52 protein-coding genes, 1 pseudogene and 3 riboswitches (1 of these 56 running past the window's edge) are annotated in these 57,671 nt (G+C 43.7%); of the genes and pseudogenes, 11 read left to right on the top strand and 42 right to left on the bottom strand.

From position 1 onward, the window contains the following. Together VB077_RS09360 and VB077_RS09355 are read right to left on the bottom strand one after the other, a co-directional pair. Positions 1-1,528 carry the 5' portion of a Tex family protein gene (locus tag VB077_RS09360; protein ID WP_323414957.1) on the bottom strand. 638 nt of this gene lie to the left of the window's left edge, so only the first 1,528 of its 2,166 coding nucleotides appear in the window; the start codon lies at positions 1,526-1,528; the stop codon falls past the left edge of the window. Positions 1,529-1,665: 137 nt separating this feature from the next. Beyond that, a complete protein-coding gene (locus tag VB077_RS09355; RefSeq protein WP_323414956.1) occupies positions 1,666-3,111 on the bottom strand; it encodes a peptidoglycan DD-metalloendopeptidase family protein in 1,446 nt (481 codons plus the stop codon). A 235-nt stretch (positions 3,112-3,346) separates the two neighbouring features. On the opposite strand from VB077_RS09355, the gene VB077_RS09350 reads away from it, so the two are divergent. After that, positions 3,347-4,063 carry a tRNA threonylcarbamoyladenosine dehydratase gene (locus VB077_RS09350; protein ID WP_323414955.1) on the top strand — a complete coding sequence of 239 codons (717 nt, stop codon included), beginning with the start codon at positions 3,347-3,349 and terminating at the stop codon, positions 4,061-4,063. Positions 4,064-4,068: 5 nt separating this feature from the next. On the opposite strand, the gene larE is transcribed toward VB077_RS09350, so the two are convergent. Then, positions 4,069-4,872 carry an ATP-dependent sacrificial sulfur transferase LarE gene (gene larE, locus VB077_RS09345; RefSeq protein WP_323415129.1) on the bottom strand — a complete coding sequence of 268 codons (804 nt, stop codon included), beginning with the start codon at positions 4,870-4,872 and terminating at the stop codon, positions 4,069-4,071. A 208-nt stretch (positions 4,873-5,080) separates the two neighbouring features. On the opposite strand from larE, the gene VB077_RS09340 reads away from it, so the two are divergent. Further along, on the top strand, positions 5,081-7,285 hold the full coding sequence (locus VB077_RS09340; protein WP_323414954.1) for a sigma 54-interacting transcriptional regulator: 2,205 nt from the start codon (positions 5,081-5,083) through the stop codon (positions 7,283-7,285). Between the two features lie 89 nt (positions 7,286-7,374). Then, complete coding sequence (locus VB077_RS09335; protein WP_323414953.1) at positions 7,375-8,445, top strand: branched-chain amino acid aminotransferase; 1,071 nt, start codon at positions 7,375-7,377, stop codon at positions 8,443-8,445. Positions 8,446-8,527: 82 nt separating this feature from the next. On the opposite strand, the gene VB077_RS09330 is transcribed toward VB077_RS09335, so the two are convergent. Then, positions 8,528-9,226, bottom strand: a complete 699-nt coding sequence (locus tag VB077_RS09330; RefSeq protein WP_323414952.1) for a gamma-glutamyl-gamma-aminobutyrate hydrolase family protein — start codon at positions 9,224-9,226, stop codon at positions 8,528-8,530. 113 nt (positions 9,227-9,339) lie between these two features. Between VB077_RS09330 and VB077_RS09325 the strand changes: the two genes are divergently transcribed. Beyond that, positions 9,340-9,729, top strand: a complete 390-nt coding sequence (locus tag VB077_RS09325; RefSeq protein ID WP_323414951.1) for a hypothetical protein — start codon at positions 9,340-9,342, stop codon at positions 9,727-9,729. A gap of 14 nt (positions 9,730-9,743) precedes the next feature. Here the strand turns inward: VB077_RS09325 and VB077_RS09320 are convergent. The 22 genes and pseudogenes from VB077_RS09320 to VB077_RS09215 form a co-directional block, all read right to left on the bottom strand. Then, a pseudogene (locus tag VB077_RS09320) lies at positions 9,744-9,932 on the bottom strand (4Fe-4S binding protein); the annotation flags it as partial. A 140-nt stretch (positions 9,933-10,072) separates the two neighbouring features. Then, on the bottom strand, positions 10,073-10,486 hold the full coding sequence (locus VB077_RS09315) for an arsenate reductase ArsC (protein ID WP_323414950.1): 414 nt from the start codon (positions 10,484-10,486) through the stop codon (positions 10,073-10,075). A gap of 82 nt (positions 10,487-10,568) precedes the next feature. Further along, positions 10,569-11,642 (bottom strand): ACR3 family arsenite efflux transporter, encoded by a 1,074-nt coding sequence (gene arsB / locus VB077_RS09310; RefSeq protein ID WP_323414949.1) that lies wholly within the window; start codon positions 11,640-11,642, stop codon positions 10,569-10,571. After that, entirely contained in the window at positions 11,632-11,949 is a 318-nt protein-coding gene (locus VB077_RS09305; protein ID WP_323414948.1) for a metalloregulator ArsR/SmtB family transcription factor, read from the bottom strand. The genes arsB and VB077_RS09305 overlap by 11 nt, the downstream gene beginning before the upstream one ends. A gap of 196 nt (positions 11,950-12,145) precedes the next feature. Then, the gene (locus VB077_RS09300) at positions 12,146-12,817 is read right to left on the bottom strand and encodes a molecular chaperone TorD family protein (RefSeq protein WP_323414947.1); all 672 of its coding nucleotides are present in this window, start codon (positions 12,815-12,817) and stop codon (positions 12,146-12,148) included. A gap of 155 nt (positions 12,818-12,972) precedes the next feature. Further along, positions 12,973-15,777, bottom strand: coding sequence for a molybdopterin-dependent oxidoreductase (locus VB077_RS09295; RefSeq protein WP_323414946.1), 2,805 nt, complete (start codon positions 15,775-15,777; stop codon positions 12,973-12,975). After that, complete coding sequence (nrfD, locus tag VB077_RS09290; protein ID WP_323414945.1) at positions 15,777-16,814, bottom strand: NrfD/PsrC family molybdoenzyme membrane anchor subunit; 1,038 nt, start codon at positions 16,812-16,814, stop codon at positions 15,777-15,779. Before nrfD ends, VB077_RS09295 begins: the two co-directional genes overlap by 1 nt. Beyond that, positions 16,814-17,410 carry a 4Fe-4S dicluster domain-containing protein gene (locus VB077_RS09285; RefSeq protein WP_323414944.1) on the bottom strand — a complete coding sequence of 199 codons (597 nt, stop codon included), beginning with the start codon at positions 17,408-17,410 and terminating at the stop codon, positions 16,814-16,816. The genes nrfD and VB077_RS09285 overlap by 1 nt, the downstream gene beginning before the upstream one ends. Positions 17,411-17,422: 12 nt before the next feature. Beyond that, a riboswitch (molybdenum cofactor riboswitch) is annotated at positions 17,423-17,529 on the bottom strand. Positions 17,530-17,680: 151 nt separating this feature from the next. Further along, entirely contained in the window at positions 17,681-18,337 is a 657-nt protein-coding gene (locus tag VB077_RS09280) for a response regulator transcription factor (protein ID WP_323414943.1), read from the bottom strand. Between the two features lie 17 nt (positions 18,338-18,354). After that, a complete protein-coding gene (locus VB077_RS09275; protein WP_323414942.1) occupies positions 18,355-19,809 on the bottom strand; it encodes an ATP-binding protein in 1,455 nt (484 codons plus the stop codon). Between the two features lie 9 nt (positions 19,810-19,818). Then, on the bottom strand, positions 19,819-20,775 hold the full coding sequence (gene phnD, locus VB077_RS09270) for a phosphate/phosphite/phosphonate ABC transporter substrate-binding protein (protein WP_323414941.1): 957 nt from the start codon (positions 20,773-20,775) through the stop codon (positions 19,819-19,821). Between the two features lie 296 nt (positions 20,776-21,071). After that, entirely contained in the window at positions 21,072-21,536 is a 465-nt protein-coding gene (locus VB077_RS09265; RefSeq protein ID WP_323414940.1) for a putative zinc-binding protein, read from the bottom strand. Further along, positions 21,529-21,948, bottom strand: coding sequence for a putative zinc-binding protein (locus VB077_RS09260; protein WP_323414939.1), 420 nt, complete (start codon positions 21,946-21,948; stop codon positions 21,529-21,531). The genes VB077_RS09265 and VB077_RS09260 overlap by 8 nt, the downstream gene beginning before the upstream one ends. Positions 21,949-21,985: 37 nt before the next feature. Continuing rightward, positions 21,986-22,843, bottom strand: coding sequence for a putative zinc-binding protein (locus tag VB077_RS09255; protein ID WP_323414938.1), 858 nt, complete (start codon positions 22,841-22,843; stop codon positions 21,986-21,988). Continuing rightward, on the bottom strand, positions 22,836-23,132 hold the full coding sequence (locus VB077_RS09250; RefSeq protein WP_323414937.1) for a ferredoxin family protein: 297 nt from the start codon (positions 23,130-23,132) through the stop codon (positions 22,836-22,838). Before VB077_RS09250 ends, VB077_RS09255 begins: the two co-directional genes overlap by 8 nt. Continuing rightward, positions 23,129-23,512 (bottom strand): hypothetical protein, encoded by a 384-nt coding sequence (locus VB077_RS09245; RefSeq protein WP_323414936.1) that lies wholly within the window; start codon positions 23,510-23,512, stop codon positions 23,129-23,131. Before VB077_RS09245 ends, VB077_RS09250 begins: the two co-directional genes overlap by 4 nt. A 25-nt stretch (positions 23,513-23,537) precedes the next feature. Beyond that, entirely contained in the window at positions 23,538-24,731 is a 1,194-nt protein-coding gene (locus VB077_RS09240; protein ID WP_323415128.1) for an MFS transporter, read from the bottom strand. A 44-nt stretch (positions 24,732-24,775) separates the two neighbouring features. Then, complete coding sequence (locus VB077_RS09235) at positions 24,776-25,081, bottom strand: metalloregulator ArsR/SmtB family transcription factor (protein ID WP_323415127.1); 306 nt, start codon at positions 25,079-25,081, stop codon at positions 24,776-24,778. A 281-nt stretch (positions 25,082-25,362) separates the two neighbouring features. Continuing rightward, positions 25,363-25,713, bottom strand: a complete 351-nt coding sequence (locus VB077_RS09230; RefSeq protein ID WP_005817423.1) for a type II toxin-antitoxin system PemK/MazF family toxin — start codon at positions 25,711-25,713, stop codon at positions 25,363-25,365. After that, on the bottom strand, positions 25,710-25,988 hold the full coding sequence (locus tag VB077_RS09225; RefSeq protein ID WP_323415126.1) for a CopG family ribbon-helix-helix protein: 279 nt from the start codon (positions 25,986-25,988) through the stop codon (positions 25,710-25,712). Before VB077_RS09225 ends, VB077_RS09230 begins: the two co-directional genes overlap by 4 nt. A gap of 211 nt (positions 25,989-26,199) precedes the next feature. Then, entirely contained in the window at positions 26,200-26,958 is a 759-nt protein-coding gene (locus VB077_RS09220; protein WP_323414935.1) for a glutamine amidotransferase, read from the bottom strand. Then, positions 26,948-28,342, bottom strand: a complete 1,395-nt coding sequence (locus tag VB077_RS09215) for a Mur ligase family protein (RefSeq protein ID WP_323414934.1) — start codon at positions 28,340-28,342, stop codon at positions 26,948-26,950. Before VB077_RS09215 ends, VB077_RS09220 begins: the two co-directional genes overlap by 11 nt. Before the next feature lie 287 nt (positions 28,343-28,629). Here VB077_RS09215 and VB077_RS09210 point away from each other — a divergent pair, with 287 nt between their 5' ends. Beyond that, positions 28,630-30,015: a methyl-accepting chemotaxis protein gene (locus tag VB077_RS09210; protein WP_323414933.1), complete on the top strand. Its 1,386-nt coding sequence runs from the start codon at positions 28,630-28,632 to the stop codon at positions 30,013-30,015. A gap of 59 nt (positions 30,016-30,074) precedes the next feature. Further along, positions 30,075-30,596, top strand: a complete 522-nt coding sequence (locus VB077_RS09205; RefSeq protein WP_323414932.1) for a gamma carbonic anhydrase family protein — start codon at positions 30,075-30,077, stop codon at positions 30,594-30,596. Here VB077_RS09205 and VB077_RS09200 read toward each other — a convergent pair. The 12 genes from VB077_RS09200 to VB077_RS09145 form a co-directional block, all read right to left on the bottom strand. Then, the gene (locus VB077_RS09200) at positions 30,545-31,126 is read right to left on the bottom strand and encodes an ANTAR domain-containing response regulator (RefSeq protein WP_323414931.1); all 582 of its coding nucleotides are present in this window, start codon (positions 31,124-31,126) and stop codon (positions 30,545-30,547) included. The two genes, VB077_RS09205 and VB077_RS09200, sit on opposite strands and share 52 nt — an antisense overlap. Positions 31,127-31,168: 42 nt before the next feature. Continuing rightward, positions 31,169-32,500, bottom strand: a complete 1,332-nt coding sequence (gene glnA / locus VB077_RS09195) for a type I glutamate--ammonia ligase (protein WP_323414930.1) — start codon at positions 32,498-32,500, stop codon at positions 31,169-31,171. A 14-nt stretch (positions 32,501-32,514) separates the two neighbouring features. Beyond that, on the bottom strand, positions 32,515-34,110 hold the full coding sequence (locus VB077_RS09190; protein ID WP_323414929.1) for a hypothetical protein: 1,596 nt from the start codon (positions 34,108-34,110) through the stop codon (positions 32,515-32,517). A 171-nt stretch (positions 34,111-34,281) separates the two neighbouring features. Beyond that, the gene (locus VB077_RS09185; RefSeq protein ID WP_323414928.1) at positions 34,282-35,766 is read right to left on the bottom strand and encodes a glutamate synthase subunit beta; all 1,485 of its coding nucleotides are present in this window, start codon (positions 35,764-35,766) and stop codon (positions 34,282-34,284) included. A 30-nt stretch (positions 35,767-35,796) separates the two neighbouring features. Next, positions 35,797-40,362, bottom strand: coding sequence for a glutamate synthase large subunit (gene gltB, locus VB077_RS09180; protein ID WP_323414927.1), 4,566 nt, complete (start codon positions 40,360-40,362; stop codon positions 35,797-35,799). Between the two features lie 170 nt (positions 40,363-40,532). Continuing rightward, positions 40,533-41,180: a TrkA family potassium uptake protein gene (locus VB077_RS09175; RefSeq protein ID WP_323414926.1), complete on the bottom strand. Its 648-nt coding sequence runs from the start codon at positions 41,178-41,180 to the stop codon at positions 40,533-40,535. A gap of 17 nt (positions 41,181-41,197) precedes the next feature. Beyond that, positions 41,198-42,559, bottom strand: coding sequence for a TrkH family potassium uptake protein (locus VB077_RS09170; RefSeq protein WP_323414925.1), 1,362 nt, complete (start codon positions 42,557-42,559; stop codon positions 41,198-41,200). Positions 42,560-42,599: 40 nt separating this feature from the next. Continuing rightward, positions 42,600-43,727 carry an alanine racemase gene (alr, locus tag VB077_RS09165; RefSeq protein WP_323414924.1) on the bottom strand — a complete coding sequence of 376 codons (1,128 nt, stop codon included), beginning with the start codon at positions 43,725-43,727 and terminating at the stop codon, positions 42,600-42,602. Positions 43,728-43,751: 24 nt separating this feature from the next. After that, the gene (locus VB077_RS09160; RefSeq protein ID WP_323414923.1) at positions 43,752-45,314 is read right to left on the bottom strand and encodes an NAD(P)H-hydrate dehydratase; all 1,563 of its coding nucleotides are present in this window, start codon (positions 45,312-45,314) and stop codon (positions 43,752-43,754) included. Between the two features lie 15 nt (positions 45,315-45,329). Continuing rightward, positions 45,330-45,686 (bottom strand): holo-ACP synthase, encoded by a 357-nt coding sequence (locus VB077_RS09155; RefSeq protein ID WP_323414922.1) that lies wholly within the window; start codon positions 45,684-45,686, stop codon positions 45,330-45,332. Then, positions 45,670-46,956 (bottom strand): histidine kinase, encoded by a 1,287-nt coding sequence (locus tag VB077_RS09150; RefSeq protein ID WP_323415125.1) that lies wholly within the window; start codon positions 46,954-46,956, stop codon positions 45,670-45,672. The genes VB077_RS09155 and VB077_RS09150 overlap by 17 nt, the downstream gene beginning before the upstream one ends. A gap of 118 nt (positions 46,957-47,074) precedes the next feature. Then, positions 47,075-47,674, bottom strand: coding sequence for a TrkA C-terminal domain-containing protein (locus tag VB077_RS09145; RefSeq protein ID WP_323414921.1), 600 nt, complete (start codon positions 47,672-47,674; stop codon positions 47,075-47,077). Positions 47,675-47,805: 131 nt separating this feature from the next. Further along, positions 47,806-47,932: riboswitch (cyclic di-AMP (ydaO/yuaA leader) on the top strand. A gap of 137 nt (positions 47,933-48,069) precedes the next feature. Here VB077_RS09145 and eam point away from each other — a divergent pair. Further along, a complete protein-coding gene (gene eam / locus VB077_RS09140; protein WP_323414920.1) occupies positions 48,070-49,311 on the top strand; it encodes a glutamate 2,3-aminomutase in 1,242 nt (413 codons plus the stop codon). Positions 49,312-49,433: 122 nt separating this feature from the next. Here eam and VB077_RS09135 read toward each other — a convergent pair whose 3' ends face one another. Genes VB077_RS09135 through VB077_RS09125 form a run of 3 tightly spaced genes read right to left on the bottom strand, consistent with a single transcriptional unit; the run spans position 49,434 to position 51,977 of the window. Then, positions 49,434-50,381, bottom strand: coding sequence for a TIGR01212 family radical SAM protein (locus VB077_RS09135; protein ID WP_323414919.1), 948 nt, complete (start codon positions 50,379-50,381; stop codon positions 49,434-49,436). Between the two features lie 47 nt (positions 50,382-50,428). Beyond that, entirely contained in the window at positions 50,429-50,809 is a 381-nt protein-coding gene (locus VB077_RS09130; protein WP_323414918.1) for a VOC family protein, read from the bottom strand. 16 nt (positions 50,810-50,825) lie between these two features. Further along, complete coding sequence (locus VB077_RS09125) at positions 50,826-51,977, bottom strand: DVU0298 family protein (protein WP_323414917.1); 1,152 nt, start codon at positions 51,975-51,977, stop codon at positions 50,826-50,828. Between the two features lie 198 nt (positions 51,978-52,175). On the opposite strand from VB077_RS09125, the gene VB077_RS09120 reads away from it, so the two are divergent. Both VB077_RS09120 and tsaA read left to right on the top strand, forming a co-directional pair. After that, complete coding sequence (locus VB077_RS09120; protein WP_323414916.1) at positions 52,176-52,373, top strand: CooT family nickel-binding protein; 198 nt, start codon at positions 52,176-52,178, stop codon at positions 52,371-52,373. An 18-nt stretch (positions 52,374-52,391) separates the two neighbouring features. Further along, the gene (gene tsaA / locus VB077_RS09115; RefSeq protein WP_323414915.1) at positions 52,392-53,030 is read left to right on the top strand and encodes a tRNA (N6-threonylcarbamoyladenosine(37)-N6)-methyltransferase TrmO; all 639 of its coding nucleotides are present in this window, start codon (positions 52,392-52,394) and stop codon (positions 53,028-53,030) included. Between the two features lies 1 nt (position 53,031). Here tsaA and VB077_RS09110 read toward each other — a convergent pair whose 3' ends face one another. Beyond that, complete coding sequence (locus VB077_RS09110) at positions 53,032-53,895, bottom strand: manganese catalase family protein (protein WP_323414914.1); 864 nt, start codon at positions 53,893-53,895, stop codon at positions 53,032-53,034. Between the two features lie 158 nt (positions 53,896-54,053). Next, positions 54,054-54,152: riboswitch (cyclic di-GMP riboswitch) on the top strand. A gap of 75 nt (positions 54,153-54,227) precedes the next feature. On the opposite strand from VB077_RS09110, the gene VB077_RS09105 reads away from it, so the two are divergent. Next, entirely contained in the window at positions 54,228-55,409 is a 1,182-nt protein-coding gene (locus VB077_RS09105) for a Na+/H+ antiporter NhaA (RefSeq protein WP_323414913.1), read from the top strand. A 154-nt stretch (positions 55,410-55,563) separates the two neighbouring features. Next, the gene (locus VB077_RS09100; protein ID WP_323414912.1) at positions 55,564-57,654 is read left to right on the top strand and encodes a glutamine synthetase III; all 2,091 of its coding nucleotides are present in this window, start codon (positions 55,564-55,566) and stop codon (positions 57,652-57,654) included. Positions 57,655-57,671 lie beyond the last annotated feature (17 nt).

Genomic DNA, 57,671 nt, shown 5'->3' with positions numbered 1-57,671 from the left:
GCCAAGCCACAATATTTCTGGCGATCGCCGGCTTTAAACCGGCAACATACTGCAACAAAGAAGGTGAGGCCGTGTTTAGATCAACCCCGACGGTATTCACCGCGGATTCGACCACACCCTGTAACGATTCATCTAAACGTTTGGGCTGAACATCATGTTGGTACTGCCCGACACCCACTGCCTTAGGCTCGATTTTAACAAGTTCAGCCAACGGATCTTGCAGCCGACGGGCAATCGATACCGCACTGCGCAGTGAAAGGTCAAAATCCGGGAATTCCTCTCCGGCAAGTTTTGAAGCTGAATAGACAGAGGCACCGGCTTCACTGACAATAATATATTCAGTTTGAAAATTGCTTTCCTGAAGAAGTTCGGCAACAATCTCTTCTGTTTCCCGGGAGGCAGTCCCATTGCCAATCGTCATAATATCTACTTGATATTGTTCAATGGCCTCTCGCAAAATGCGTTTTGCTTCTTCACGTTTATTTTGGGGCGGGTGGGGATAGATTACACCGACCTTGAGCAGTTTTCCAATGTCATCCACAACTGCGAATTTACACCCTGTTCGAAAACCGGGATCAAGTCCCAGGACAACTTTGCCTTGAACAGGGGGTTGAAGAAGAAGCTGACGCAGATTTGCGGCAAACACCTTGATCGCTTGTTCTTCCGCTTTTTCCGAAAGTTCTCCGCGAACCTCCCGTTCAATTGAAGGTGCGATTAATCGTTTATAAGCATCCTCTGCCGCATGCATAACCCAAGCCGCACAGGGACCTGTCTTAACATATCCGGCCTGAATCAGGCGCAAAGCTTCTTCCGCAGGGGCTTCAATCTTAACGGTTAAAAATTCTTCCTTTTCCCCCCGGTTTAAAGCTAATATCCGATGAGGCGGGATTTTGCGTACGGGTTCCCGATAATCATAATACATCTCATAAGAAGAACGTTCTTCCTTTTTTTTAGCGGACGCGGCAATATCCCCTAAGCGAAAGGTCGTTGCCCGAATGCGTTTGCGCAAATTCGCATCATCTGAGATAAGCTCGGCAAGTATATCCGAAGCCCCGGCTAAAGCTTCTTCAGCCGTTTCTACTCCAAGTTCCGGGTTAATATAATTTAACGCTTCCCGCTCAGGCTCTCCGGCAGGGTCTTGGCTTAAAATCCAAGATGCCAAGGGTTCCAGACCCTTTTCCTTCGCAATCGTTGCACGCGTACGGCGTTTTTGTTTATACGGTCGGTAAAGGTCTTCTACTTCGTGAAGAACCTGCGCTTTCGTAATTTGCTCGGCAAGCTCTTCCGTGAGTTTCCCCTGTTCCTCAATCAAGCGAAGGACTTCATTTTTGCGCTGTTCTAAATTTCTAAGATATTCTAAACGCTCGACAATGCAGCGCAGTACATTCTCATTGAGTTCTCCGGTTACTTCTTTACGATAACGGGCGATAAAAGGAATTGTATTGCCCGAATCCAATAATTGTATCGTTTCTTTGACTTGATTAGGTCTTAAACTCAACTCTTGAGCAATTAATGAGGCAAAGTCCAAAGGATTTAGCCCTCCTTTAAAAGTTCTTAAGTTTTAATTATAGCACTTTTCCCGGTGGAGGTTAAATTACTAAATTTCGCAAAAAAGCTCTTCCTTTTTCAGGAAGAGCTTTAAATGAGATCCTTGTAAAAGACAACTTAGGGTAAATTATTTAAAGGATTTACGGTGCTCCCATTGACCATAACTTCAAAATGGAGGTGGGGTCCTGTCGAATTTCCGGTTGATCCCACTAGCCCAATGGTTTGTCCCTTGGAAACGCTCTGTCCCACTGAAACAAGAAGTTTGGAGGCATGCCCGTAGCGAGTGGTAACTCCGTTTCCATGATCAATCACGATCATGTTTCCATAACCGCCGCCCCAGCCTGCGCTGATCACTTTTCCTTCGGCAGCAGCGGCAAACGGATCACCAATATTCCCGGCAATGTCAATGCCTGTATGCATACTTCCCGAACGATAACCATAATAGGAGTTAATATGTGTTCTTAAGGGCCAACTCAATCCCGAAACATTCCCGCTTCCACGTGAGGCTGAAGCAATGACTACGGTTCGTTGCGGACCTTTAGAGATCACTTGTTCTACCGGTTTCTTTGTCACCTTTTCGTCAACGATACTTTTACTTACGACCTTATCATTCTTCTGGACATATGTATAAGTAACATCTTTTTCCCCGTCACTTCCGGCCTGAGCAATCTTCGTCTGTCCGCTTGCAAGATTGCTGTCCGTTTTAGTGACAACATCAAACGGAAGTGTTTCTTGATCTGTACGCGTTCCTGTGGCAACAACGGTTAAGTAAGGTGAAACCTTTTCCAAAAATATCTTTTGCCCGGGTTTAATATTGGTATCTAGGGTTGCCCCCGGATTTGAGGCAAGTACCTCCATGGTTAACATATTGTTTTTACGGGCAATAAGCCACCAAGAATCACTCGGTTGAACCGTGTATTCAAGCTTTTCAATATTGCCTTTTTTCAGTTTTTCTAAGGCCTGATCCGCTGTTATTACCTCTTTAGGAGAGGCCTCCACGGTTTGTGTATCCACATTTTCTTCGAATTGGACATCATCAATTTGGTTGGTATCACTGGGTTTGACAAAGCTCTCTTGATACGACTTTAAAACGTTTTGAGCTTCTTGCTCAGACGGAAGAAGGAAGAGGGTCTGTTCGCCAATGGTTATCGCACCTGCTTCGATATATGTAGACAACTTTTCTTGCAGTTCTTCCTCGGAAAGAGGCTGAATATCTGCTTCACTAATCCGTGCCCGTTTAAATTTAATTTCGTCATGGGTTTTGGCCGCAACACCAATTGAAGAACCTTTTTCCTTTAAAACAGTTTGGATAAGCTCTTCCCCGCTTTTCTCATTCACCACAACTCCGACTTGTTCACCGTTTATAATAAGATACGCTGCAGAAGATGAGTTTGCGAGATAATAACCACCGCTTCCTAAAACTATAAGTACAGCTAAACTTCCGCCAATCACCTTAGGGGATTTCCACCATTCCTTTTGAGACCAAGGTTTACTGAGTAACCATTCTTTACTGTGCAGCCAAGGTTTATTCTTAAGAAACAAGCTGAGACTAAATTTCTCCATCTGGACCTCCCAATTATCCTTGATTTTGATTTTGCTTTAGACTTCGCTTCTGCTTAAGGTCAAAGTCGTAAATTTTCAGTGTCTAATGACAACCCTTTTTTATTATACAAGATGCTTGTGAGTTTTTGGTGAATTTTTTTAAAAAAAGTAAAAAAATATCCAGTGGCTTAAAAAATCCCCCCTTTTAGCTATAATAGTAAAAGAAAATATTTTAGTGATAATTTGGAGGAAAAAAATGCAACACAAATTTTCCCGAACCGAAATACTCATAGGCACCCAAGGGCTAGAGCGGTTAAAACAAAGTCATGTCATGGTATTTGGTGTCGGCGGGGTTGGGTCTTTTGCTGTCGAAGCACTCGCTCGTGCCGGAGTTGGACGCTTAACCCTGGTAGATTATGATGAGATTAGTCTAACAAACCTCAATCGCCAAATTCATGCGCTCTATTCGACACTCGGTCAGGCAAAAGTTGATGTGATGAAAGATAGGATCGCTCAAATCAACCCTGAAGCTCATGTTGATGCGCGTAAAGAATTTTACCGGGAAGAAAAAGCTGACGATTTTTTAGGGAGCCAACCGGACTATGTTGTTGATGCCATTGATACCGTTTCAGGTAAAGTAAGCTTAATCAAAGAATGCCGCAAACGGGATATTCCATTGATCTCCAGCATGGGAGCAGGCAACCGGCTGTCCGCCAATAATTATAAAATAACAGACCTTTCGAAAACGAGCGGTGATCCGCTTGCTAAAGCCGTACGAAAATTGCTTAGAAAAGATGGCATTACTTCCGGTGTAAAGGTCGTCTATTCCCCCGATTTGCCTCAAGAGCCGCTGTTTAGTGAAATAGATGATGATTCCGCATCAAAGCGACAGATTCCGGGAAGTATTTCCTTTGTCCCCTCAGTCGTAGGATTGCTGATCGCCGGAGAAGTGGTACGGGATTTGCTTAAATAACCCGCCTACTTTAAAACTTCATTCATACTGCCGCTGCGCAAGCCTTGAAGATCCAGCGTGACGTAGGTGAAACCCAACTTTTTCAGGCGAATCACTATCGTATCGATAATCGCAGGAGTTAGCTTAGCAAAATCCCGCCGGGGCAATTCAACTCGAGCAAGCTTCTGATGATACCTTACTCGAAGCTCCGGAAAGCCAAGTTCGTGCAAGGCTGTCTCCGCCTGATCAATGATTTTCAATTTTTCAAGGGTAATTTCCTCACCATAGGGCAACCGCGAAGATAGACAGGCTAAAGAAGGCTTATTCCAAGTGGGCAAGCCAAGATCTTCGGATATCCTGCGAATATCCTTTTTGGTCATTCCCGCTTCCTGAAGTGGGCTGCGAACGCCCAGCTCATCCTTGGCCCTTCCTCCCGGTCGATAATCCTGAAGGTCATCAATATTTGCCCCATCGATGACAAAGCTGATTCCTTTCTCGTTCTTAATCATAATCAATTGAGAATAAAGGTCTGATTTACAGTAATAACAACGATCGTGAGGGTTCTTTCTAAAATTGGGATTAGCGAGTTCATTGGACTGAAACACAAGATGCTCAATTCCGATTTTCTTGGCGGCTGAAATTGCTTCCTCTAATTCACTTTTAGGGTGAATTTCCGAAGCGGCTGTTACGGCAATACTTTTTTCACCTAAAACATCAAAGGCAACTTTCGCCAAAAGAGTACTGTCCACTCCACCGGAATAAGCGACAAGAACCGAACCCATGCTCTTTAATATATTTTCTAACTTATTCAATTTTGAAGTGATCATCATGCTCATTTAACTCCTCCATGCCGATACTTTAATTTTACAACAATGGTTTTAGATTTCAAGTCATGTAAATTTGCCCATACTTATTTCTAATGAATGGAGATAAATTAAAGAAATGTCACATTTAGTGGTATAATACAAGCAATACTATTATCCGATGGAAATAGGAATGGTTCATGTCCTTATTACATAATTTGGTGTGGTGAAAACGATGAGAGATATAATCTTTGAGGATTTCCCTTTTGGTATCATTTGTATAGATGGTAATCAGCAAATTATTCGGAAAAATAAGAAATCGGATCAATTGCTTTACCCTATCAATGAGCGGGAGCTTTTTCCCCTTCTCCTCAAGCTTAAAGACGAACAGACGTCCCTATGGATAGGGCCTAATAACCAACCTCTGTATTTCAAGTTTTTTTCGGTTGAAGGCTCATCCCATTCCTTGGTTCTTATTGGAACTGAACCTGATTTTACGAGCAATGTACCGTCATTTTTTGAACGGCGCATTGAAGATTTTCCGGCTGACCCTCATGGTGTCACTGAGCGGATTGTTGGGCTCATAAGTGATGCCGTAACTTTTGAACGTTTGGACTTATTACGCATTCAACCTGAAACTCAAAGATTTGCTTATGACTATTCGATTGGGATTAATCTCGAAAGAACAGTCCATACCGTCTTTGTGAAAATGAATGATAAGTCGGGGCTTTCCTGGATTTTTAATCATGAAACTCCGCATCTTGTTGACGATCTTGGAAAAGTTCAAAACCGTCTTGAAGACCCGCTTCTTTTTAATACCGGGTTCAGGTCCATTTTACGGGTTCCTATTGTATTAGGCCATGGTGTTGTCGGGGCAATAATGCTGGCAAGCTCGGAAGCGGGACGTTTTCAACTCGAAGATGCCTTTCTTATCGATCAATTTTCCAAGCTTTGTGCTCAAGCTTACTTTCATTCAGGTCTGCAATTAGAATATAACTCACAAAAAATAACCGCTACGGCTTTTTTCCAAACCACTACCGCGTTACTCGATGAAAATAATATAAAAGATTTTCTGATAGAATACTGTGACAAGCTGCATAACCTTTCCGGGATGGAGCATATTTGCATTTTCCTTACGGATGAAAAAATGAAGCAGCGTCTTTGCCTGGCAGAAGCCGGTAAAGATTCTTTTGCCGAGGGTCAATGGCTTCCTGTCCCTGATTCAGGAATGACTGAGATGTTCAAAACACAAGCCATTGTTGCCTTCAATATTAAAAGCCAAGCCTATACGGGCGGTGATCAACTTCTCGGCAAAGGTTTTACCTCAATCATCTACTCCCCAATTATCAATAACGGCAAAATCGTTGCAGCATTGGGTGGGGTAAGCTCCGATGAAAGAGCACTCTCTCCTGAAATCTATTATTTATTTAAATCCTCCAGCGAACAGTTAAACTTTGTTTTTAAAAACGACCGACTTAATCAATTACGAACGCCTGCGCCGGTTAAATACCGCAACTGTCAGGCAGCACACATTGGATTTCAAAAAATCATCGGGGCTTCCCCAATTATGCAGGAAACGATTCGCCGCGCTGCTACAGCGGCTCAATACGAGTTTCCAATCCTCATCACAGGGGAAACCGGAACAGGTAAAGAGCTTTTTGCCAAAGCCATTCATCAAACGAGTCAAGTCGCGAAGGGGCCGTTTATCGTTGTAAACTCAGCTGCCATACCGGATAATCTCCTTGAATCTGAGCTTTTTGGTTATCAAGAAGGGGCTTTTACAGGGGGACTCAAGGGAGGCAAGCGCGGTAAGGTTCTTCTCGCCGATGGGGGTACTTTGTTTCTCGACGAAATCGGCGAACTATCAACCGAACTCCAGGCAAAGCTTTTACGGGTCATTCAAGAACAAGAAGTAGAACCCATTGGATCAACTAAGCCTATTCCTGTTCATGTTCGAATTATCTCGGCGACACATCGAAACCTTAAGCAAATGGTTCAAGACGGTCGTTTCCGAGAAGATTTACTCTATCGGCTCAATTCTATTGAAATCCAGTTACCCCCTTTGCGTGAACGCGGAACGGATATCATCGAACTTGCCGAGCATATGCTTCAAGAACTTGCAAAACAGCATGGGGTTCATCCCAAGACCTTCTCGTCGGAAGCTCGCGAAATCCTAATGGAATATAACTGGCCCGGTAACGTACGCCAGCTTCAAAATCTAATGAATCGCCTTTTTGTATTTGTTGAATCAAAAACGATACAGCCGAAGGATCTGACCCCTGATTTACGTTCTGCACTCGAGAGTACAAATGAGACGGAAAAAGAGAAAATGAAGCGCCTTCTTAACGAATTTGGCGGGAATAAAACAGCCCTCGCTCAATCCCTTGGAATCACACGCACCGGGCTTTGGAAAAAGCTAAAGCGTTTAGAACTTCAGTAAATTAAAAACCAAAAAGTATTGAAGTTTTTATTTTAAAGGATTAAACTTGTTATAATTATATAATAAACGAATCGATAGGAGGCTGTAATATGACAGAAATTCAAATCAATAGGGTAAAACAAGCTGGAGTTTTACCTACAGATAAGGCTCTTGGTTTTGGCAAAATCTTCACGGATCATATGTTCGTGATGGACTATACGACGGAAAAAGGCTGGCATTCTCCACGGATTATTCCTTATGGCGGTTTAGACGCCAATCCAGCCATGCTTGTCTTTCATTATGGGCAAGCCATATTTGAAGGTATGAAGGCCTTCCGAACAGCAGATAACCACATTAACGTATTTAGACCCTATGAATATTTAAATCGTTTCAATCGATCCGCAAAGCATCTTTGCATCCCCGAAATGGACGTTGAGCAAGTCCATGATGCCTTATTTAAATTATTAGCCTTAGAAAAAAACTGGGTTCCCGGTGATCCCGGCACCGCCCTTTATATCCGTCCCTTTGTGGTTGCCGACGAACCTCATCTCGGAGTTAAAGTCGCAGACAGCTATCGATTATTTATCATCCTCTCTCCGGTAGGAGCATACTATGAGACCGGCTTTAATCCTGTCAGCATCAAAGTAGAAGATAAGTTTGTAAGGGCTACCAAAGGTGGATTAGGGGAAGCCAAAACCCCAGCCAACTACGCAATGAGTTTAGCCGCCCAACAAGAGGCTTATGCGGAAGGTTTCGGTCAAGTCCTTTGGTTGGATGCCGTCCACCGCAAATATATCGAAGAAGTCGGAACAATGAATATCCTCTTTAAAATCAATGGCGAGATCATCACTCCCGCACTCAACGGAAGCATTTTAGGGGGAATCACCCGTAAAACCGTTCTGGAACTCTGCCGGAGTTGGGGACTGAAAGTCAGCGAACGCCAGATTTCAATTGATGAAGTCTTTGAAGCTTATGCCAAAGGCCAATTGGAAGAAGTTTTCGGTTCCGGAACGGCAGCCGTAATTTCACCGGTGGGTGAACTTTCCTGGAGAGGTCAAAATATCGTAATCAATAATAATCAAACCGGTGAATTTGCTCATAAATTATTTGATTATATTACAGGTGTTCAATCCGGTAAGATTGCGGATCAATATAATTGGATGGAAGAAGTTAAGGGCTAAAATCGTATTCTTTTAAGCGGGGCTGTTGCAAAACAGCCCCTTTTTCGTGTGCGCATAATTATGGATTAGGTCTTTTTTAATTTTAACAAGACTGTACAAAACTCTCAAAAAGCTTGCGGCTATGTTCTTCCGTCTTCAACGCTTCGGGATGCCACTGTACCCCCATGCAAAATCTTGCTCCAAGCTTTTCGATTCCTTCGATAATCCCGTCCGGTGCAGCTGCGTTTTGAATAAAGCTATCCGGCACCTTATCCACGGCTTGATGATGAAAACTGTTGACCTGAATCTTATCGCTATTCAAGATATCTTTTAATTGCGAACCGAGAATCTTAACCTCATGCCACGCATATTCACGGGGAACAGTTTGGCTATGTTCAAGGGTATGAGAACATTCGGAACGAATGTCTTGATATATCGTTCCTCCGGCAGCCACCGCCAGAACTTGAATCCCGCGGCAAATCCCCAGCAGCGGGAAATCAGATTGCAAAGCCTGCCATGTTAATAGGAGCTCCCCCTGATCTCGTTCCGGAATACATCCCTCTATTCCTCTTTTCGGCTGTTCTCCAAGAAAGGAAGGGGCTATATCCCCTCCGCCTGTGAGGATTAACCCATCGAGAAGATTGATTACAGCTTGAGCTTCCTCTTGGGTTTGGATCGGCGGAATCAAAAACGGCTGTCCTCCTGCTTTTCTAACCCTTTCAACATAAAATTCACGGGGAAATGTTTTTAACTCTTCTGTACAATGTGCAACCGTAATTCCAATAATTGGCTTTTGGGCCATGATATACTCCCCCTCATTCTCTTTTACAGAGTATTATTTTATCATATTTGCTGATAGACCAATTAGACTTCTTATTCATATCATAAAATAATAAGGGATAGGAAGTGAATGGCGTGCCGAAAGAAGAACTCGATTTAAGTTTAATCTATGAAGAAAGAGCCGGGGATTTTCTCTTTCTTTTGGGCACGATATTGGCCTTTATTTCAAACTTTCAAGCCGAACAATCACTTCGCACGGAAAAAACCTCAAGCCTCAAGCCGGCTGAAGAAAAATCAGCCAAGACTATTATATTCGCAAGTTGGCTGTTCTTTCTGGCTAGTATCCTATTCACCCATGTTGCCATTATGCGCTCAGTCGATTTAAATTCATCCTTAACCCTAAAAACCTCTCATTCACTGATTAAAGGAACTAAACTGGCAGTGTTAGGAAATTTATTAAAGTTTGCCGGCTTTGGAATAACCGCAATTGCTTATCAGTTAAAGTTAATCCATATCAAAATATAATGGAGGGTAACTGACTAACAACAACCCCCACCATCAGACGAGCAATCACAACTGGATTCTGTCCCGGTCAGCCAGCCCTTGATAATGGCCAAGGCGCACCCCACACCCGGATTGACTTCTAAGGCATGAAACGGACAGTTCTTAACACACGCACTGCATTCGATACAATGGTCTTTATCAATAATCCTCGATTTACTATCAAGGATTTTAAAAATCTGTTAATACCCCACCGAGCCTTCCACGAACCCAATATATCGTGAAAGGTCAAGTGAGTCGATGTCTCCATGATTCTAAGCTCTCTGCTCGTGCTAAGGGATAACATATTTCCACCTCTTCACATCACTTAAGCCTTAATTGCACCACTCATAATCCGTGCTTTAAGGTCTAAAACCTTATTTTCGATGGTTCTGGCCGTTTTTATAAACTGATCATCGCTTTTTCCGGTTGGATCCTCCAGACCCCAGTCTTCTCTGTATTTACAAGGTACATAAGGACAATTCACATTACACCCCATCGTAATCACGATATCCGGTTGTGGGATATCGTGAAACAGCTTAGAAAATTGCGTCTTTTCCATATCGATGTCATAGAGCTGTTTGATAATCCGAACAGCGTCCTTATTAATAGAAGGTTTTGTTTCGGTACCGGCTGAATACGCTTCAAAGACATCTAAAGCGTATCTTTTGCCAAGTGCCTCAGCCATCTGAGAACGACAAGAATTGTGTACACAGACAAAGGCAACCTTTACTTTATTCATGAATAGTTCCTCCATGTATTCGTTAATCATTCTTTATTTCGCACATTGTTTTTCAGACCGAAAAGCAATCTTTTTAAAATTACTAAATCGAGTTTGCAATCCCATTCTTATTAAAATACTTTCTCTTAAAATAAAGAGCGAGATTAACGAGTGAGATCATCACCGGCACCTCAATCAATGGACCAATTACAGCTGCGAAAGCTTGGTCTGAAGCAATTCCAAAGACTGCAACGGCAACCGCAATAGCAAGTTCAAAGTTATTGCTGGCTGCGGTAAAAGAAAGCGTGACAGTCTGTTCATAATTGATGCCTTGCTTATAAGACATGTAGAAACTTCCTAAGAACATAATTGCAAAATAGATTAACAACGGTATGGCAATTCGGACGACGTGAAACGGTAAAGCGACAATAAATTGTCCTTTTAACACAAACATTACGATAATCGTGTATAACAAAGCAATTAAGGCGAGTGGCGAGATTTTAGGAATAAAGACTTTCTCATACCACTCTTTATTCTTCACCCGGAGTAAAATAAAGCGGGTCAAAAATCCAGCAGCAAAAGGTATTCCCAAGTAAATCAAAACGCTCTTGGCCACATCCCCCATTGCAACATGAACAATTTGCCCACCCCAGGAAAGTCCTAACCATTGGGGCAAGACAGTGACAAAGAAATAAATATAAACCGAATAAAAAATAATCTGGAAGATTGAATTTAAGGCGACTAATGCCGCGCAATATTCATTGTCCCCTTTGGCCAACGTATTCCAAACGATAACCATCGCGATGCACCGGGCAAGGCCAATAATAATTAGACCAATAGCATAGTTTGGCATATCTGGCAGCAATAAAACTGCCAGGATAAACATCAACACAGGACCTATTATCCAGTTTTGAACTAAAGATAGTAAAAGAACCTTTTTATTTTTGGTCACTTTCCCGATTTCTTCGTACTTAATTTTCGTCAGTGGCGGATACATCATAATAATTAAACCAATAGCAATAGGCCATGAAATCGTTCCGGTACTCATGTTTTCTAAAGTCTTAGCAAGATTCGGGAAAAGGTATCCCCCTAAGACCCCTACCCCCATCGCCAGAAAAATCCATAACGTTAGAAATCGATCGAGAAAAGATAGTTTCGCTGGGGCTTTAACACCCATATTTGCAACCTCCCTTTTGATTATTTTCTTTTACGGTCGTAATTTTATCCAAGAGTTTTTTCGCCGCTTCACAGCCCTCTTTACTTAAAGAGTAGTACATCCACTTGCCCTCACGACGGCATTCCACGAACCCCGATTCACAAAGGATCTTCATATGGTGTGACAAAGTGGATTGTCCAATATTCAGATCCCCCAAAATTTCGCAAGCACAACGTTCACCACTCTGTAACATCTCAATAATCATTAAGCGGTTCGAATCACTAAGTGCCTTAAAAACCTTGGCGTTCGCTTCATAACTGTTTTCCATATCTTCATTGGCTCCTTGTATCTATAATTATCGATATGTTTATTATATGTTTGATATCGAAGAATATCAATATGAACAAGGCAATAGTTTACTCAGATCTTCCGGCCTATCCCAAAAAGAAAAAGCGAAGATTTACTCTCCGCCGTACATTCTGATCGATTACGCATCAATTTACACGTTTCTATGAAAAAAATATTCATTGATAATTCATATCTGTCTTTTCCTCTGTCAGAAACTCGCGCAGAAGTTTCGCTCCCCCCCGATAAAAAGCCGTTTCAGCTTTCTCTTCCAGACGATCAAGGAACTCAAAAATCCAAGACTTTAAATGCTCATGAAAAAAGTTAATCTGCCAATTCTTAATAGCTTCGTCTTCATTCAGCACTTTAGAGTTCGCACGTCTATGACAGAGCTCAGCCATAAAGAATAGTTCAACGGCTATATGATCCGGAATTAAATCCCAGCCCTCAGCGAATTCAATCTCCCACTCCTTAAGAATTCGTTGCATATCCTGAGCAGGCTCCTGCCAAAGGCGGCCGAATGTTCCGTCGATATTCCGATGGGTGTAGCATGATTCATACGGGAAGGTTAAATTCGGTCCAGGTATGTGAAACAATCGGTCATAATCAAGTTGAAGCTCCTGATAATAGCCCAAATCGTTTTGAGCCTTTTCTAGAGCGCTTAAAAGCTCTGCTTTTCCTTTAGATTCAGGAAGTCCGAACTGAAGTTGCTTTTGAAAATGAGGATTTAACCAAGTATCATCTATCTTTCGAGCCAGAAGAGTGGCGAAGAGATTATAGAGGACCGCACGGGAAGTCTCCGCTTCTTTAATATCTAGCGAAGATATTTGCTCAACACTTTGCTGATCCATACTAGAAACCCTCCCTTATATTAGTATTTTCCCCAGTAGCAGAGATATTACCCTTTTTAATCAGGTGCAACGATGGTGCAGAGTTTTCTCTGCACCATCAACCTTTTTTGCTTAAGCCCGGCAAATTATGAGTTTCTTATTTTTAGGGTATTAAATTAAACCTTTTCAACCCTTACACGTGAGTCATAGAAGGAACAGCTCCCACCGATTTTATCTTCGAGACAGACGTTACCGATGGAATCATCAAGACGCATCGCGTAGTTAATATTAACTCCTTTACCACGAGTCTTATCGCCGGTTACCGTTTTTCCATCAATGATCGTATCTGCAGCGCCATAATGCCAGTGACCGAATCCTACACAAGCACTGACGACACCGGGGCGAATTCCCGGGCGAAGGAGTACCTTTCCAACAACTCCGTCTTTATTTGTGGGTCCACTAACTTTTACCGTATCTCCATTCTTCAGCCCAAGTTTAGCTCCCTCTTCATCATTCATTTCAATGAAGTTTTCCGGTAGAATTTCCATGAGCCAAGGTGCGCTTACAGTACGGCTTTGAGTATGGAAGGCCGTTTTATAGGTCGTCGTAATAAAGGAATATCCATCATCTTTAACTTCCTGATCTTTTGCATTCATGATCGGCTGATACAGTGGCAGTCCATCGAAGTTATTCCCCGTCATGGAATCTTTCGTTGTTGCGACTTTCTCGGAATAAAGGTTGCATAGATTTGCAATTTTATTTTTCATCAATTGACCGTCATGGGTTCCACTCGGATCAAAAATACCCCCACGATCTAGGATATATTTTACTTTTTCTTCTTCCGTTGCCCCCGGAATCTTACCATATTGGTTGGCAAGATTCGCAACGAGTTTTAGATACCAATCTTCTTCTTTATTAAGCGACATTCCGGGACCAAAACCATTATCGCCGAAGTTCGGAAGACCCATCATCTTTGCAATATCAATCATCATATTTTCAACGGATTTTGTATTGGGTAAAACTTTGGTCATAGGTCGACGTACAGAAGTCGATGTACCAAGGATTGTCGGAGCAGCTCCTGTTACACACCACTGTTCCATATACGTAACATCAGGTAAAATATAGTCCGCATACATTGTCGTATCGGCAATTACAATATCGGTTGAAATGAAAAGTGGTACTTTTTTTGTATCTTTTAGTGTGGCAATTACACTTTCTTTAATTGCGGGTACAGAATAGGCCGGAGTGCCCATATGCAACCAGAGAATCTTGCAAGGATAGGGATAACCATCAGCTATACCTGCAACTACTTCTTGGTAAACATTGCTAGTTAGTGGGAACCAAGGACGTTTAGCCGGGTAACCTTTAGTCTTGAATTCTGTGCTATCTTCATACTTAGCCTGTTCACGGGAGATTCGAACACCTTTTGGGCTCACCGCACCCGGGTTAAGTTTAAAGATTGCGTAAGGTCCCTTGTCTCCAGCGTAACTTACGTTGCTTCCGCCGACCTGATATCCGCCTTTATGGTCAATATTCCCCATGAGAAGATTTAGGACGCAGATTGTTCGACCATTTTGGAAGCCATTGGTGTGTTGAACCGGTCCACGATAATAATCGGCTACGGCTAATTTGCCATAAGAACTAAATTCATCAGCAACTTGAATAAGAAGCTCTTTCGAAATACCACTGATTTTAGCATATTCATCCAGTGTTTTTTCTTTTGCACGTTCGCTGAGTCTCTGAAAGGCGGTTTTGCAAGCAATACTGTTTACAGTCACTTCACCTAAAAGGTCTCCAACATCTGCCTTACCTGCGAGGGTTGGAGTTCCACCGACCAATACGACAAAATCGTCTTTCGTCCCACCGAGACCAGACTCATCCCCACGTAAGAACTTGCCATTGTCAAGACGAATAAGATAGGTTGCGTCAGACCAACTACTTTCACCCTTTTTGGCTGCTACATCTTTTGAAGGTACTTCCAAAAAGGATTTGTTATAGCGCTTATTATCTATGATCCATTGAACGATTCCCATCGCCAGGGCTGCATCTGAACCGGGAAGAATTGGAACCCAAACATCTGATTGTGATGCTGAGACAGAGAATCGAGGATCAACAGTAATCAGTCTTCCACCTTTTGTACGGAAATTAGCTAACTTACGACTTAATCCATTCATCGGAAAATTTGCTTCACCATAGTTAGCACCAAAGTTTAAGATAAGTTTTGCATTTTCAAAATCGGGTTTTAAATTATTCTTCCCAGCAAAGGTTTGAGCGGAAGAAATATGATGACTCTGTTCACATGCTGTTGTATGATCAAACCAGTTAATGGAACCAAGGCCATTATTGACAAATCGCTTAGAAAAATCCGCCCGTGCATTTTCAATCCGACCTGCTAAGAAAATAAATTGGTTCGCCTTCGGTCCGAGTTCAGGAGCTGCTGGGTCAATGGGGGTTTCCAAATCGCGAACCGCTTTTAACCCTTCAACGTTCCCCTCACCAAAAAGGTCTCCACCCTCAATGATCTCTTTGTAGACCTGCTCCCAACTAATGGCCTGCCATTTATTTTCTCCACGTTTTCCAACTCTCTTAAGGGGTTGTTGAACTCGTAAAGGATCATATAAGAGTTGTAACCCTGCTTGGCCCCTAGGGCAAAGTTTACCTGCAACCTTGCGAGCCTCTTGGGGATCAGTAGAATAAGACAGGGGACTATCTGTAGTCATCTGGCTATACGGATTTCCATCAAGTTTAATTACGACACCATCCTTAACTTTACCGCGAAGACTACAGTCGCTGCGACAACCTAGACACGTAGAATAAACAAATTGAACACTAGGATCCGTATCTAACGTATCACTTATGGGGGAACCTTGTTTCCAGCTGGGAATATCTGAATCCGAATTTGCAAAGGCCAATGGGGCAACCGCTAAGGAGGCACCTAAGGCAGTAGCTCCCTGTAAGAACTTACGGCGTGTAACATTCATTAAGAAACAACCCCTTTCTTGGTATTCGAGATGGTTGATTGGGGCTTCGAGGATAGGGATTTAACCAGGATACCGATGACTCCAAATCCAACAGCGGCTAAAACAATCGTAATAATGATGTGGCTGGACCTAAGGGGGTACTCCATCAGCGAATTGCCTGTCATAGGGAGCGTTTGACCTCCGATGACAAACGTAATTCTCATAATTAAAGCACTCAAAACGACTAAAATAGCTGAAAGATTGACAAAGGATCTTTTTGAAGGACCAAGAGAGAGAAGAACAAAAGGTAAGAATAAACCAATCCCGTTTTCTAGCCCAATAAATGTAAAACCCTCTTGGTGGAGAAGATAGTATCCATTGGCATATTGAGCATCATTTCCGTTAAGAAGAACAATAACAAGGATGACCATCAGCAAAAGATCAGCTAGGATAAACCACTTGAAAAATTGGGCTAAGGCTTGTCGTTCATTCGCTAAAGAACTTCCGGACATTTTTTCATAGAAATTCAGAACGAGAAGAACCATAGCTGTTCCTGAAGCGAGAGCCGAGAAAAGAAAGATTACAGGCATTAACGCGGTATTCCAGAGGGCATGAGCCTGAACATTTCCAATGAGAAAACCGGTATATGCTTCTAAGCCTAAAGCTAATACGAAAGAAGCCATGCCAAAGGTTTTGATGTTCTTTTCATTCTCTTGTTTCAAGTTTAAAAGATAAAGGAGTAACGCAATTCCATAAAGAAGGAGAATAAAGACTCCGTAGGACATGGGCGAGGTAGCATGGAAATTAAACAAAAGGCTAATAAAGCGTAGAGGCTGCTCTAGGTCAAAGATCAAGTGTAACGGAGCAATGATGAGTAAGGACAATCCAATGATAGCACCGACTTGAGCCGTCTTCTTCAGCTCCTTTACCCCAAAGATGGGTCCTAAACTCGTTACTAATACCGCACCGGCACTAATTCCGGTATAGAAAAGGTACATCGCGATGAGTAAGCCCCAAGGCATCTCATGGGCAGTCTGAAATAAATGAATAGTAGGCATTATTTATTACCTCCCACTATTTCAATATAATTTTGACGAAGAATCTTTTCGTCAGCCCCAATATAATAAGTCTGGGGACCGTTGTTTGTTTCTGGTTTTAAAACTTTAACCGGCTGGGTAGCCACTAATTTGGCAACCTCACTCGTTGGGTCATTTAAGTCACCAAAAACACGAGCTCCCCCGATGCACGTATTAACACAGGCTGGGAGCAGTCCGGCTTCTACCCGTGCATGGCAGTAGTCACATTTTTCAGCCGTTTTTCTCTCAGGATTGATAAACCTTGCATCATAAGGGCAGGCCACGATACAGTATTTGCATCCAATACAACGACTGTAATCAATGACCACCGTTCCATCTTCTTTTTGCGTTGTGGCTTTTACCGGACAAACCTTCACACACGATGGGTTCTCACAGTGGTTACAGAGCCTGGGCAAACGATGGCGGGAGACATTGGGGAATTTTCCGGTCTCAAGCTCATCAACCCAGTTACGGAAGACACCAAGCGGGACATTGTTTTCACTTTTACAAGCCACTTGGCAAGCGTGACAACCCACGCATTTGCGTAGATCAATCACCATTGCATACCGTTTTCCCATTTTCTCAACTCCTTTTAAATTTTGTTGCCACCTTCGCCAAATATGGGCGGGCACAGAGGTTTCTTTCCACACCCTATCGGTCCAATTCATAAAAAATGGACTCGAAGGCAGGTGAACTCTTTCACTTAATAAAATCTTAGCCCCTTATAGGCAATCCTTGTAGAAGGGAAACTCCTAAAAATAGTTCTTGTACTCCCTATAAAAAAGAGAACTACCTGTCAGGGTTTTTCCCGACAGATAGTTCTCTTTTTGCGAAACATTTCTTAGTGTTTACTCAATTATCCCATGATCCAAAGCATATCTCACAAGGTCCGCTCGTTTTCTCATTTCAAGTTTTTCCATCAACCGACCCTTATACGTTTCCACAGTCTTAATACTAACATGCAGCATGTCCGCAATTTCATGATTCGTATGACCTAATGCGAGATAGCGAAGGACGTCTCTTTCACGGTCACTTAGAAGTTTGACATTCTTTTCTTTTCTTTCCGTATCAGCAGGGCTAACCAACTGACGATAAACTAATTCCGCTGCCATAGATGGATAAATAAACATTTCTCCACGAGCCACAGTGCGAATAGCCGAAAGAAGCTCAACATCAGCAGCCTTTTTTAGGACATACCCTTTTGCCCCTACCCTAAGAACAGCTTTAAGGTATTCTTCATCATCATGCATCGTGAGCACCAAGATTTTAAGATTTGGATGGATTTTCATGAGCTCTTCAATGCAATCCACTCCATTTAACTTTGGCATCGTCAAATCAAGAAGGAGCAAATCGGGTCGAAGAATATTTACTTGTGTAATCGCCTCTTCTCCATCAGAAGCCTCACCGACGACTTCAATATCTGTTTCCGCGTTTAATAACAACTTGAGCCCCGCCCTCAAAACCGCGTGATCATCTGCTAAAAGAATTCGTAATTTCTTTTCCAATTTAAGGTCCTTCTTTCTCAAACTTCGAAGTCCGACTTGGCGGGCACCTTAATAAAAATTGTTGTTCCCTTGCTTGGCTGTGATTCGATCCGAAAAGTTCCTCCAAGCAAGGTCGCTCGCTCCTGCATCCCAAAAAGGCCTAAACCATGACTGGGACCGGTAATCACCTTTTCGGGGTCAAATCCTCTTCCATCGTCTTCAACAATGGCTGAAACCCAATCTTTTCTCCAATCTAAAAGAACAGAAACCGTTTGAGCATTTGCATATTTAGCAACATTAGTCAAGGCTTCCTGAATAATTCGGTAAAGGGCGACTTCGGCAGGCGCCGAAACCCGTTGACCATCAAATCCCATGTTATGAAAATCGGCTTCAATTCCATAGGTTTGCCCATATTCGCGGACATAACGCTCAAGAGCTGGAACCAAACCCAGATCATCCAAAACACTGGGACGCAAATCGCGGGCTAAATGATGCACTTCATCCAGAGTCTCAGACACCAGCTGCCTCATTTCCCGAAGTCGATCTCCAACATTACAGAAGGATGCCTCTGACTCCAGAACCTTTAGGTTGACCATTAAAGAGGTCAAGGCTTGGCTTGTTTCGTCATGAAGTTCACGCGAAATCCGTTTCCGTTCTTCCTCCTGTGCTGTAATTAATTTTTCAAGCAGCTGCAATCGCATTTCTTCCTTTTCTCGGAGCTGTAGAAGAAGTTCCTCACGTTCTAGGTCGTTTTCACTTAAGCTTGTAGTCATTTGATTAAAGGCTTTGGTCAAAACACCAATTTCATCCTCCGAATGTACGATTCCCTGAACCTTTAAATCCCCTTGAGCAACCTTTTGCGTAAGAGAAACCAGATCACGGATCGGATGGGTTAAAACCCGGGTCAAGATAACCGCTGCAATAATACCTACTGCCGATACAAATAAGGCAATGGCCAAGAAACTCCAAACCATCGATAAGACGGCTTTGCGCAGTCCTTGCTCACCCATACCCACCCGGGCCGTCCCTAATTTTCCATTCAGAATCGGAACCGCAACATCCCGTACGACCCCGACTTCCGTCCGAAAAGCGGTTAGGTGATATTTTTCTTTCGAATCGACTGGGTTAGCCTTCAAAAGTTCTGCCGGGAAAGCATCCCCAAAGGTATGGGCTAAGACATTTCCCTGGGGATCGACAATAAAAATATAGAGAGCATCCTGATTGTTCTTTACCGTTTCTTTGATCATCTCATACACCGAATAGGTATTATTAATAAGCAAATCGTTGGTCGCTCGGGCAGCCACATCACTCCCGATCGAAACAGCCCGTTTATCGAGCTGATCCCGCAGATTCGTCGTTAAAACGTTTCCCATTTGCCAAACCATCATACTGGTTAAAAGTGCCACAACCCCAACCACTAAACCAAGAATTTTATACTGAATTTTAACTTTGGTAAGAAATTGAATAACCGGCCGAACAATCCGCTGTTTCATAAAAATTAATTATCCTTTCGACTCCTGCTGGGCAAGAGCTAGAATAGCATTAACCATAGTTTCAACCGGCTCATACGCCTTCGGGTTGGGGAGAACGAACCGATCATAAATCAGTGCTTTTAAAGCTTGCTGACCGAGTGGGTCGCTATCCATCTGAAGTAATGCTTCCTGTAAGGCTGTTTTAAGATTAGGGTCAATATTATGATTCACGACAACCGGTGGGCTTCCAACTTCCGGCGATTGACCGATAATCCTCAATTTACCGGCGAGCGTTGGGTCCTTAGTCACGGCATACTGATAGACTAAGGAATCCACCCCTGCTGCGTTTACAACATTATCTAACACGGCCTTAATCGAATTATCATGACTGTAGGTATAAACGACACGGCCAAAAAAATCCTTGGGAGTTGTTTTAAGCTGTGTAACCATATAGGTCGGAGCAATAGTTCCGGAAAAAGAGATCGGATCCGTAAAGCCGAAAACCTTACCTTTTAAATCCGAAAATTGCCGGAAGGAGCTATTGGCATTGACGATAATATACGATTGATAGGTCGATTTACCGTTTACTTCCGGAACGGCGAGCAACTCCAGATTATCCTTTTTCCCAACGACATAAGCACCGGAACAGATAAAGGCAACGTCTACCTGTTGGTTCTTGACTAACTCATTAATTTCTTGATACGTTTGACGCTGCACCAATTGGACCGGACGTCCAATCTTCTTTTGGAGATAATCCGCAAACGGTTGATAATTTTCGACCGTCTCTCTCGGCGAGAGGACGGAGGATATTCCCACTTTCAAGACATCTTTATTCTCAAGCGGCTGTGGATTCGTTTGGGAATGATCGGACGGCTTAATACTCACTTGCGGTAAATTTGCCGTTCCTTGACAACCGGAAAGAATCAGCATAGAAAAAATCATGATGAAAACGAACTCAAAGTAGAAACCTGACCCGCGCTTATTCACCGGACCAACCTTCTTTCTACAATAGGCTTCATAAAATCTTGAGAATGATTCTTCCTCTTGAAAACTCTCCCGATAAGTATATCATGCTTTTTAGGGCTTAACTATTTGAAATGATGGGATACTAAATATAGCTCCAATTATCTCAGTGTAGAAAAGAGCCCGAACCCCATAATTTGCTATGAGATTCGGGCGTATCATCCTGTTCTTTTTAGCTCGCCGCATTGTTACTTTCATCTTGCGGCAAGGCTTTCATTTCACTTTTCACAGCCTTTTCCCCGTTCGTCTTAGCATAGAAACTATAAAAGACGCATTCCAGGCGGGGGGTTGAGCGGTGTTATTACATCTTCTTCAGACGTCTTGCCAATGATTTCGTCGACTGCTTCGGTCAAGGCAATTCTCACTTTCTCAATTTGCTTTTCACGTTCGGAGTTTAATTGTCGTTGTGAAAATGGGGCATCTATTGCAACATCTTGCCCTAACATCTCCGAAACAGTCATCGCCTTCGTTACTTTACCACTTAATCTTTCTGTAGCCCGAAAGGCACAACGTTTTTCGCAGCCATCAATCGTTATCGTCGGGAAATTCTGGGTAAAATATCTTTCCTCTTCCCCTCCGGCCAGAAAAAGAGGCAAACAAATTGTGACTGTACGACCGGGTCGAGAGCTTTCCAGCACTCTTCGCGAAGCAATCCGGGAAAGGCACCCTCCGGCAAATTCTTCGCCACTGCACGAAATAATACCGACTTTCTTAACCTCAAGCACCTTGATTCCCCCCTTGCAAAGCCTCATCCACTTTTGCCGCAATCGTTTCTGCCAGGTCATCTGCTATTAAGAGACCCCCATCGGTTAACTGGGTAGCGGAACCGGCCTGTACACCCCGATGGTTACGAAAAGCATCTACTACCCTTAATGATGCATAAATCTGGCCCCCAACCAAACGAACATTCTTTTCCGCACACATTTGTGGGCACCCATCAACAGTAATGGCCTTTCTACCGTTCATTCGTTCTTGAATTTCTTCATCTTGAGTAACGATTTCTGCTAAACAAGCAAGTTCTGTCGCTTTGGGTCTTAATTCGGTAACAACCTTAAACACCGCTTCCCTTCCAATTAAGCCGTGAACTTTTCCCATTCCACTACAAGGAACAAGAAAAACCAAGTTCTCCTTTGTCATTAAAAATCAGCCACCTTATTTTTCAATTTTGCTACTCTTAGACGTGAAATTCATCAATCTTTCTTTTTAGTATTGGGAAGTAACCTGCGAAATCATGGAGCAAGTCCTTATCATTTTCAAAGTCAGATAACTCCATTTCCGCAATCCATCCCCGTTCATACGGATCTTGATTGATTAGTTCCGGGGCCTCCTGTAGCTTCTCGTTAATGGCAGTGATAGTTCCGCTTACCGGGGATACAATTTCAAATACTGCTTTAGTTGATTCAATATTGCCCAATTCATCAAACTGCTCAATTTCAGTTCCCACTGAAGGTGAATCAAAGAACATAATATCTGACAGACTTTTTTGTATAAAGTCTGTCACTCCAATTCTAGCTTTATTGCCTATAATGTAAGCCCAGACATCATTTTCGTTGAAATAAAAGCCACTATCTTTTGGAACACGGAAAACAAATTTATCTTTTTTATAAACCTCATAGGTTAGATTTTCCGGAAAGAATAAAGTATCACCTTCACAAGAATCGTTAACCTGTTCCTTTGTTAGCTTGTTAATAATTTCAGCAACCAAATTAAATTCATCTTCATTTAAGCGCAACCCCTTAGAGAGCACTATTCCTTGGCTTTTGGCTTCTTCGGTAATATTTATCTTCTCTGCAATTTTCAAATTCTTTTCCGCAGCCAGCTTACTCGCGCAACGTGTTGCACAGCCATCAATGACGAGCAAAGGTTTTTCCTGTGCCAGCATATTAAATCTTGCATCAATAACATGATAGAGCGTCGGACAAATAATATCACTATTCGTTAATTCTGAAAGCAATAAAGCCACTTCTTTAGTAATGCTTCCTGCACATTTGTCTAATCCATTGCAAGGAAGTATTGCATAGGATTTACTCATTCCCTCCCGCTTCCTTTCTAATTAATTTTATATAAGCAGTTGTTTCATTTTTTTTAGGGAAAGTAATGGCATCAAGTCCACAAGTTTTACTGCACGCGCGACAAAAAACTACACAGTTATTCGGGTTTTTTACAACAAATTTTCTATCCGCATCTTCATTGACTTCAAACACTTGATGTGGACAAAATTTCGTACATTCTAAACAGTTATTGCACTTATCATAATCAATTCTTGGACTCCAATCGATCTTGTTTCTTGGAACACCCATAAATGTTGCTTCACTCGTCATTCTTCATCCCCCTCAAATCCTAATTTTTGAAGTGCTTTTTTCACCACGTTAAAAGCCTTTTCATTCGTCATGTCACGTATATCAAGCATCACTGCATCCTTCTCAACATCCAATCCGGCATCTTTAAATGCTTGCTTAAACATCTTTTTCTGCATGTTCGGTGCACAAGCGCCTATTATTACTTTTCGGTGTGCTTTTAAAAAGTCGGCAAGATATCTATCCCCATCCTCTTCACAGAGCTGGGGATGGATAATGCCATATTCTACCGGCAACTCAACCCTAACCTGATTGATAAAATCCCAAATATCCATCGCTTGAAAACCCGGACACTTTCCCGTGCAAACGCACATGATGAAACCGAATAATTCTTTTTCTTCCATAACCCAATTCCTTCCTTTCTAATTCCTAATCCATCTTTCTTTGTAGCTGGGCACTTACACCAAAGCTCCTCTTCACAAGCACTGTGCTGATCGTTACGAGCATAAGTCCAAGACCGTAGACCTGAAATAACCTATCAAAACTGGATACGGCAACAATTTTCCCGCCGATAGCTGTACCAATTCCGCCACCCCCCATAAAGCAGAAAGCAACGAGTGACATCGCTATACCTCGGGCCTTAGCCGCAAATTCGGTAGCAATTGTGAGAAAAGTCGAATGGGCCAACATAAAGCCACATCCCATGAGTCCGATCGCAACCACGACAACCGGTAGGAAACTTCCCATCGTCACCAGTAAAAGGTCCGCGATGAATGCTAAGCTTAAGCCAGTAACAGCCGTTTGTTTACGGCCAATCTTTGCAGCTATCGCTCCTGATTTTCGACCTGCAAGAAGTGCCATAATCCCAAATGCAGTCATGACCATGCCGATCATGAAGTTATTCAGATCAAAGGTCTTTTTTATAAAGCCCCCGAGAAAAGAAAAGGAACCTAACAGGAAAAAGCCTTCAAAGATGACTAAAGTATAGATGATAAGACTGGAAGGATTTCTTAATAAACTGATGTACGGCATTAAAGCTTTACTTTCCTTATTCTTTGTTGAGGGTATCTTTCTTCCAATAGTAAAGAGCAGTAAGGAAGATAGAACCGCTAGCCCTGCGTAAACGCCAAATACACCTCTCCAGTTCAGAAAATAAGCTATCGAGCCACCAATAGCCATACTCAAACCTTGACCCAGAAATGATATCCCCATAAAAGAACCAATCGCTGACTGTCTTTCTTCCATTGGAAAAACATCACCAATAAGTGCAAGAGAAACCGGCATGACTGCCGCTGCAAACATTCCTGTAAGCGCCCTGTATACTGCCAGATCAGGAATGGAAAATGCAAATGCGCAAAGGGCAGTAGCAATAGTAAACATAGAAATCGAAAAGGTTATAACCTGGCGCTTACCCAGACGCTCTGCTAAATAACCGTAGAGCAACTGAAACAGACCAAAAGGAAGCATATAGGCAGTAATAACAATTGAGGCTGACGCAACATCCACATTCATGTTTTGAGCAATAGACGGAAGAATCGGCGAAACTACCCAATTATCAGCCATTGTCACAAACCCCGCTAGCCCTAGGATTAAAATCATCTTTTTCTTATCCACAAACCCCATCTCCCTCACTTAAACCACTCGTTCCTCGTATTTAGGTTCCCTCTTTATTTAAGTAATGAGGCTTTTGTCTCTTCGATTTGACGAAGTATAATCGCTTCGGCCAAATCAATCATTGCACACACCTCCTCATTTTTAAGTGAGTAGATCACCTTTGATCCATCTTTTCTGCTTTCGACAATCCCCTGATTTTTTAAGACTGCAAGATGTTGAGACGTATTCGATTGCTCGGAATCAAGATTGGGGAGAATATCACAAACACACAGTTCTCCATTCCTTAACAACTTCACGATTTGAATCCTCGTCGGATGAGCTAAAGCTTTAAACACATTGGATATGAGTTGATTACCCATCGTTGCCATTTTTCCACCTCATTTAATTATTTTAGCATATTAGATAAATCTAATATGCTAAAATAATTGTACTCCATTTTTTAGACATGTCAATCCCTTTTCGAAAAGTCAGAATAACACGAAAAACCGAGGCTGCGGCCTCGGTTTTTTATTGTCCTCTCTAAACTGATTAATTAAAGAAAGCTTAGTTGCACTTCGAGTTTATCTGCAGAAATATTTATCTTCTCGTGGCGCACAAAAACGGGGCTGTTTTGACAGCCCCTACTTTATTTCTATTTTAATCAAATATCCGTTAATCCCAGACTAATTTCAATCGCTTGATCCACTCTCAGCATGACCTCTTCATCGAGCACTGCCACTTTTTCTTTAAGACGACTTTTATCAATGGTCCGAATTTGCTCCGTTAAAATAACAGAATCCCGTTCCAATCCGCTGCGTTTTGCACGGACCTCAACATGAGTGGGAAGTTTTGCTTTCGCAATCTGCGAAGTAATCGCCGCGATGATAGTCGTCGGACTAAACTGGTTTCCGATATCATTTTGAATTACTAAGACAGGCCTAGTACCGCCTTGCTCGGAGCCGACGACGGGGTTGAGTTCAGCATAGTAAATTTCCCCGCGCTTTATAATCATCCCTGACACTCCATATGTTTTTCCAAAATATATTTACTTGCTTCTTCTTCCGTAGGCGACAATTCCTTAGCAATAGCCAAATTCAATTGAGCCATTTCTTGATAGCCCTTTTGCATTTGCTCGCGTATTCCCTTTCTCCGCCGTTCATGGAGAATACTATTAATAGCCTCACGAATAAATTCGCTGCGATTTCTCTTCTCCAAAGTAACAATTCCATCTACTTCCGCAAGCAAACTTTCCGGCAGACTTATCATAATTCTCTTACTTTCTGCCAACATCAGCACCCCCAAGTCCTTAGCCATAGCTATACTTCATTATAGACACTTACGGCAAAAGGTGTCAATGAACTAAGCCCTGCAGGCAAGCCAAAAGCAGCGATATAAGGCGATTTACCCGGATGTAATTTATGGAAGAAGAGATTTTCGCGGTTAAGCTCTTTCATCAACATCTCTAGTATGTGAGTATGGCTTTATTGATATACTTAGCTTATGTCATAATTCTTTGAACCATCGTTTGATGTGCCAATAATTCAAGCTGATCATCTAAGGCTGTTAGCTTTTTCGTGGTTCCGGTCCGTTCAAAAGCAAGACTGAGCAGTAAATCCGCAAAATGAGGGTTTTTGGGTAATAGCGGTCCATGAAGATAGGTTCCAAAAACATTTTTATAGCGCACCCCTTCGGTGCCATCTTGACTGTTATTTCCGTTTCCATGCAGAACCTGCCCCAATGGTTGAAGATCCTTGCCAAGAAAAGTTTTCCCCGAATGATTTTCAAAACCAACTAAAGTTTCCAGGGGACTTGAGGATAATTGAGCACTCTGTTCATACAGCCGGCCTTCTAATTTAACCACCACATTGCCAATCAGACGTTTTGATCCCGCTTCCGTCCAAAGATCCAGAAACCCTAATCCCGGAATTTTCTTTCCTCCGGACATTTGATAGTATTGCCCAAGAAGTTGATATCCACCGCAAATCGCCAGCACAACCAATCCGTCTTCGATTGCAGCTTTTAATTCCCGTTTTCTCTTCATTAAATCTTCAACAAGGATATTCTGCTCACGATCTGAACCACCGCCGATAAATAAAATATCAATTTTTGATAAATCCAGCGAGTCCCCAATCGAAACCCTTTGTACCCCAGTCTCAATCCCACGCCACTGGGAACGCTGGACTAAGGTTAAAATATTTCCTCTATCTCCGTAGAGATCTAATAAATCCGGATAGAGATGACCGATCTTAAGCTTCACTCTTTTCCCTCCTTGCCTGTGTCCCTTCCTCTACTGCCTTCTTCTTAAGAATCTCGCGCACAGGAAATAGGGCTGTATATGTGGGGAATACGAAGGTCGCTTCTTCACCCGTATCCGCTGAATGTAATTTCTCTACGGCATTCTCTAAATCATGCTCAATCTTTAGTTTTTCCACCGGAAGGCCAGCATATTTCAAGCGTAAAGCCATATCTTCCGCTCTTAAACCTGCACAGATAATCTCCTGAACCCGATCGGCATGCTCTCCGAGTATTTCAAATTGAACATCCCACAGCCAGGAAATATCCCGTCCATCCGCCGCTAAATCATTAATGACGATCAACAATCGGACCTGCTTAGCTTCCGTGCCGATCACCGTTTTTAGGACTTGGTTAAATCCCGTCGGGTTCTTAACCAAAGTGAGCGTAACTTTACCTCCGGGTAAGTTGAACTGTTCCATGCGCCCGGCTTGAGGAATAAATTGGCGAATTCCTCGTTCAATCTCTTGCTCGCGAATCCCTAAACGCTTTGCGGCCGTAATCGCGGCAAGGGCATTATAAAGATTGTAATACCCTTGAAGCCCCAGAGAATACTCGGTTACCCCGACTCTAAATCTAAGGCAAAGCTCTTCGGGATGAACTTCTTCAGCCAAAACCTGCACCTGTGGCCGCTCGAAATCACATTCCGGACAGCGGTATAAACCAAGCTGACCATAATGAAATAAGCGGTAACTCAACGGAGCCCCGCACTGGGGACAGAATCTTGCTTCTCTCGTCTCCGAACTCTGGGTTTTGCTCTCCGGCGTCTTATCTACACCGAAGTAAAGCGTATGCTGACTGCCAATCCCAAACTGCGCAACAAGAGGATCATCTGCATTTAAAATAAGATGGCATTCCGGCGGAAGCGCATTTTTCACTAACTTTACAGTAGTATCAAGTTCACCGTATCGATCCAGCTGATCACGGAAAAAATTAGTAATAATCGCTATATCGGGCTTGACTTGCTCGCAAAGTTTAGGAACGGTGGCCTCATCAACTTCAAGCAAAGCCAGATGGACATTTGCTCTTCCCCACCAGCTTGTATGATGTAAAAGAGCCCCGGTTATTCCCGTCACCAAGTTCGCCCCGGCTTGATTAAATGCAAAACTTTTGCCGGAGGTTCTTAATATATTGGCTAAAAGATTTGCTGTCGTTGTCTTACCGTTTGTTCCTGTGACAATGACAATCCCTTCTTGATACCCTTTTGTTAGCTCTCTTATAATTTGAGGATAAATCTTAAGTGCAACCCTGCCCGGCAGGGTTGTTCCTTTTTTTCCGAAGAGCCGCAGGAGCAACGCTATCGTTTTACCCGCCCATAAAGCTCCCCAAAATCGCCATATCCGTTTCACCAACGTTTCTCCTTCACATTTCATTGCTCCACCAATTTTAGCACTCTTGAAGGAGCCTAAGCAACCAAAATAGAAATTCAGATTTCTAATTTTTAAGTTTTTTCGCTGTCCCTTATATTCTAAGCTTATTTGGATTTAATTTTTTTTAATATTTGGGAGGTATATCAATAACAATGAAGAAATAATAGGACTTAAAGTGAAAACACAACATATTCTGATATTTATTATCATTTTAAGGATAATTAAGGTACTTTTTATCCAAATCAAAATTTGAAGGGTGTGGTATTATGTCCCTTTTTAACAGAGGGGGGAGTCCGGTATCAACTCCTGATGAACAATCCGATTATAATAAACTCTATCAATGTTTGAAAGACTGTGATTTCTCCAAACCCATCAAAACGGATATCTCCTCATCCAGTCCAATATATCCTGTGATAGAAATCTTAAACCAAGTCATCACCGAACGGCAGAATACCCTTTCCGCTTCTTTAGCGGATTTAGATGCAACCATCCAAAGTTTAACGGGTATGACGACCTCCATTCGGCAGATGATTATCAATGTCTCCGAACAGACTGATCACTTAACCGATTTATCCGCACAAGCAGAAGAAATGGGGGCCGCCGCAACTCAGGTGGCCAACTCGGCCACCAACTCCGCATCATTTGTCGAACAATCCGCGTCGGCGGCGGTGTTAGGCGGGGAAAAAATCCAGCAGACCATCAATTTCGTGGAACAATCCTTCGACGAATTCGCCAAAGTAAGTCAACAAGTCCAAGATGTCCTTCACTCTATGCAGGAAATTGAACAAATCGTAGGGGTTATTGCCGGTGTTGCCGATCAGACAAACCTACTCGCCCTTAATGCGGCTATCGAAGCAGCGCGTGCAGGCGAACATGGACGAGGATTTGCTGTTGTTGCCGATGAAGTCCGCAAATTGGCGGAACATACCAAAACGTCTGTAACCGATATACGTGAAGAAATCTCAGGTTTGAGTCAAGACTCCCAAAAAACAGCGCAGAATATTTTTTCTCTTTCTCAAGCCATGCAAAATGGAAAAGGCATATTGCAGGAAGCGGCGGAATCCTTGCAGGGAATAATCCATAACTTTGAGTCCATTTCCCAAGATATTCATAATATTGCCGCAAGCAGCGAGGAACAAAGCGCAGCGGTACAAGAATCTGCAAGCCATTTCTCAACAATAACAACCGAAGCTGAAGATATTAATCATCTCGTAAAAGTGACGGGTCAAGGAATTTATGATATTAGCAAGGACCTGCAGAAAATACGATTAGAGCAGATCGGCAACCTTTCAGAAATAAAAACGTATCAAGCTCTAGAACTCTTCAAAACCGATCACCTGCTCTGGACATGGCGTATTTATAACATGATACTTGGGTTTGAGCATATCAAGTCAACGGAAGTCGGCAATCATCATGAGTGCCGTTTAGGGCATTGGTTGGAAAGTCCGGATAGTGACCAATTTCGCTCTTATTCTGCCTTTTTGCAGCTGGAAGCACCGCATAAACAGGTGCATGAGTTAGCCCGCGAGGTAGCCCTCGCTTATGAACAGGGTAATATCTCTAAGGCGGAACAAATCCTGGAGAAGATGAGTCAAGCTTCTGATCAAGTCGTGAAACTTTTAAACGAGGTGCAAAATCAGTTCAGGAACTAAAATCCCTGAATCCCTGATATAATGACCTTATACTTTATTACAAGGTAAAGGAGAAGCTTATGATTTTTAAATTCCAAGGAAAAACGCCCAACCTTGGGAACCCTGTTTTTCTGGCTGAAGGTGCTCATGTGATTGGTGATGTCCGGATTGGTGATGAATCAAGCGTTTGGTACAATGCGGTCATCAGAGGCGATGTGGCCTCGATCACCATCGGTAAAAAATGCAATATTCAAGACTTAAGTGTGATTCATGTTCACGAAGGACAACCTGTAACGCTTGAAGATGAAGTTACCGTCGGCCATTCTGTTATCCTTCACGGTTGTACGATTAAACGGGCATCCTTGATTGGAATGGGAGCCATCGTCATGAATGGGGCTGTAATTGAAGAGGAAACTATGGTTGCAGCAGGCTCGCTCATCCCTGAGCATAAAACTTTTCCGCCTCGGGTTTTGATTATGGGGTCACCGGCTAAGGTCGTTCGAGAATTAACCCCGGAGGAAATCGCTTCCCTTCACCAGACGGCGCAGCGCTATTGCCAAAATGCGGCTGAACTGATAAGCTCTTCGGCAACCCGAAGCTGAGGAAGACGCAAATCCATCGCCCTTTTCTGTATATACCGTATTGCTTCCGGTTCGCTCATTTGCATTTTCTCCACAAGCAGCCACTTCGCCTTTTCAATGACCTTCCGTTCATTCATTCGCTTCTTTAAATCATCACGTTCACTTTTAAGCTGACTGATCGAATTTCTTACCGCTAAAGCAAAACGAACGCTCTGCAGCAGAGTAAGGCGATTGATGGGTTTAGGAAGAATTAAAGCCCCGGTCTTTTCTACGTTTTCCTGTATGTCGGGAAGCTGATCGGGGCGTGCTATGACAACAAGACCGGCCGAAGTCTTCTCATGGGCATCAAAGATCAAATCTATTCCCAGTTCATCAGGAAGCGGAGTACTGACAATTATTAAATCCGGTAGAATATTAAGGAACTGTCGGCGGGCCTCATTAGCCGAATGAGCGCAGTATACAGGGTAAAACCCTTCTTTAATAAGCATCGCTTCTATGCTCTTTGCGAATTCTGCTTTTCCACAAACTATAAGAACACTCCCTGCGCTCATTAGCGTCCCCCCTTTTGAGCAGGGTACAATAATTAACGCCGCTTAAAAGGATTTCAAATACTTATTGATCTCCCAGGGATGGATGGTTTGATCATACTCTTCCCACTCCGCCATTTTGGCAGAGTAGTACTTATCATAGATATGGTCACCTACGGTCGAGCGAATCAAAGGATCTTTTTTCATCTCCGCCAGAGCAGCTAAGAGATTTGAAGGCAAACGGTCTATTTTAAGGCGTTTTTCTTGCTGCGGGGTAAGATTATAAATATTAACATTTACGGGTTTAGGTAATTTCAGACTATTGTTTAATCCGTCAAGCCCCGCTTCTAAGAGCAAAGCAAGGGTCAAATAAGGATTGCACGTCGGATCAGGGCTTCTCAATTCAAGCCGCATTCCTTCTCCGCAAGAGGTGGGTACACGGAGAAGAGGACTGCGGTTCATCGGTGACCAGGCAATATGAACTGGGGCTTCGAAACCGGAAGTTAAGCGTTTATACGAATTTACCAAAGGGTTCGCAAACGCTGTAATTCCTTTAATATGTTTCAATATTCCGGCTGCAAATTGCTTTGCAGTGTCCGAGATATCCCCTTGATCCCCATTATCTTTATTAAAAAGATTAATCCCGTCACGACTTAAAGACATATTGATGTGCATACCGGAACCGCTAACCCCGGGGAGCGGTTTTGGCATAAAAGTAGCATGCAGACCATTTCGCTGCGCCATAATTTTGACAACCAATTTAAAAGTCATAATGTTGTCGGCCGCAGTAAGCGCATCTGTATAACGAAAATCGATTTCATGCTGTCCTGCGGCAGATTCATGGTGCGAGGCTTCGATTTCAAAACCCATTTCTTCAAGCGTTAAACATATCTCACGACGCGCATTTTCCCCCTGATCAATGGGTGCTAAATCGCAATAGCTTGCCGTATCATGCGTATTCGTCGTCGGCCTGCCCTGATCATCCGTATGAAATAAAAAGAATTCACATTCCGGACCCACTTGAAAAACATAGCCAAGCTGCTCTGCCTTTTTCAACGTCCGTTTTAAAATATAGCGGGAATCCCCTTCAAACTGAGAACCATCATGAGTTCTGATATCGCAAATGATTCTGGCCACCTTTCCCTGTTGAGGCCTCCAGGGAATAACAGAAAAAGTCTCTGGATTAGGGAAAAGAAGCATATCCGAAGTCTCTACCCCGGTGAAGCCTTTAACAGATGAACCGTCAAACATGATTCCTCTTGCAAATGCATTAGAAAGCTGATTATTGGTTATTGCGATGTTCTTCATCCGCCCGAAGATATCTGTAAACTGCAGACGTATAAACCGAACATCATTATCCGCTACGAATTTAAGACAATCCTCTTTTGAAAAACTCATAGAGACTACTCCCCTCATGAAAAGCTTACAATAGTTCTAACCCCATCACTATCTTCAACATACTTAACCTTAATTTCGTCACCGGTTTTCAGGAAAGGAAGTTTTGCTGATTTGGAAATATTCGCTCTGAATACACCCTGTTGTCCTTCCAACAACATATAGTAAAACGTATTGCCCTCAATCACAACATTTTGGATATCGGTAATTTTAGCGGTTAATTCGAATTCCTCTTTAGGTTCTTCAACTTCTTTTACGGGTGTGGCAGCACCGCGATTCAAAAACTTCCCAACCGTTTCATCTACTGTTACACCTGTGATGACTTTCTGATAATCCTGAGCGTCGACCAAGGCATACATTTTGATCAGCCCTGCATTATCTTTAAGGGACATAAAATAAACGGGTTTTCCGCCAAGGTTGATCAGGATCGGGAAAGTTGATACATATTTCTTTTCTTGGACCGCACCCTGGGCACTATCCATTGCCGAGTATTCCTCAGCGGATGATATGCCGTAAAATGTGGTATCTTTTGTCCGAAGATTAACCAAGATAAAACCAATATTCGATTCATCACGAACCACGGATGTTATTCCTGTATAAAGGTAGACATCATCATTAATAGCCAGGTAATTGTATCCTTCTGTTGTTGCCAGAACACCTTTCTGTCCAAAAATTGAATTCCAATAGCCGCTTTGGTATTTACCGTTGTAATTGACTTGCCGGATCACTACATCAGGCTCAAAAACTCGGTCAACCCAGGTCGGAACATCCTCCACTTTTAGTTTCTGATGCTCTCCTGTCGAAGCATTTAACATGATCACGCCTTTAACATCTGTTCCGCCGAAAAGGCCGATTTTATTTTCGTGCACAGGAACAATCCAATAGGGCGTTCCTTGATCATCGACCTCAAAGCTAAAATCACCGAAAATATCTGTTAAATAATGAAACCTTAAGTATCTCTTCGCATTTCTGAAAAGCAATTCACTCTCAGAGTACCTAATATTTTGTTGGGGTTCTTGTAAGGTTACATCCCCATTGATCATATCAACCATGATATAATTCGGAATCCCATTTTTCGTATTATTCAGCCATTTGAAAAATCCGGCGTATTCCAAAGGAGATACCCTAACCGGTTTGCCTTGATAGTTGATTTGCGTATAATCCGGGGCGACACTAAACTGTGAGACCAAATCAATAAGCTCCCCCATTTTACGATCTCCCAGTCTTTGGGCCGTATCCCGATCGACTGTCGGAATTTGATCAGCGGATATTTCCGCAACATCTTCCGCAAAATTTCCCGTCTTTTTTTCAATTAAAGTTGTGTATTGTTTAGCGTGGAAAACAGGCATCGAGTAGATTTCCATTACACCGCCGGCAAACAGGACAATCACGGATGCTGTCAATAAATATGTCCAAATCCGCTTTTTTAACGCGAACTTTCTCTCAACAAAGATTTGTGTCAAAAGAAATAGTCCCGCACCTACGAGAAGAACGATAAATAAGTAAGCCCAGAAATTGATGGATTGCAGGTTGATCGGCACAAGCAAGAAAAAATATGAAATAAAAATGAGTGCCGCCCAGATTAGTGCTGTAATACCTTTTGATGTTTTCATTTGTTTTTTCCCTTCTTACTAAATTTCCGTTAGATTTTTAATCAGTTTAACATACTATGTCTGATTTTTCTATTATAGAAGGGGCTGTCGCAAAACAGCCCCTTTTTCAGTGTTCACATAATTATGGATTATTGTAACAGGCGGCTTGGGCGAAACATCATCCGGGTTTCGTCACCGGATCATACTTTTACCCATAAGATATTTATCGACTTCACGTGCGGCAAGCTTACCTTCTTGGAGAGCCCAAACCACAAGACTCTGTCCTCTTCTCGTATCTCCCGCGGCGAATACCTTCTCGACATTGGTCTCGAAAACTCCAAATTCCGCTTTGATATTGCTTCTTGTATCCCTCTCCAGCTGCAGCTCATAGGCAATCGTATCTTCCGGCCCTAAAAATCCCATAGCCAGAAGCACAAGGTCAGCCGGCCATACCTTTTCACTGCCGGGAACTTCCTCAGGGATCATTCTGCCGGAAGCACTTTTTACCCAATTGACCTCCACCGTATGAACCTCAGTTACCCCCCCGTTCACATTACCCACAATCTTTTTTGCGGAAATCCGATAATTTCTCGGGTCCTTTCCATACAAGCGGATAGCCTCTTCCTGACCGTAGTCGACTTTAAGTTTCTTCGGCCATTCGGGCCAGGGATTTGAAGCCTCGATTCTCTGCGCGGGAGGCTCAGGCATAATCTCAAACTGGTATACACTCTGACAGCCATGCCGTATTGATGTTGCCGCACAGTCCGTTCCCGTATCTCCACCGCCGATAATAATCACATTTTTTTCTTTGGCACTTATATAATTTCCGTCTTCAAGCTTGGAATCGAGGAGGCTTTTCGTGTTCGCCTTCAGAAAATCGACTGCAAAGTGAACTCCGTTGAGTTCTTTCCCTTCAACCTCAAGTCCCCTTGCCTTTGTTGCCCCTGTGCATAGGACTACGGCGTCATACGTGTCCACTAATTGCTGAGCGGGAATATCTTTGCCAATCTCCGTGTTGAGTACGAATTTAATTCCGGATTCCTGCAAAAGCTTAAGCCGTCGTTCCACGATGTCTTTGTCAAGCTTCATGTTGGGAATTCCATACATCAGCAACCCCCCGGCTCTGTCATTTCTTTCGTAGACAGTCACATCATGGCCGACCGCATTTAGATAATAGGAAGCAGACAAACCGGAAGGTCCCGAACCGACAATGGCGATTTTTTTCCCAGTCGGTTTTGCCTTTTTCGGCTTGACCCACCCTTCGGCAAAGGCTTTCTCAATAATCGCATATTCAATATTGTTTATCGTCACTGACTCCATGATATGCCCTTCAGTACAAGCTCCTTCACACGGGGCCGGACATACCCTTGACGTAAATTCCGGAAAAGGGCTGGTTCTGGCCAGCCTTTTGTATGCTTCCTCCCATTGTCCCTTATAGATAAGCTCATTCCATTCCGGAATAAGATTGTGCAAAGGGCAGCCGGAAACCATTCCCTTTAACATTACCCCGCCTTGGCAGAAAGGGACCCCGCAATTCATACAGCGCGCACCCTGCTTTTTTACAATTTCAGGGTTCATGGGCAGTCTTAATTCCTTCCAGTCCTTAATTCGTTCTTCCGGGGTTCTCTTCCTGGGGTTTTCTCTTTTATACTCTAAAAACCCGTTCACTTTTCCCATATTCGTCCCACCTTAATTTCCTAAGTCTTTTCAAGCTTTCTTAAACTTCTCTTCAAAGGCAGCCATCAAAGCTTCATCCCCGCTTAAACCCATCTTGTATGCCTTATCAATATTTTCAAGCATTTGTTTGTAAGCTTTCGGAATAACCTTGGTAAATCTCAGCGAATAGTTTTTCCAATCCGCAAGTATCTTTTTACCCAGCGGGCTGCCGGTATGCGCAACATGGCTCTCGATCATTGCTTTGATTTCATTCGCTTCTTCTTCCGATTCAAATTTTTCGAGCAATACCATAGACGTGTTGCAGTTAATCTTATCAAAATCCAGGATATAGGCTATCCCGCCCGACATTCCCGCCGCAAAGTTTCTTCCTGTTTTACCGAGGATAACCGCTTTTCCGCCGGTCATGTACTCACAGCCATGATCCCCTACACCCTCGACAACAGCCTTTATTCCGCTGTTTCTTACACAGAATCGTTCACCGGCGATGCCGCTAATGTAGGCTTCCCCTGAAGTCGCCCCATAAAAGGCCACATTGCCGATTATGATATTTTTATCAGGTGCAAAATCTGCCGACTTCGGTGGGTAAACCACAATTTTACCCCCGGAAAGACCTTTGCCTAAATAGTCATTGGCATCCCCTTCGAGTTCGAGTGACATTCCCTTGGGCACAAAGGCTCCGAAGCTCTGCCCTGCCGAACCGACAAAGGTGAGCTTAATCGTATCTTCAGGCAGTCCTTCTTCACCGTAGCGCTTCGATATTTCACTGCCGATGACTGTTCCGACAACACGGTCAATATTATTGATCTTCAATTTGGCACGGATCGTCTTCTTGTTCTCAAGTGCGGGCTTGCAAATTCTCAAGAGTTTTTTTACATCCAAGGATTGCTCCAGCATATGGTTCTGAGCCTGGGCATTGTAGCGGCCGACATCGGCACCTGCATAGGGTTGATATAGAATTTGGGACAGATCTAAGTGCTTAGCTTTCCAATGCTTTACATTCTCTTTGCTCTTAAGCTTATCCGTACGGCCCACCATTTCATTGATGGTCCTAAAGCCCAATTTGGCCATTATTTCGCGCATCTCCTGCGCAACAAACCGCATGAAATTCTCAACATACTCCGGTTTGCCTTTAAAATTCTTTCTTAGCTTTTCATCTTGAGTCGCTATTCCTACCGGACAAGTATTAAGGTTACAAACCCTCATCATGACACATCCCAGAGCAATCAGCGGTGTCGTTGCAAAACCGAATTCTTCCGCACCCAGTATTGCGGCAATCACCACATCCCGACCCGTAAGCAGCTTCCCGTCTGTTTCCAAAACGACTCTATCTCTCAAGCGATTGAGGACCAAGGTCTGGTGTGTTTCGGAAAGACCCAACTCCCAAGGAACTCCTGCATTTCTAATGCCTGTTCTGGGGGAAGCCCCAGTTCCTCCGTCATATCCGCTGATCAGGATGACATCCGCCTTTCCTTTCGCTACTCCCGCAGCGATGGTTCCTACCCCAACCTCGGAAACGAGTTTAACATTGATTCGGGCATCCCTGTTGGCATTTTTCAGATCGTGAATCAGTTCGGCTAAGTCTTCGATCGAATAGATATCATGATGCGGCGGGGGTGAAATAAGGTCTACGCCCGGCGTGGAATATCGCACCTTGGCAATTTCCGGATAAACCTTAGGGCCGGGAAGTTGACCTCCTTCACCGGGTTTTGCTCCCTGGGCCATTTTGATTTGTATTTCCTGAGCATTCACCAGGAAGTTGCTCGTTACACCGAAGCGTCCGGAGGCAACCTGCTTAATTGCACTCATTTTCGAATCGCCGTTGGGCAGAGTCTTGAACCTTTCGCTGTCCTCCCCGCCCTCACCGGTGTTGCTCTTGCCCCCGAGTCTGTTCATGGCTATAGCCAGACACTCGTGAGCTTCCTTGCTGATCGAACCATAAGACATTGCACCTGTCTTAAATCTCTTCACGATATCATCCACCGATTCTACTTCTTCAATCGGAATGGTATCCCCCGGATTGTACTTGAAATCAAGAAGATTCCTTAGGGTGTAAATTTTTTCTTCATCGATTTTTTTCGAGAAATCTTTAAATAAGGAATAGTTTTCTTCCCGGCATGCCCTCTGCAGCAAGTAGATGGATTCCGGGTTATAGAGATGAATTTCTCCGTCATCCTTGCACTGGAAGTATCCGCCCACTTCAAGTGTGTCACTGTACAGTAAATTCTCGTCATAAGCACTATCATGGCGCATTTGATTTTCTGCGGCAATTTCTTCAAGCCCTATGCCTTCCAGCCGGGATGAAGTCGCCGTAAAGTATTTGTCAATGAGATCCTTTTTCAGACCGACCGCCTCAAAGATTTGAGCGCCATGATAACTGCGGATAGTCGAAATGCCCATTTTCGTGATGACTTTAAGAATTCCTTTTACCGATGCTTTAATGTAATTCTTTTGACCTTGTTCATAACTCAGCCCCTCAAGCAAGCCCCTCGCCTGTAGATCCTTGATCGTTTCGTAGGCAAGATAAGGATTGATGGCCGTTACCCCGTAGCCGAGGAGAGTACAGAAATGGTGAACTTCTCTTGGTTCTCCGGATTCAAGGACAATCCCAATGCTGGTTCTGATCTCTTTTCGGATCAGGTGGTGATGGAGTCCTGAAGATGCCAAAAGTGCCGGAATGGCCGCTCGCTCTTGATTAACCCCTCTGTCGGAGAGAATGATGATTTTAGCCCCATCATGAATCGCTTTATCCGCTTCCCTAAAAAGCCTTTCTAAAGCTTTTTCCATTGCCTTTGCCCCGGCTGAAGGCTTATAAAGGATAGAAAGCGTTACTGACTTAAACTTGTCATTATTCAGGTGTTTGATCGAATTCAGTTGTTCATTGGTCAAAATGGGATGTTCCAAATATAAACTGGGAGAGCTGCTCTGATCCGGTTCCAGCAAATTACCGGTATCGCCAAGCAGCACACTGCTTGAAGTCACGATCTCTTCTCTGATGCCATCAATCGGCGGATTCGTAACCTGTGCAAAAAGCTGTTTAAAATACAGATACAGCATTTGGGGCTTTTCCGATAATACAGGCAGCGGAGAATCCATGCCCATTGCCCCGACAGGGTCTTTGCCTTCAACTGCCATCGGCTGAAGCGTTTTGGCAATATCCTCAAAGGTATACCCAAACGCTTTCTGCTGTTTTACAAGATCCTCTATAACCTTTTCTTCCTTTACTTCTGCAGACGGGATATCGCTAAGCCTTACAATATGGTGATTATTCCATTCTTCATAGGGCTGCATCAAAGATACGTGTTGCTTGATTTCTTCATCGGCAATAATCCGCTGTGCTTTAGTATCGATCAGCAGCATTCTGCCCGGTTCCAACCGGCCTTTGTATTTTACATTTTCAGGCTTGATATCGATGACTCCGACTTCGGACGCCAAGACCACTTTGTCATCCTTAGTCACATAATAACGGGAAGGCCGCAGTCCGTTACGATCCAATACTCCTCCGATAACAGTACCGTCAGTAAAGGCCATCGCTGCGGGCCCATCCCAAGGTTCCATTAAATAATCGTGGAATCGATAAAATTCTCTCTTTTCCTTTGACATTAAATTATTTTTCTCCCAAGGTTCGGGAATCATCATCATCACAGCGTGAGGCAGCGATCTTCCTGTAAGGTAAAGAAACTCAAGGCTGTTGTCAAACATCGCCGAGTCACTGCCCGATTCGTCTACGATAGGATAAACTTTGGAAATATCTTCGAACAGCGGAGAATTTATGGTCTTCTGTCTTGCCTTCATCCAATTGACATTGCCGCGAATCGTATTGATTTCGCCGTTATGAACAATATAACGGTTAGGATGTGCTCTCTCCCAGCTGGGGAAGGTATTTGTGCTAAACCTGGAATGAACCATAGCCAATGCTGAGGCAAAATCAAGGTCTGACAGATCAAGATAAAAATTTCTCAGTTGTTCAGCGGTAAGCATCCCTTTATAAACGATTGTTTTAGAAGAAAGGCTGGCCACATAGAACGTCCCGCCCTTATTCTCACACATGGGGACGATCGCCTTCTCCGCCCGTTTTCTGATGATATACAGTTTTCTTTCAAACTCCATTTCATCCTTGATCGCTTGATTCTTTTCGATAAAAACCTGCAGAAACCTAGGCATAACCGCCTTAGCCGTTTCGCCGATTGTGCTTTTATCGATGGGGACTTCTCTCCAGCCGAGGATCTTCTGACCTTCGTCTTGAACAATGTTCGCGAAGGTTTCCATCTGGACTTTTCTAAATTCATCATATTTATGAGCAAAGACCATCCCTACGCCATAGGAGCCTTCTTTGGGTAACTCAAAACCCAAAACTTCGCATTCCCTTTGGAAGAAATGATGAGGAATCTGAACGAGGATTCCGGCACCGTCACCTGTATTTTCGTCGGCTCCGCTTGCCCCTCTGTGACTCAGGTTTTCCAGTACTGTTAAAGCTTCATCAATAATATCATGAGATTTTTGACCTTTAGTATTTACGACAAATCCCATTCCGCAAGCATCATGTTCTAATGCCGGATCATAAAGTCCTTGTTTCTTTGGCAAACCATAACTTTGCATATTCCTCACCCTTCGTTAGATTGTTAATACAAAAAAAGCGCCCAAAAGAGACTGTACCGTATTCAGAGGTACAAATCACTTTGAGCGCCTTTGCTCTACATTATTAAGTTAGATATAAATTAACATAAGAACATCTTTGATTCAACTGTTTCTTAGAATGTATACAATATTTACTCCGGAAGCTTTTCAATATCTTTATTTTTACTCACGACGACAAGAATATCGTTTTCCTGAATACTTGCCTCAGAACCGGGAGCAACATTAACCTTATCTCCGTTTCTAATGGCCATCACACTGATATGATACTTCGCACGTAAATCCAATTCTCCCAGCGTTTTCCCGATAAATTTACGGGGCGTAACAATCTCCGCAATACTGTAATCGGGAGAAAGGGCAATATAATCCATAATATTTGATGTAACAAGGTTATGAGCAACACGAACTCCCATATCCTTTTCCGGATAGATAATCTTATCCGCCCCGACCTTTTCAAGAACTCTGCCGTGCAGATTCGTTTGCGCTTTGGCAACAACATAGCGGATTCCCATTTCTTTGAGCATCAGGGTAATCAAAATGTTGGCCTGCAGATCATCACCGATGGCTACGACTGCAACATCAAAATTGCGAACACCCAAGGCTTTTAAATTTTCTTCCTCACGGGCATCTGCCTGAACGGCATGGGTAACATCATTCATAATGGCTTGAACCGCATTTTCCCGGACATCGATCGCTAAGACATCATGGCCTTCGGCACTCAACGTTCGTGCGACACTTGATCCAAAGCGCCCTAAACCAATAACGACAAATTGTTTCTTCATCTCGGATCCTCCAATTCCTATCCTATCATAATTTTTTCTTCGGGATATTTGATCTGATTTTGCGGAAGGCCATTACGCCTGTGCGATAAGGCAAAAACCAGGGTTAATGGGCCTAGGCGGCCCGTAAACATGGTAAAAGCGATGACGAGTTTACCGATATCGGAAAGCGTGGGAGTAAGCCCTACGCTTAGCCCTACCGTAGCAAAGGCTGAAGTCGTCTCAAAGAGCAGTGTTAGGAAATCCGCGTTTTCTGTCAGCGTTAAAATCCCCGTTACGACCAGAATTAAAAGCATGGACATAAAAATCACGGCTACAGCTTTTTGAATAACGTCTTTGGCGATAGTCCTGTTTCTTACGGTTACCGAAGTTTCCCCGCGGAACAAACTGGCGGCATATAAACTCACAGAAGCTAAGGTCGTGGTTTTAATCCCACCGCCTGTTGATCCGGGAGATGCTCCGACAAACATGAGGACGACCATGACCAGAAGGGTTGTGCTCCGCAAACCCGTTAAATCCAATGTATTATACCCGGCCGTCCGTGTCGTTACCGATTGGAAAAAGGAAGCTAAAACTTTAGTCATGGGATCGAGCGGTCCAAGCGTTTTAGGATTGCTGTATTCGATAAGAAAAATGAGGACAGTACCGCCGATAATGAGAATTCCCGTCACACTCAGCACGATTTTCGTGTGGAGCATCATCTTTTTCCCTTTATGGGTGTATAGATCTGATAACACAGTAAACCCTAACCCGCCGAAGATTATAAGAAACGCAATCGTCAGGCTGACAACAGGGTCACCAACATAACGGGTTATACTGGAGAAGTTGCCAAAGAGATCAAAACCGGCATTATTAAATGCGGAGACTGCATGGAAGATCCCAAAGTAGATCGCCTTTGGCCAACTCATATCAAAAGACCAGCGAATGGCCAGGATAATTGCTCCGACCGCTTCAATAACAAACGTCACTTGCAATACATACTTCGCCAGCCGGACAACGCCTTCCAGCGAAACTTGATTGAGCGCCTCCTGGAGAAGGAGACGCTCCTTTAAGGTTACTTTCCGGCCCAGGATTATCGCAAAAAAGGTAGCAAATGTCATAAAGCCTAAGCCGCCGATTTGAATAAGGGATATGATCACGAGCTGTCCAAATAAGGTAAAGGTAGTTCCCGTATCCACAACAACAAGTCCTGTCACACAAACCGCCGAGGTCGCGGTGAAAAGTGCATTTAAAAAGCTTAAACCCTGGCCATTAACTGTCGCCGAGGGCAAGGTTAAAAGGAATGCCCCCAGAAGGATAACGGCTGCAAAACCTATGACAAGAATGCGGGCAGGGGTAAATCCCTTACCGAGTTGGTTTTTTAATTTAATCAAGTGTTCCATTTTTTACTAAACCCGTCCATTCCGTTCAGCTTATTATGGTTTAATTTTTCCGCTGATCTTCAATATATACGCGAGGAACGCGCCCCGAAATATCACAAACCACTTCATAGTTAATCGTATCCAGCCATTTCGCCATTTCTGTGGCATCTATCCGTTCATACCCCTCAGAGCCCAGTAAGATGACCGTACTCCCCACTTCAACTCCGGGTATTTTGGTGACATCCAGCATGGTTTGATCCATACAGATACGACCGATGATCGCCGCTCTTCTGCCTTTAACCAGCATTTCCCCGCGATTGGAAAGCGCACGATTTAATCCATCCGCATAACCCACAGGCACAGTGGCTACTCGGGTGGGGTAAGCCGCTCTGAACGTGCGGCCATAGCTCACTGTCTCGCCGGCCTGAATCTCCTTGATATGTGCAATCCGTGCCTTCCAAGTCATAACCGGCTCAAACCCTTCATTCGGCCCGACTTGATAAGAAGGCGGCAGCCCGTAAAGAATAATTCCCGGGCGGACCAGGTCAAGATGAGCTTCCGGAAATTGGAGAATGGCAGCACTGTTTGCCGCGTGTCGGATCGGAATATGAATGCCCTGCCCCTCTAAACGCTCGCAAACCTCTAAAAATAATTTGAGTTGTTCCCGAGCGAAGCTTAAATCAAGCTGATCCGAATTTGCAAAATGCGTATAGATTCCTTCTATGTAGAGATTAGGAAGCTCGGCAATCCGCAAAATCTCTTCGAAGGTATCCTTCCGAAAACCAATACGGCCCATACCGGTGTCGATTTTCAAATGAATGGTTGCTTTTTTCCCTTGAGCACAGGCTTCCTTGGACAATGATTCAGCCTGATCATATTGATAAACACCGCTGATAATATCCTCTTTAACTATAACTTGGGCAAAATCAGCAGACATATAGCCAATCGTCATAATTTTAACCTGAGGAAAAGCGTGTTTAAGTTCCAGAGCCTCCTCAAGCAAGGCTACTCCGAAGCGGCGAGCGCCTGCCTCAATCAGGGTTTTTACGACCGGAACCGCACCATGCCCGTAGGCATCAGCTTTGACAATCGGCATGATCTCGCTTTTCGTATAGGTCCTAATTCGTCCATAATTCCGTTTTAGAGCATTTAAGTCAACTTCGGCCCAAACCGGGCGTGCATTCTCCATCTCGTTTCCTCCTCAAGATGTCTTCTATATTAACTCCAGAGACCTTCGTGCTTTGGCCAACTGATCAGCCACTTCTGTCGCGGTAAATCCTGACCACCCTACTTCCCGGGCTAATTCGTCTGCTGCCTTGCCATGCAGATACACAGCCAGACAAGCTGCCTCCAAAGGATCTACCCCTTGAGCAAGCCAAGAAAGGATACTCCCGGTCAGAACATCCCCCGTTCCTCCCGTACCTAAACCCGGATTTCCGGTTGGATTGAGAAAAGCCCGTCCATCAGGGCTGGCAATCACTGTGACAGATCCTTTTAAGACAAGAACCGCCCCCCATTCAACCGCTTTAGTTACAGCGATTTCCAGGCGATTATCTTGAATCTCCTGAGTTGAGCAGTCGCACAGCCTGGCCATTTCCCCCGGATGAGGGGTCATAATTAAAGGTCCCCTGCCTTGCCGCCATCCCAAAATTCCCGGTTCCCGAGCCACTAAATTTAAGGCATCCGCATCTAATAAAACCGGCAATTCAACGGTGCGCAAGACTTCCTCGAGAACGGAAATAAAGTCGGGATTCTGACCCAGCCCCGGGCCAATTGCCAAGGCCTGAGCAGAACTGCATTTCTCTGCAATCAGCGGCCATGATTGATTCCCTAAGGTATGATCACCATCCACCGGCCAAATCGTGGCTTCGGTTAGTCCTAAATCAATCTGAGAAGCCGCTTGCTGCGGAGTAACGATCTGCAGTAACCCTATTCCACAGCGCAAAGCTGACCTTCCGGCCAAAATGGCCGCTCCCGTCATCCCCGGTGAACCTGCCACAAGCACCCCCTTGCCATGCGTACCTTTATGACCTTGAAGCGTCCTCACCGGCAAAAATGATTTTACTTCATCGTCTGTCAGAACAAAAGTCGAAACTTCCTCCTGTTCGAGGAATTTATCCGGAATCGAGATCGGATCTACAATCACCCGACCCGCATATTCCGGTCCTTGCGCCAGAAAATGCCCGAGTTTGGGAAGACCAAAGGTTACCGTGGTCTGGGCACGGATAGCACTTCGGTAGATCTTTCCGGTATTCGCCTCAACCCCGCTGGGAATATCGACCGCAATAACCCAAGCTCCGGTATGATTAACCTCTTCCACGAATTCTTGCACTAAGCTGGGAAGCGCCCCGCGCAATCCCGTTCCAAATATGGCATCCACAATAATATCGGTTTGCTGCAGCGCTAAGCGCGTCAAACGCAGTTGTTTCTCTCCCTCGATCAAGAAAAAACGGCCGCCGGCGTTTTGATACAATTGACAGTTCAGAGCCGCATCCCCTTGGTATTCCTCCGGTTTAGCAAAAGAAAAAACCGTCACATCCATTCCCAGAATCAAGAGATGTCGGGCAACGGCAAGCCCATCTCCTCCGTTATTGCCTTTTCCCACAAGGACGATTGTCTTCAAACTTCCCTTTGAAGACTTATCCGCCGCGAAATGCTCAATTTCCCGGACTACGGCCAAGGCCGCGTTTTCCATTAACAGCAGGCTGGGAATGCCAAATATTTCAATCGCTTGTTTCTCAATTTCCCGCATTTGCTGAGCAGTAACAACCCTCATACTCTCACCTCCCTCTTAGACCAAAACAGCCATTGCGACTGCATACTCCCGTTCGTGAGATAAACTTAAGCGGACAATTGAACCCCCGCGCTTTTGTACCAAGGATTCAGCTTTAGGGCTTAAATAGACTTGGGGCTCGCCGCTTTTCGCTGTCAATATCTCTACATCATGCCATGAAAGCCCGGTGAGCCCCGTTCCCATACTCTTAAGCACTGCTTCTTTGCCTGCAAAACGAGCAGCCCAACTGGACGTCGGGCGCTTGTCAAGATCTGCTCGCTCGCGCTCGGTAAACACCCTTTCACGAATCTTGGGCTGGCGTTCACAGGCCAGAGCAAAGCGTTCAATCTTAATAATATCAATTCCCGGGTACATCAGCTTGAAGACCTCCATCATTAAACGTTAACGGCAGGTGCATAATCACGGTCGTTCCCTGCCCGGGCACGCTCTCAATCTTAAGGCCGTATTCCTCACCATACAAACCGCGCAGCCGTTCATGAACATTGGCCATGCCCACGCCATTGCCGGAACCTACTCCCGGTTTCAGTATCTCGGAAAGACGTTCCTGCACAATCCCCAGGCCATCATCTTGTACATAGAAATACAGATTATCGTCTTTTTTCTCGGCTCGGATCAATACGGTACCATTTCCGATCTTCGGTGTAATTCCGTGTTTTACGGCATTCTCGACCAACGGCTGCAGACTCAGACGCGGAATAACCGCTTTCATCAATTCATTAGGGATCTGAGTTTTGACCTGCAGTTTTCGTCCGAATCTCGCTTTTTCTAAAATTAAATACGTATGAACAAACTTCATTTCTTCTTCTAGGGGAATCAGGGTCCCTTTCGATTTCATCGCCCAGCGGAAAAACTCTGAGAGATAAATAAGCAATCGTCGCGCACGGTTCGGATTGGTTCGACTTGTGGCAATAATCGTATTCAAAACGTTAAAGAGAAAATGAGGATTGATCTGAGCCTGAAGAGCATCAAGCTGCGCTTCTGTCGTAAGTTTTGCCTGATGATCCAGTTCGGCCAGCTCAATCTGCAGACCTAAAAGCTGAGCCATCCCTAAAGCCAGACGAATCAAATCCGGCGAAAGGTGACCATCCTTCGTTTCATAGAGTTTCATCGTTCCCACAACTATCCCTTGAGAAAGCAAAGGGACAATAATTGCCGCGGCGAGCGGGCAATCGCAGACATTTTGGCGAGGACAGTTTAATTCCTTCTGGGTATGAACAATTTTATAATTTCCCGTTCGAATAACTTCCTGGGTTGCCTCCGTCAAAATCTTATCCCCGGGATGATGCTGATCACAGCCTACACCTAAATACGCCAGCTGCTTTGTACAATCCGTAATCGAAACGGCAGCAACCTGGCCGATTTCTTTGATGATTTTGGCAATAAATTCGGCATTCTGCTCATTCAGACCGCTCCGCAGATAAGGAAGCGTTTCGTGAGCAATTTTGACACTGATTTCTGCATTGCGCTCGGAAGTCAAACGTTTGATGCGCCGTCGCTGGTCTTCATATTGAATTAATAGATATAGTGTATTGCCGATAAGAAAAAAAAGCAAAAGTCCGAAATGCCCAAAAGCTAAGCTCAGAATGACTTCTAGTCCCAAAACAATTAAATAACGCCAAACCATCAATCGCAGCCCTCAATTTCTAAAGAATATGCCCCTTAATCCTCTTTAGATTTCGACAGGAAAATGCGACTTCCTGTATTTGTTAAATTATTTGTCAGAGTATTAGCCAGAATTTTGGTCAGAGTATTTCCTGGAGTTTTTCTCTGCCCTCATCAGCCCCTACGACCAATAAAATATCTCCCCCCTCAATGATAAAATTGGTACTGGGAGAGAATTGTTCTATCCCGTTGCGAACAACGGCAATAACCGTAAGACCTGTCCGTTCCCGAATCCTGAGTTGGGTTAAGGTTTTTCCTGCGGCCTCTGAATTTTTTCTTACTTCGACTTCTGCTACATCCATCCAACGTGACATCACACGATCTGTGTAAAGCAAAATTTTATTCAAATGTCCTTCAATTTTTAAATCGAGTTCTCTGCGTTTATCCATATAATCCTTTAACTCGTCAAGAAAAACATGAATTTCTGTCTTCTGATCAAATGCCCTTAAAAACTTGTCTGCCTGTGCCTTCGAAGTTACCGTAATCCCGATGCCTTGATTGACCATAACAACGCCCGCATTTTGTAATATGGCAATGGCACGGCGAATGGTTTCAGGCGATACGTTAAATCGACCCGCCAATGTCGACCGCCCATGTATTCTTTCCCCTTCTCGATATTCACTCATTACGATAGAATGAGCAATTTGGATCGCGATTTCTTGATAACGTGACTGTTCCATTCCTAATATTCACTCCTTGAAACTTATAACTTCTTTTAAATATCATTACCCAAATATTTACTCTTCAACCCGGTTGACGTCTAACAACCCTTATGCTATTATAGAGTTGCCTGTAATTAATTTCAATCTAAAATTGAATACAGCCTAATTTCCTAAGGGAAAACGGGGGAACCACTTTTTGGGGTGAATCGCATTTTAATGCGTAGAGCGCGCGCTCGAATCCGTCAGCTAACCTCGTAAGCTATCGCGCACAACCGGGCTGATTTTATCAGAACGCTAGATCCCTTAGGAGCCGCTATCGGCTTCTTTTTTATCTCTTATCTCTTTTATCTCTCTTGTTTTCTAAATATTCTCTATTTTTCTCTAGCTTGCAGCATATGAAAGGGGGAAATTCATTGGCAATAGATCAAAAGGAATTAGATGAAAGACTGCAGTCCTTACACCGTGCGAACGAACTTAAGCAAAAGGCTTTACCCTACGTAAAGCGCAAGGAGCAGATTCCTACCGGTTTTCAATTAAAAGATGACTACCATCAATTTCGTGATAAAATCCTTAAGACCTTCCAAGCGTCTCCTGAGGATTGGGAAAATTGGCACTGGCAAATGAAACACCGGATTACGGATTTGAATGTTCTGCAAGAGCTGTTACCTCTCACAGAGCAGGCAGCCCACGATATTCTTCAAGTCGGAGAAACCTATCGCTGGGCGATTTCGCCTTATTATTTAAGCTTGATGGATCGAACGAATCCATGGGATCCCATCCGTTTGCAAGGACTCCCCCAGATTGACGAATTATTCGATTCCAGCGGAGAAGAAGATCCTATGGGCGAAGCCTTCACCAATCCGGCCCCCTGCATCACACGCCGTTATCCTGACCGATTAATCATCAATGTCACTAATCGATGTGCAATGTATTGCCGGCATTGCCAAAGACGAAGAAACATTGGTGAAATCGACCATCATCAAACTCGTAATCAGCTCCGAACCGCCTTAGATTATATTCGTGCCAATTCCGAAATCCGTGATGTTTTAATCACGGGTGGCGATGCTTTGATGTTAAACGACCTCACGCTGGATTGGCTTCTTGGGGAACTGCACTCCATTGATCATGTTGAAATCAAGCGAATCGGTACCCGCGTCCCCGTTACCCTTCCTATGCGGATCACCGATGAACTATGCTCAATTCTGGCAAAGTATCCGCCGATATATATCAACACTCAATTTAATCACCCTAAAGAAGTCTCGGAAGAAGCCAAGAAAGCGGCCGATAAGCTCATATCTGCAGGTGTCGTTTTAGGAAACCAAGCAGTGCTCCTGAAAAATATCAATGATACGCCAGATGTTATGATCCGCTTAAACCAGGAACTTCTAAAAATTAGGGTTCGCCCTTATTATATCTTTCATGCCAAACATGTTAAGGGCACCCATCATTTTATCCCTAAAATCGAGAATGGTCTAGAGATTATGGAAAAACTCAGAGGATTTACTTCCGGCTTAGCTATTCCGACCTATATCATCAATGCCCCCGATGGATTAGGGAAAACACCGATCTTACCCCAATATCTGCTGTCTCTGGAAGAAGACGAGGCTATTCTCCGCACATGGGAAGGAAAAATTATTCACTATCCCAACACCTAATTATACTCACTTAATACGATTAAAGAGGGATATTGAAAAAAAAGTTTCACAAGTAGAAAATGAGTAATGAAGAGAAAGGCGCTATCCTTTGCAGGACAACGCCTTTCTCTTGTTTTTCTGTATCAGTTTGGGGTATATTTGCCTTGCCAGGTATCCCTTTTCAGTAATTCCTGATCGATAGCGTTAAGGACTTCCCATTTCTTACGGCTCCACAAAGGAGCAATCAGCTCATCAGGCGCACCATCACCGGTTAATCGGTGAATAACCATTTCCTTTGGCAGTACTTCAAGAATGTCGCTTACAAGTGAAATATACTCTTCAAGCGTCGGTAGCGCAAATGGCTCCCTTTGGTATATCTCAGCAAGCGGCGTTCCCTTGAGAATATGGAGTAAGTGGATCTTAATTCCCTGAACCTTAAGGGCTGCAACAGCATAAGCAGTCGCCATCATATCCTCATACGTTTCGCCCGGAAAGCCGAGAATAATATGGACACAAACGCGTATTCCCCGTTTTTGAAGGGCCGCAACCCCCTCTAAAAAGTCATCATAATTATGTCCCCTGCCAACCCAATCCATTGTTTTATCATGGATACTCTGTAAACCGAGCTCAACCCAAAGATATGTTCTTTGATTAAGCTCTTCAAGGTAATCCAACACTTCCTCAGGCAAACAATCCGGCCGAGTCGCTATGGAAATTCCGACAACATTCTCTTGGTTGAGGGCCTCTTCATAGACTCTTCTGAGTTTGGAAATCGGCGCGTAGGTATTGGTATAGGCCTGAAAATAGGCCATATATTTAGCCTTAGGCCATTTCTTACGCATTCTTTCCTTGACTTCGGCAAATTGCTGTTCGATTGAATGGGTGACTTCCCCGGCAAAATCTCCGGAACCCCGAGAACTACAATAAATACACCCGCCCGAACCTTTTGTTCCATCCCGGTTCGGGCAAGTAAATCCGGCATCCAGAGGGACCTTAAATACTTTCTCACCAAAGATCCCCCGCAAATGCCGATTAAACGTATTATACCGCTTCTCCCCGTTTTGCCAGGCAGAAGAGCGTTCAAAACCCATACCTTTATAATCACACCTTTAAATAAACACTTTAATGAACACTAAGATTAGTCTTGAAATAACTCCAGCTTCTCTCCGGACGGACCACGAAAAAAGATATTATATCTTCCCTCGCCAATCGATTGAGGTCCTTCTTGGAGAAGCATAACCCGATTTTTCTTTAACCATACCACAGCCTTTTGAATATCAGTCGCCCTAAACGCAAGATGGTTCACTAATCCGTCTTCGAACTTCTGTCCCTCTTTAATTTCAACAAGTTCAATAACTGTTTCCCCTAAACGGAGAAAGGCTAATTCTGTTTCTCCCGGCTTCATCCTTGATAAAAATTCAAAACCGAGAACCTCTGTATAAAACCGGATTCCCTCGTCGATATTCAAGGCTTTGATCCCTATATGCTCGACCCTGCTAAACAGATCTTTTCCTTCCACTTCATTTCCCTCCCCATTATTTACGTGCGGCATCATTTTGTTTTTCTAAGGATAGCAAGTGCTCCTTTAAATGAATTCCCCCCGCATACCCTACCAAAGCACCGTTTTTGCCGATAACCCGGTGGCAGGGAACAATGACTCCGATGGGATTATGATTATTGGCCATTCCGATTGCCCTTTGCGCTTTCGGATTTCCGAGTCGCTCAGCAATTTCCCCGTAACAACACGTCACCCCATAGGGGATTTTCTTTAGTTCCTCCCAGACGCTCAGTTGAAAGGAGGTTCCCATAGGATTAAGCGGCACGGTAAATTCTTGGCGTTGACCTAAAAAGTATTCATGGAGTTGCTCGAGTACTTGAGCATTAGGAAGCCGTCTCTTTAAGAGAAAAGCTTGGGGATACCATCGTTGGCAATGGATCTTAAGCTGTTCCTCATCTTCATCCCCTAAGCCAACCCAAATTACTCCTTGAGCGTTAGTGGCCACAGTAACATTCCACGTCCATTCATCTATTGTCATCTCTTCTTGCCAATAATAAACGATTTGGGGTTCAAGAAGCTCCGCAAGAGAATAAACCTGAAGACGGCCATTGACATACAATTCAATTTTCGCCTTGTCCTGCCGGTGTTCCATCTTCATTCTTTCTGTTCTGTTTTTGCCCCAGCCTTGCATAATCGCTTGGACCAAGCAAGCCCGTCCGCGCAGTTGAGGATCTGATGATTCGAGGAAGGGCAGGACAACCTCTGCCAAGGGCTCAACAAGTATTGGCGCAACACAAGCCATTTGGGCTAACCCCCAGAGTGTTCCTTCATTTAAACTCTCATCGTTGAGCAATGCCGAATACATCCAATTAAAATGCCCGCATTGCTTCGGACAGTGTGCTATAATGCTGCCAATGGCTTCCGAGGCATTCCAAGCGGTTCCCCCGGATTCCTCATTTAAATTCCAAAAATAACGACGAACGAGCTCGGCCGCATAGCCGGGCTTGTGATCTTCAAGTACTTTTACAGCGATTCCTAATCCCTCAATAGCTCTCCAAAACTGAAGACCGTCTTTGACGAATACTCTGCTTTGCAGTTGGCGTATTATCCCACTATCATTGACGACTTTTTCACGAAGCGACTTCCAATCACTTTCGAGTAATATTTGTTGAAGTACTGATTTATTCATCGGCTTCTTCCTTTCAACAAGGTCTCATCCTTATCATACCATTAATGAAATTTTGTTCACACTCCCTAAGAGATGTGCAGGAGAAAATTAAAAGATGGAGAATAATGATACTCAAAAGCATAAATAATTAAGACCATGGAGGTCTTCCGTTAAGGAACGGGGTCTCTCTATGGTCTTTTTGAATGGAGGATATGTACAATGTGTGAAGCTAATGTCTTTTTAAAAGATGGAGAAGATGAGGTTTTATTTATGGAAGCAGTCGATATCATTGAGCCCTTTGAAGATGGTCTTAAACTTGTTGATATTTTCGGTAAGCAAAAATTTCTTCGAGGGCGTATTAAAGATATGACCCTTCTCAATCACCACATTTTATTGGAAGAAATTCCGTCAAATTAACGAAAGGAGGTTTTTCCAATGGAAATTAAATTTCAGTCTATTGGCGTTATACATTCTCCATACCTTCCGAGCCTTCCCATTCCTCATCAGCCTCAAAAGGATGCTCCCGGCGAATTCTGGATAACACTCAATCCCGAATTTCAAGAGGGCCTTGACCAACTTTTAACTTATCGTTACCTCTATGTCATCTATTATTTAGATCAAATTCAAGATAGCAACCTCCACTCCCATCCTTCCTGGGCTCCGGAAATAGAAGTCGGTGTTTTTGCCAGCCGTTCTCCCCAACGTCCCAATCCGATTGGCTTAAGCATCGTCGAGTTAAAGGGAATCGAAGGAAACGAAATTTTAATTTCTGGGATTGATGTTTATAATAATACCCCTCTGCTGGATATCAAGCCATATATCCGTGTGCTTGACCTCAAAGACGATGCCAATGACGGCTGGTTTGATCAACTTAAGGACAAAGATCATTTAGTTGCACATATGCTAGGGCTTCAGCATGAGCATGAGCATGAGCATGAGCATGTGCACGACCACGAGCATGAGCATGAGCATGTGCATGAGCACGAGCACGAACACGCACACACTCATGCACATACACCGGAGCATAAGCATACCCATGAACACCTACATGCTCATAGGCATCATCAAAAATAAGTTAATGCATTTGTTTTGGGGGTTGCTGGGGTTGCGAAGGTTGCGGGGGCTGCGGATTTGCCAGGGTTTGTTTAGGCATCTGTCCCTGGAAATTTTGGGGATTATTTCTCATTTGATCATTATATCCCGGTCCGATTTCACCCGAACCATCGGATCCGCGATCCTTACCATATTGAGCAGGCCCGCCATATCTTTCATTAGGGTTTTCTTCATATTGAATCTCATTTCCTTGATTCCACGGTCCCCGAGCATCTCCGGCACCCGTTGAAAGATTCATATATTTCTTGGAAAACTCCGAATCACGGAAATTTTTGTCCACGCCTGCTCCTTTTAATGTACTAAGCGCTTGCACAAATGAAAAATTATGAGATTCTTCCCGGCTAAGCAGGAAGCGAACCATATCCTTGACTCCGGCATCATCGGTTTGTTGCAACAATCTTTCATAAATCAATTTTGCTCTCAATTCGGCCGAAGAATCAGAAGCAAGATCAGCATAGATATCCCCGGTTGATTCAATATAGGCTCCTGTCCAAGGAATTCCCATTGAATTTGTAAACAGCGGGCCTCCGGACAAAATGGCCATATGGATTGCGGGAAAATCCTTTGAAACCTTATCTGTTGGACCGAGAAGCATGGCAATCGCTTCACCGACCATTTCAAGATGACTCATTTCTTCAGCCGCAATATCTTGTAATAAATCCCGTATATTAGGGTCATTACACCCTAAACTTTGAGACATGTATTGCATAGCAGCCTTAAGCTCACCATGGGGTCCGCCGAATTGTTCGAGTAAAAGATTAGCAAATCTCGGATCAGGTCTGTCGACATGAACGGTGTATTCCATATCTTTAATATGTTTAAACAAGATAAAGCCCTCCTTATTTACATTAGTGAATAAACATGGTCACTTTTTATTCTTCTTCAAAAAAGAAAAACTATGCTAACAATCTCTAGAAACAATCTCTTGGAAAGTTGCATTCACAAACTCCTTATAGTAAAATATTGATTAATTCAATATGCTTTTTTGTGTTGGGGTAAACTTCGTGAAAACGAAGGACGCTAAAGCTATGGATCTAAGGTTGGCAGGATAACCTTTTCAACTATGATCGCCAAGCTACAAGTTATTTGAACTTCTCAGGGGAGAGCAGTTCCTTTTCGGACTGCTCTCCTTTTATTTATGAAAGGAGGATATCATCAATGACCGACTCGACAAAAAAGACCATTAACTTTTTACAGGAATTTTCGGTTCCCCTTATAGCAGGCGTAATTATCGCCTTATCCTGGGCCAATTTAGCCCCTGACAGCTATCATCACTTTGTCTACAATGAAATCATCGGCCACTTCTCTCTTTATGCTCTCATCAATGATATATTTATGGTCTTCTTTTTTGCGATGGCAACAGTGGAAATTACGCAAAGCTTATTGCCCGGCGGAGCCTTAAACCCACTTAAACGGGCAGTTAATCCCATCATGGCCACCTTTGGCGGAGTTATCGGCCCAATCGTCGTATATTTAACGCTCAATTACTTTTTTGGCAGCCCCGAGTATTTTAAAGGCTGGGGTATCCCTACCGCGACAGACATTGCTTTAGCCTGGCTTGTTGCAAGACTTGTTTTTGGAGCATTTCATCCCGCTGTTTCATTTCTTTTATTATTAGCGATCGCCGACGACGGCATCGGACTTCTTATCATCGCCCTTTTTTATCCGGATCCATTAAACCCAATCACTCCTATATGGCTGCTATTTACCCTTGCAGGAATGTTAATCGCATACTTCTTGCGCAAAAAGAAGGTGACTAGTTATTGGCCCTATATTATCTTTGGAGGAACACTGAGTTGGATGGGTCTTTTTATGACCGGTATCCATTCATCTCTTGCCCTCGTCTTTATCGTTCCGTTTTTACCTCATCCTATAAACGAAAACAAAGATTTATTTGAAGACGACCCGCAAGATCATTCCACTTTAAGAGAGTTTGAACACGATTGGAAAACCTTTGTGGATTTTGGGCTCCTATTATTCGGCTTAACCAATGCGGGAGTTCAGTTCTCTGAGATTAGCACGATATCTTGGTTGGTATTCTTTGCCTTACTTATCGGTAAAACCGCAGGCATATTTACCATGGGTTTATTCGCCACACTGATTGGTTTCCCGCTGCCCAAAGGAATGAACCGTAAAGACCTTTTCGTTGCCGGCTTGGTTGCGTCAATGGGACTTACCGTGGCCTTATTCGTTGCGGGAGTTGCTTTTACTGATCCCAGTCTTCAAGGAGCGGCCAAAATGGGAGCACTCTTCAGTGTCGGTTCCGTTTTCCTATCTTTCACCGCCGGCAAATTGCTCGGCATTAAACGAAAAACGACTGAAGGCTCGTTAAGTGAGTGAATAAAATTTATCTTGATATTTGCTAAAAAATATGCTAACGTATTGATATTATTTGATAGAGCAAAGGCGCTCTTAAAGACTCCCTTTTACGGGGCCGTCTTCTAAGAGCGTCTTTTTTTGTATTTTGTTATTTTAAAAAGAGGAAGGGATACAAATGGATATCTATGGAGCAAATGTTTTTAATGACTCGGTTATGAAAGAACGCCTGCCTAAAAATACCTATAAAGCGTTAAGAAAGACAATCAATGAAGGGACTCATTTAGAACCGGAAGTTGCCGACGTGGTCGCCAATGCCATGAAAGACTGGGCTATCGAAAAAGGCGCTACCCATTTCACCCATTGGTTTCAACCGATGACCGGAGTAACCGCTGAAAAGCACGATGCCTTTATTTCCCCAACGGCTGAAGGCAATGTTATTATGGAATTTTCGGGCAAAGTGCTTGTCAAAGGTGAACCTGATGCATCTTCCTTTCCGAATGGAGGCATCCGCTCAACCTTTGAAGCACGGGGTTATACAGCATGGGATTGTACTTCTCCTGCTTTTCTGCGTGAAGATGCCGGCGTGGTTACCCTCTGTATCCCTACTGCCTTCTGCTCTTACACCGGCGAAGCCCTTGACCGCAAAACACCTTTGCTGCGGTCCATGGAAGCCCTCAACCAACAGGCCCTTCGTGTCCTTCGGCTTTTTGACAATACCGAAAGCAAGCGTGTCATTTCAACGGTCGGAGCGGAACAAGAGTATTTTCTGATTGATAAGGAATTTTATCTGCAAAGACAAGATTTAATGCTTACCGGGCGAACCCTGTTCGGCGCAATGGCTCCTAAAGGTCAAGAAATGGAAGATCACTATTTTGGAAGTATTAACGAACGGATTACCGCGTATATGCAGGATGTCAATATCGAACTTTGGAAGTTGGGCATTCCCGCCAAAACACAGCATAAAGAAGTAGCACCCGGTCAATATGAAATTGCTCCCGTTTTCGAATCGACTAATATTGCCACAGACCATAATCAGCTTATCATGGAAATACTGCAGAAGGTTGCTGATCGTCACGGTTTAGTATGTCTGCTTCATGAAAAACCATTTGCCGGAGTCAACGGCTCAGGTAAACATAATAACTGGTCAATGAGTACGGATGATGGTATTAATCTCTTGGATCCCGGCAGCACTCCCCACCAAAACGCACAATTTCTGACTTTTCTATGTGCCGTCATCAAAGCCACCGATGAATATTCTGACTTGCTAAGGGTTTCTGCCGCTAACGCCGGAAATGACCACCGTCTCGGAGGAAATGAAGCCCCTCCGGCTATTATCTCTGTCTTTCTCGGGGACCAACTGTCCGATATTCTGAAGCAGCTGCAAAATGGCGGTCCCAAAAGCAGTATCCAAGGCGGGCATCTCGAAATCGGCGTCAGCACCCTGCCCGCGCTTCCGAAAGACTCAACCGACCGCAATCGTACTTCACCCTTTGCCTTCACCGGTAATAAATTTGAATTCCGGATGGTTCCCTCTTCACTCTCAATCTCGGGTCCCAATGTGGTCTTAAATTTAATCGTGGCCGAGACTTTGTCCTTGATCGCTGAACGCTTAGAAAATGCCGATGATTTCAAAAAAGAACTGCGATTGCTTTTAAAGGAAATTGCCACAAACCATTCCCGTATTCTCTTTGACGGTAATGGTTACTCAGAGGAGTGGGTAGAAGAAGCCAAACGCCGCGGCTTGCCCCATTTCCGCTCTACAGTAGACGCTGTTCCCTCCCTGCTTCTCGAAAAAAATGTTAAAATCTACGAAAAACACGGTGTCTTAGATCGTAAAGAATTACTTTCCCGTTATGAAATCTACCTTGAACAATACTCGAAAACGATCAATATAGAAGCATTAACCATGCTTGATATGTCCAAAAAACAAATTATGCCCGCATCGATTAAATATATTACTTCTATAGCTCAATCGATCAATGCTGTAAAAACAGCTTATGCCGAAGCGGATGTCTCTGCTCAGGAAGAGCTTCTCCAAGAGACTTCTTCTCTTCTGACTGTTCTTAAGCAAAACATTAACACGTTACGAAGCCTCACAGCTCAAGCTAAGGATATCCCGGATGCTTATGAACAAGCGGTCTTCTATCGTGATCATGTCTTTACGACAATGGGAGAACTCCGCACAGTTGCCGATCATTTAGAGGAAGTTGTCGATGCCGAACTTTGGCCTTTCCCGACCTATTCTGAAATGCTCTTTAAACTTTAATAGTAAATTATAAGGGG

It is taken from the genome of Desulfitobacterium sp. (assembly GCF_034927245.1).
In the GTDB taxonomy this organism is placed as follows: domain Bacteria; phylum Bacillota; class Desulfitobacteriia; order Desulfitobacteriales; family Desulfitobacteriaceae; genus Desulfitobacterium_A.
This window is presented reverse-complemented; position numbering and strand designations above follow the sequence as displayed.

Coding starts and splice junctions, on each gene's coding strand:
- VB077_RS09355 (WP_323414956.1), bottom strand. CDS start 3,111: ATGGAGAAATTTAGTCTCAGCTTGTTTCTTAAGAATAAACCTTGGCTG.
- VB077_RS09350 (WP_323414955.1), top strand. CDS start 3,347: ATGCAACACAAATTTTCCCGAACCGAAATACTCATAGGCACCCAAGGG.
- larE (WP_323415129.1), bottom strand. CDS start 4,872: ATGATGATCACTTCAAAATTGAATAAGTTAGAAAATATATTAAAGAGC.
- VB077_RS09340 (WP_323414954.1), top strand. CDS start 5,081: ATGAGAGATATAATCTTTGAGGATTTCCCTTTTGGTATCATTTGTATA.
- VB077_RS09335 (WP_323414953.1), top strand. CDS start 7,375: ATGACAGAAATTCAAATCAATAGGGTAAAACAAGCTGGAGTTTTACCT.
- VB077_RS09330 (WP_323414952.1), bottom strand. CDS start 9,226: ATGGCCCAAAAGCCAATTATTGGAATTACGGTTGCACATTGTACAGAA.
- VB077_RS09315 (WP_323414950.1), bottom strand. CDS start 10,486: ATGAATAAAGTAAAGGTTGCCTTTGTCTGTGTACACAATTCTTGTCGT.
- arsB (WP_323414949.1), bottom strand. CDS start 11,642: ATGGGTGTTAAAGCCCCAGCGAAACTATCTTTTCTCGATCGATTTCTA.
- VB077_RS09305 (WP_323414948.1), bottom strand. CDS start 11,949: ATGGAAAACAGTTATGAAGCGAACGCCAAGGTTTTTAAGGCACTTAGT.
- VB077_RS09300 (WP_323414947.1), bottom strand. CDS start 12,817: ATGGATCAGCAAAGTGTTGAGCAAATATCTTCGCTAGATATTAAAGAA.
- VB077_RS09295 (WP_323414946.1), bottom strand. CDS start 15,777: ATGAATGTTACACGCCGTAAGTTCTTACAGGGAGCTACTGCCTTAGGT.
- nrfD (WP_323414945.1), bottom strand. CDS start 16,814: ATGCCTACTATTCATTTATTTCAGACTGCCCATGAGATGCCTTGGGGC.
- VB077_RS09285 (WP_323414944.1), bottom strand. CDS start 17,410: ATGGGAAAACGGTATGCAATGGTGATTGATCTACGCAAATGCGTGGGT.
- VB077_RS09275 (WP_323414942.1), bottom strand. CDS start 19,809: ATGAAACAGCGGATTGTTCGGCCGGTTATTCAATTTCTTACCAAAGTT.
- VB077_RS09260 (WP_323414939.1), bottom strand. CDS start 21,948: ATGACAAAGGAGAACTTGGTTTTTCTTGTTCCTTGTAGTGGAATGGGA.
- VB077_RS09255 (WP_323414938.1), bottom strand. CDS start 22,843: ATGAGTAAATCCTATGCAATACTTCCTTGCAATGGATTAGACAAATGT.
- VB077_RS09250 (WP_323414937.1), bottom strand. CDS start 23,132: ATGACGAGTGAAGCAACATTTATGGGTGTTCCAAGAAACAAGATCGAT.
- VB077_RS09245 (WP_323414936.1), bottom strand. CDS start 23,512: ATGGAAGAAAAAGAATTATTCGGTTTCATCATGTGCGTTTGCACGGGA.
- VB077_RS09240 (WP_323415128.1), bottom strand. CDS start 24,731: ATGGGGTTTGTGGATAAGAAAAAGATGATTTTAATCCTAGGGCTAGCG.
- VB077_RS09235 (WP_323415127.1), bottom strand. CDS start 25,081: ATGGGTAATCAACTCATATCCAATGTGTTTAAAGCTTTAGCTCATCCG.
- VB077_RS09230 (WP_005817423.1), bottom strand. CDS start 25,713: ATGATTATAAAGCGCGGGGAAATTTACTATGCTGAACTCAACCCCGTC.
- VB077_RS09210 (WP_323414933.1), top strand. CDS start 28,630: ATGTCCCTTTTTAACAGAGGGGGGAGTCCGGTATCAACTCCTGATGAA.
- VB077_RS09205 (WP_323414932.1), top strand. CDS start 30,075: ATGATTTTTAAATTCCAAGGAAAAACGCCCAACCTTGGGAACCCTGTT.
- VB077_RS09200 (WP_323414931.1), bottom strand. CDS start 31,126: ATGAGCGCAGGGAGTGTTCTTATAGTTTGTGGAAAAGCAGAATTCGCA.
- glnA (WP_323414930.1), bottom strand. CDS start 32,500: ATGAGTTTTTCAAAAGAGGATTGTCTTAAATTCGTAGCGGATAATGAT.
- VB077_RS09190 (WP_323414929.1), bottom strand. CDS start 34,110: ATGAAAACATCAAAAGGTATTACAGCACTAATCTGGGCGGCACTCATT.
- VB077_RS09185 (WP_323414928.1), bottom strand. CDS start 35,766: ATGGGAAAAGTGAACGGGTTTTTAGAGTATAAAAGAGAAAACCCCAGG.
- gltB (WP_323414927.1), bottom strand. CDS start 40,362: ATGCAAAGTTATGGTTTGCCAAAGAAACAAGGACTTTATGATCCGGCA.
- VB077_RS09175 (WP_323414926.1), bottom strand. CDS start 41,180: ATGAAGAAACAATTTGTCGTTATTGGTTTAGGGCGCTTTGGATCAAGT.
- VB077_RS09170 (WP_323414925.1), bottom strand. CDS start 42,559: ATGGAACACTTGATTAAATTAAAAAACCAACTCGGTAAGGGATTTACC.
- alr (WP_323414924.1), bottom strand. CDS start 43,727: ATGGAGAATGCACGCCCGGTTTGGGCCGAAGTTGACTTAAATGCTCTA.
- VB077_RS09160 (WP_323414923.1), bottom strand. CDS start 45,314: ATGAGGGTTGTTACTGCTCAGCAAATGCGGGAAATTGAGAAACAAGCG.
- VB077_RS09155 (WP_323414922.1), bottom strand. CDS start 45,686: ATGTACCCGGGAATTGATATTATTAAGATTGAACGCTTTGCTCTGGCC.
- VB077_RS09150 (WP_323415125.1), bottom strand. CDS start 46,956: ATGGTTTGGCGTTATTTAATTGTTTTGGGACTAGAAGTCATTCTGAGC.
- VB077_RS09145 (WP_323414921.1), bottom strand. CDS start 47,674: ATGGAACAGTCACGTTATCAAGAAATCGCGATCCAAATTGCTCATTCT.
- VB077_RS09135 (WP_323414919.1), bottom strand. CDS start 50,381: ATGGGTTTTGAACGCTCTTCTGCCTGGCAAAACGGGGAGAAGCGGTAT.
- VB077_RS09125 (WP_323414917.1), bottom strand. CDS start 51,977: ATGAATAAATCAGTACTTCAACAAATATTACTCGAAAGTGATTGGAAG.
- VB077_RS09120 (WP_323414916.1), top strand. CDS start 52,176: ATGTGTGAAGCTAATGTCTTTTTAAAAGATGGAGAAGATGAGGTTTTA.
- tsaA (WP_323414915.1), top strand. CDS start 52,392: ATGGAAATTAAATTTCAGTCTATTGGCGTTATACATTCTCCATACCTT.
- VB077_RS09105 (WP_323414913.1), top strand. CDS start 54,228: ATGACCGACTCGACAAAAAAGACCATTAACTTTTTACAGGAATTTTCG.
- VB077_RS09100 (WP_323414912.1), top strand. CDS start 55,564: ATGGATATCTATGGAGCAAATGTTTTTAATGACTCGGTTATGAAAGAA.